General features: G+C 72.3%; 35 protein-coding genes. 24 read left to right on the plus strand and 11 right to left on the minus strand.

Features of this window, described 5'->3' with window-relative positions:
- Window positions 1–246: 246 nt before the first annotated feature.
- Window positions 247–711 (plus strand): SRPBCC family protein, encoded by a 465-nt coding sequence (locus tag AOK15_RS00905; RefSeq protein ID WP_055511632.1) that lies wholly within the window; start codon window positions 247–249, stop codon window positions 709–711.
- 49 nt (window positions 712–760) lie between these two features.
- Here the strand turns inward: AOK15_RS00905 and AOK15_RS00910 are convergent, their stop codons facing one another.
- Window positions 761–2350 carry a hypothetical protein gene (locus AOK15_RS00910; protein WP_420876838.1) on the minus strand — a complete coding sequence of 530 codons (1590 nt, stop codon included), beginning with the start codon at window positions 2348–2350 and terminating at the stop codon, window positions 761–763.
- Window positions 2351–2688: 338 nt separating this feature from the next.
- Window positions 2689–4704: a DUF1996 domain-containing protein gene (locus AOK15_RS00915; RefSeq protein WP_055511634.1), complete on the minus strand. Its 2016-nt coding sequence runs from the start codon at window positions 4702–4704 to the stop codon at window positions 2689–2691.
- 327 nt (window positions 4705–5031) lie between these two features.
- On the opposite strand from AOK15_RS00915, the gene AOK15_RS00920 reads away from it, so the two are divergent.
- The 3 genes from AOK15_RS00920 (at window position 5032) to AOK15_RS00930 (ending at window position 9667) form a co-directional block, all read left to right on the plus strand.
- On the plus strand, window positions 5032–7797 hold the full coding sequence (locus AOK15_RS00920) for a SpoIIE family protein phosphatase (RefSeq protein WP_240508251.1): 2766 nt from the start codon (window positions 5032–5034) through the stop codon (window positions 7795–7797).
- Window positions 7798–7858: 61 nt separating this feature from the next.
- Complete coding sequence (locus AOK15_RS00925; RefSeq protein ID WP_055511637.1) at window positions 7859–8746, plus strand: Gfo/Idh/MocA family protein; 888 nt, start codon at window positions 7859–7861, stop codon at window positions 8744–8746.
- A 132-nt stretch (window positions 8747–8878) separates the two neighbouring features.
- Entirely contained in the window at window positions 8879–9667 is a 789-nt protein-coding gene (locus tag AOK15_RS00930) for a hypothetical protein (RefSeq protein WP_055511639.1), read from the plus strand.
- 58 nt (window positions 9668–9725) lie between these two features.
- Here AOK15_RS00930 and AOK15_RS00935 read toward each other — a convergent pair whose 3' ends face one another.
- Window positions 9726–10508, minus strand: a complete 783-nt coding sequence (locus tag AOK15_RS00935; protein ID WP_055511641.1) for an alpha/beta hydrolase — start codon at window positions 10506–10508, stop codon at window positions 9726–9728.
- Between the two features lie 188 nt (window positions 10509–10696).
- Between AOK15_RS00935 and AOK15_RS00940 the strand changes: the two genes are divergently transcribed.
- The gene (locus AOK15_RS00940; protein WP_055511642.1) at window positions 10697–11662 is read left to right on the plus strand and encodes a DUF1152 domain-containing protein; all 966 of its coding nucleotides are present in this window, start codon (window positions 10697–10699) and stop codon (window positions 11660–11662) included.
- Window positions 11663–11691: 29 nt separating this feature from the next.
- Window positions 11692–12675, plus strand: coding sequence for an aldo/keto reductase (locus AOK15_RS00945; protein ID WP_055511644.1), 984 nt, complete (start codon window positions 11692–11694; stop codon window positions 12673–12675).
- Between the two features lie 190 nt (window positions 12676–12865).
- Here AOK15_RS00945 and AOK15_RS00950 read toward each other — a convergent pair whose 3' ends face one another.
- Window positions 12866–13330 (minus strand): hypothetical protein, encoded by a 465-nt coding sequence (locus AOK15_RS00950; RefSeq protein WP_055511647.1) that lies wholly within the window; start codon window positions 13328–13330, stop codon window positions 12866–12868.
- A gap of 221 nt (window positions 13331–13551) precedes the next feature.
- On the opposite strand from AOK15_RS00950, the gene AOK15_RS00955 reads away from it, so the two are divergent.
- From AOK15_RS00955 to AOK15_RS00965, 3 genes are all read left to right on the plus strand, one after another.
- The gene (locus tag AOK15_RS00955) at window positions 13552–14916 is read left to right on the plus strand and encodes an FAD-dependent oxidoreductase (RefSeq protein WP_055511649.1); all 1365 of its coding nucleotides are present in this window, start codon (window positions 13552–13554) and stop codon (window positions 14914–14916) included.
- 157 nt (window positions 14917–15073) lie between these two features.
- The gene (locus AOK15_RS00960; protein WP_055511651.1) at window positions 15074–15604 is read left to right on the plus strand and encodes a GNAT family N-acetyltransferase; all 531 of its coding nucleotides are present in this window, start codon (window positions 15074–15076) and stop codon (window positions 15602–15604) included.
- A 29-nt stretch (window positions 15605–15633) separates the two neighbouring features.
- Window positions 15634–16254 (plus strand): L-threonylcarbamoyladenylate synthase, encoded by a 621-nt coding sequence (locus AOK15_RS00965; RefSeq protein ID WP_055511653.1) that lies wholly within the window; start codon window positions 15634–15636, stop codon window positions 16252–16254.
- Between the two features lie 36 nt (window positions 16255–16290).
- On the opposite strand, the gene AOK15_RS00970 is transcribed toward AOK15_RS00965, so the two are convergent.
- Together AOK15_RS00970 and AOK15_RS00975 are read right to left on the minus strand one after the other, a co-directional pair.
- Window positions 16291–17406, minus strand: a complete 1116-nt coding sequence (locus AOK15_RS00970; protein ID WP_055511655.1) for a DUF6745 domain-containing protein — start codon at window positions 17404–17406, stop codon at window positions 16291–16293.
- 45 nt (window positions 17407–17451) lie between these two features.
- Window positions 17452–17778, minus strand: a complete 327-nt coding sequence (locus AOK15_RS00975) for a hypothetical protein (protein ID WP_055511657.1) — start codon at window positions 17776–17778, stop codon at window positions 17452–17454.
- A gap of 278 nt (window positions 17779–18056) precedes the next feature.
- Between AOK15_RS00975 and AOK15_RS00980 the strand changes: the two genes are divergently transcribed.
- The 5 genes from AOK15_RS00980 to AOK15_RS01000 all read left to right on the plus strand — a co-directional run bounded on the left by AOK15_RS00980 (window position 18057) and on the right by AOK15_RS01000 (window position 23357).
- A complete protein-coding gene (locus AOK15_RS00980; protein ID WP_055511659.1) occupies window positions 18057–19025 on the plus strand; it encodes an STM4015 family protein in 969 nt (322 codons plus the stop codon).
- Window positions 19026–19071: 46 nt separating this feature from the next.
- Window positions 19072–20238: an STM4014 family protein gene (locus AOK15_RS00985; protein ID WP_107099305.1), complete on the plus strand. Its 1167-nt coding sequence runs from the start codon at window positions 19072–19074 to the stop codon at window positions 20236–20238.
- 82 nt (window positions 20239–20320) lie between these two features.
- Window positions 20321–21127 carry an STM4013/SEN3800 family hydrolase gene (locus tag AOK15_RS00990; protein WP_055511696.1) on the plus strand — a complete coding sequence of 269 codons (807 nt, stop codon included), beginning with the start codon at window positions 20321–20323 and terminating at the stop codon, window positions 21125–21127.
- Window positions 21124–22464 carry an STM4012 family radical SAM protein gene (locus AOK15_RS00995; RefSeq protein WP_055511663.1) on the plus strand — a complete coding sequence of 447 codons (1341 nt, stop codon included), beginning with the start codon at window positions 21124–21126 and terminating at the stop codon, window positions 22462–22464. The genes AOK15_RS00990 and AOK15_RS00995 overlap by 4 nt, the downstream gene beginning before the upstream one ends.
- Window positions 22465–22472: 8 nt before the next feature.
- Window positions 22473–23357, plus strand: a complete 885-nt coding sequence (locus AOK15_RS01000) for an STM4011 family radical SAM protein (protein ID WP_055511699.1) — start codon at window positions 22473–22475, stop codon at window positions 23355–23357.
- On the opposite strand, the gene AOK15_RS01005 is transcribed toward AOK15_RS01000, so the two are convergent.
- Window positions 23335–23646 carry a hypothetical protein gene (locus tag AOK15_RS01005; RefSeq protein ID WP_055511665.1) on the minus strand — a complete coding sequence of 104 codons (312 nt, stop codon included), beginning with the start codon at window positions 23644–23646 and terminating at the stop codon, window positions 23335–23337. The genes AOK15_RS01000 and AOK15_RS01005 overlap by 23 nt on opposite strands.
- A 204-nt stretch (window positions 23647–23850) precedes the next feature.
- Between AOK15_RS01005 and AOK15_RS01010 the strand changes: the two genes are divergently transcribed.
- Window positions 23851–26043 carry a hypothetical protein gene (locus AOK15_RS01010; RefSeq protein ID WP_157870135.1) on the plus strand — a complete coding sequence of 731 codons (2193 nt, stop codon included), beginning with the start codon at window positions 23851–23853 and terminating at the stop codon, window positions 26041–26043.
- A 79-nt stretch (window positions 26044–26122) separates the two neighbouring features.
- Here AOK15_RS01010 and AOK15_RS01015 read toward each other — a convergent pair whose 3' ends face one another.
- Window positions 26123–26815 (minus strand): response regulator, encoded by a 693-nt coding sequence (locus AOK15_RS01015; protein WP_055511669.1) that lies wholly within the window; start codon window positions 26813–26815, stop codon window positions 26123–26125.
- Entirely contained in the window at window positions 26812–28464 is a 1653-nt protein-coding gene (locus tag AOK15_RS01020) for a sensor histidine kinase (RefSeq protein ID WP_107099306.1), read from the minus strand. Before AOK15_RS01020 ends, AOK15_RS01015 begins: the two co-directional genes overlap by 4 nt.
- Before the next feature lie 266 nt (window positions 28465–28730).
- Between AOK15_RS01020 and AOK15_RS01025 the strand changes: the two genes are divergently transcribed.
- The 3 genes from AOK15_RS01025 (at window position 28731) to AOK15_RS01035 (ending at window position 31808) form a co-directional block, all read left to right on the plus strand.
- Window positions 28731–29726: a Bug family tripartite tricarboxylate transporter substrate binding protein gene (locus AOK15_RS01025; RefSeq protein WP_055511703.1), complete on the plus strand. Its 996-nt coding sequence runs from the start codon at window positions 28731–28733 to the stop codon at window positions 29724–29726.
- Between the two features lie 89 nt (window positions 29727–29815).
- Entirely contained in the window at window positions 29816–30298 is a 483-nt protein-coding gene (locus AOK15_RS01030; protein WP_185093874.1) for a tripartite tricarboxylate transporter TctB family protein, read from the plus strand.
- Between the two features lies 1 nt (window position 30299).
- On the plus strand, window positions 30300–31808 hold the full coding sequence (locus tag AOK15_RS01035) for a tripartite tricarboxylate transporter permease (protein WP_055511674.1): 1509 nt from the start codon (window positions 30300–30302) through the stop codon (window positions 31806–31808).
- Window positions 31809–31846: 38 nt separating this feature from the next.
- Here the strand turns inward: AOK15_RS01035 and AOK15_RS01040 are convergent, their stop codons facing one another.
- Entirely contained in the window at window positions 31847–32371 is a 525-nt protein-coding gene (locus AOK15_RS01040; protein ID WP_055511676.1) for a hypothetical protein, read from the minus strand.
- Between the two features lie 345 nt (window positions 32372–32716).
- Between AOK15_RS01040 and AOK15_RS01045 the strand changes: the two genes are divergently transcribed.
- Window positions 32717–34633: an AMP-dependent synthetase/ligase gene (locus AOK15_RS01045; RefSeq protein ID WP_055511678.1), complete on the plus strand. Its 1917-nt coding sequence runs from the start codon at window positions 32717–32719 to the stop codon at window positions 34631–34633.
- A 133-nt stretch (window positions 34634–34766) separates the two neighbouring features.
- Window positions 34767–36014, plus strand: a complete 1248-nt coding sequence (locus AOK15_RS01050) for a DUF4032 domain-containing protein (protein WP_055511680.1) — start codon at window positions 34767–34769, stop codon at window positions 36012–36014.
- Window positions 36015–36057: 43 nt separating this feature from the next.
- On the opposite strand, the gene AOK15_RS01055 is transcribed toward AOK15_RS01050, so the two are convergent.
- The gene (locus tag AOK15_RS01055) at window positions 36058–36945 is read right to left on the minus strand and encodes a universal stress protein (RefSeq protein ID WP_055511682.1); all 888 of its coding nucleotides are present in this window, start codon (window positions 36943–36945) and stop codon (window positions 36058–36060) included.
- Between the two features lie 58 nt (window positions 36946–37003).
- Between AOK15_RS01055 and AOK15_RS01060 the strand changes: the two genes are divergently transcribed.
- The 4 genes from AOK15_RS01060 to AOK15_RS01075 form a co-directional block, all read left to right on the plus strand.
- Window positions 37004–37357: a VOC family protein gene (locus AOK15_RS01060; protein WP_055511685.1), complete on the plus strand. Its 354-nt coding sequence runs from the start codon at window positions 37004–37006 to the stop codon at window positions 37355–37357.
- Between the two features lie 136 nt (window positions 37358–37493).
- Entirely contained in the window at window positions 37494–39170 is a 1677-nt protein-coding gene (locus AOK15_RS01065) for an NAD(P)/FAD-dependent oxidoreductase (protein WP_055511687.1), read from the plus strand.
- A 28-nt stretch (window positions 39171–39198) separates the two neighbouring features.
- Window positions 39199–40707: an ATP-binding protein gene (locus AOK15_RS01070; RefSeq protein WP_055511688.1), complete on the plus strand. Its 1509-nt coding sequence runs from the start codon at window positions 39199–39201 to the stop codon at window positions 40705–40707.
- Window positions 40704–41027, plus strand: a 324-nt coding sequence (locus tag AOK15_RS01075; protein ID WP_055511690.1) for a UBP-type zinc finger domain-containing protein, incomplete at its 3' end; no start/stop codon positions are given. The genes AOK15_RS01070 and AOK15_RS01075, both read left to right, overlap by 4 nt.

Raw genomic sequence — 41027 nt, forward strand, 5'->3', positions numbered from 1 at the left:
GGGCCTGGGTCGGCGTCTGCGGCTGAGCGGCCGGCGGCGGCTGCGCCGGGTGAGCCGGACCGGGCTGTCCGGGAGGACCGGGCGGGGTCGCGGACGGCGGGTCCTGCGGCTAGGGCTGGGCCGGGGCACCCTCGGGACGTTCGGTCATCGGCTTCTCCTCATTTCGGGGGTAGGGGGTGCTCCGGACGGGGGCGCCGGCCGTCGTCCCTGGGGCGGTTGTCGGGGCCCGGTGCTTTCATGGAAGTCATGACCAGCGCGAGTGTCGTCGTGGAGCGGCGGGTCGCCGCCTCCCAGGGGCGGGTGTGGGAGGCCCTGACGGACCTCGCCGGCATGGAGCGGATGCTCAGCGGCGTCGTCCGGGTGGAGGTCCTCACCGGCGGGGTGTTCGGGGTCGGCACGCGGTGGCGGGAGACCCGCCGCATGTTCGGCAAGGACGCCACCGAGGAGATGGGCGTGACCGTGAGCGAACCGCCCGAGCGCTATGTGGTGGAGGCGGAGTCCCATGGTTCCCTCTACGTCTCCACGTGGGAGCTGCGGCCCGACGGCCCCGCGTCGACGACCATCCGGATGATGTTCACGGCAGTGCCGACCGGTGCCGTCTCCGGTCTCCTGGCCAAGGTGCTGGGCGGCGTCGGTGCCCGTGCGGTGCGCAGGGCCGTCGCGAAGGACCTCGACGACGTGGCCGGGTGGCTGGAGGGCCGCAGGGGCTGAGTCCGCCCCTGCCGGCCGTCCGGTCTGCCTCCCGACCGCGCTCGTCGTCTCACGAGTTGATGCCGAGACCCTTGGTCACGTAGGCGCACTCGGTGTAGATGTAGCCCGACTGCAGCTTGGCGGTGTCCGAGGCGGGGCTGGAGGAGGTGCCGCCCTTCGGCTTGTGCAGGAAGTACGTGGTGCCGACCGGGAGGGTGATCGTGCGCTGCGGGTACTTCTTGCCGCCGCTGCACGGCTTGAAGTTGGGGTCGATGGTGCGGCTCCAGTCGTAGCTGGTGCAGCCGCCGCAGCCCTTCAGGGTGAAGGTGCCGGTGACCGGGCCGGTGTACATGACCTGGATCTCGTCGGGGCTGTCGTTCTTCACCGTGACGGTGATGCTGCCGCCCGTACGGGTCGTGGGCAGCTTCTTGCCCGCCGCCGGCACCTCCTGCGCGATCTCCGCGGCGATCGCGATCTTCTTGGCGCGGGGCGCGTTCTTGTGCTTCTTGTTGGCCTTGACGAAGTCGTTCATCGAGGTGACCGCGTCGGCGAACTCGCCGTCCTCGTACTGGGACACGCCGCAGGTGTAGACGCCGGTGGAGGCGGACCGGTCGGCGCGGGCGGCGTCGTCGGCGAGGGCCTTGTCGACGCCCGCCTTCTCGCCGGGCAGGCCCTTGACCTGGAGGCTGAGGGACTCCAGCTGCTCCACGGCGTTGCACGGGTCGTCACCACCGACGGCCTTGATCGCCTTGTCGACGGCCGTCCTGACGTCGGGCTCGACCTTCGCCGCCTGCTCGGAGTCGGGGAACTCGTTCAGCAGGTCACGGAAGTGGTCGGTCCAGTCGCCGGTGCCGCTCGCGAGGGTGCCGGAGGCGCACTCGTACAGGGACGTCGCCAGCCGGTCGTCGGGCCAGGTGGCCAGGGAGCCGACGTTCTTCTTGCTCAGGGTCTGCGGGACCGTGCGCAGGTACTCGAGCGGGGCGATCGCGTCGCAGTACTCCTGGTCCTCGTAGGGCGCGCCGACCGTCGTGTAGAAGGTCTTCAGCCGGTCCGGGACCTTCTCCGCCGCCCGCGAGTCGGGGTGGTCGGTGCTGAGGTCGTCGTAGGCGCTCAGCGCCCTGCGGTACTCGGACTGGGTGGTGCTGAAGGACTCGCCGGAGGCCTTGCGCACAAGGTCGTCGGCGGTGTCCAGACGGTCCAGGAGCATCTGCTCGGTGGCCTCGTCCCGCGCGCTCTCGTAGAGCAGGGAGCCGGCGACGGGGACGCCGAGGAGCAGGACGCCGAGCGCGATCGCGAGCGGGGACTGCGCGGGCCACACCAGCCGGTTGCGCAGGCCGACCATGGCGCCGTGGACGGCCGTGAGAACGAGGAACAGGCCGTAGACGACGAGGGTCGTGCCGGACACGCCGTCGGGGTCGGCCGGCAGCACCGTGAAGAGCAGGACGCCGGTGGCCACCCAGCACAGCAGCGTCAGCAGGGGCCGGCGCACGAGGGCGTAACCGAGGCCGAGACCGCTGAGGTTGAGCAGCCCCACGCCGATGGCGCGCCAGGGGTCGGCCGGGCCGGGCGGCGGCGCGGACGGCATCGGCGGCACCACATAGCTGTGGCTCCAGCCGTCCTGGTCTCTCGTTCCGTATGGACCGTACTGGTCTCCGGACATGTCGGATCCCCCCGTCAACTACACCCGCATGCCTACGAATTGTCAGTGTACGGCTGAAACCAGATGCCGCGACAGCCGATTCCGGTCGCTCGACGAAGATCGATGACCTTTCGTGACCATCGGCGGGGCAACGCTCCGGGCTGATCGCCCGTCCCGGGCCGAGTCAGCCCTGTGGCCTGCCGGAGCGCATCGGGAGCGGACCGCCGAGCGGTGTCGCCACGGGTTCGGCCACCCGGCGGGCGGGGGCCGCTCGGACGACGGCCACGGTCGCCGCCGCGCGGGCGTCACCCCTCCGCCCGCTGGCGGAGGGGTGACGGTGCGTCAACGGCTCCGCGGCCTCAGCGGATCGCTCCGCGCCGTACACGGCGGAGCAGGACGACACCGCAGAGGGCGAGGACACCGCCGAGTGCGGCCGGCCACATCTCGGCACCGGTGTCGGCGAGGTCACCCGCGGCCGACTGGGAGCCCGTGGATCCCTCGGAATCCTGGGAGCCGGCCTGGCCCGCGCCCGCCGCCGAGGGGATGTTCCCGGCCGGGGTCTGGTCGGCGGCCTCGTCGTCCTTGCCGTCGCCCCCGCTCTGCCCGGCGTCCTTGTCGCGCTCGCGCTGGGTCGCCTTGGGCGAGGCGAGGGTCTTGGGCGTGTCGGCCTTGTCCGTGGGCTCGCCGACGTCGCCGTCCTCGCCCTGGTTCTGGCCCTGTCCCTTGTCCTGGTCCTGGTTCTGGCCCTCCTGGTCGCCCGGCGGCTCCTGGTCCTGGCCCTGGTCCTGGCCCTGGTCCTGGTCCTGGCCCTGGTCCTGACCTTGGTCCTGGCCATCGCCCTGGTTCTGGTCACCGCCGTCGCCCTGGTCACCGCCGGGCTGCTCCTGGTCCTGACCCTGGTCGCCGCCGCCACCCTGGTCGCCGCCGAGGTCCGCCGCGTCGCATTCGCGGCCCTCGTTGATGCAGTCGACCATCTCGCGCATCAGGCCCTCGTCGAAGACGTTGATGAAGTCGCCGTGGTCGGTGATCGGCTTGTGGACCTGCTCGGGGAAGGAGTCCACCGCGAACAGCGGGGTCGTACGGCCGCCGTCCTGGAGGCTCGGCGCGTCGACGTCGTAGACGATGCGCTGGACGAGCTGCGGAATGGCCCGGAAACCGCCGGGGCAGCTGCCGTCGGCGGCGGCGAAGGCCACGTGCGTGCGGTGGTTGGCGCTGTCGATGTTGCGGCCGTCCCAGCAGCTCTGGAACTTGAAGGTGCGCACGACGTCACTGCCGTCGGGGCAGAGCGGGTACTTGTCCTTCAGCTGCCGGTCCTCGAACCCGGTACAGCTCCACGAGGCGTTGGCGTTGGCGGGGCCGTTCACGAACGCCTTGGCGTCACCGGTGATGATGCGCAGCAGCCGCGGCATCTCGGCGACCTCGCCCTTCGGGCTGCCCACGAAGGTCATGGTGACCTGCTTGGGGGTCACGATCTCACCGGCGTTGCCCTCGATGCCGCCGCCGGGCGAGTTGGCGTCCTGCTCGACGGTGCCGTTCTGCAGACGCAGCACCGGCCAGAAGTAGGACGACTTGTCGTCCTGGTTCGCGCAGCTGGTCTCGGCGGCCGCGAGGTCCTCGTCGCTGGCGAAGGCGTTGTTGGCCTGGTTGCCGACGTAGTCGTGGAAGTGGTGGGCACCGTTGCTGACGCCGGGGGCGACGATGACGTTGTCCGAGTTGAACACGCCGTTCGCGTTCACCCCGCAGGCGGTGGTGAAGGAGCCGCGGGAGGCGTTCTGCCCCTGGGCGCCGCCCTGCCCGCCCGGCTGGACGGAGGTGATGTCGGCGAAGTCCGCGGCCACCGGACCGTTGCCGGCCTGACCGCCATTGCCCTGCTGACCCTGCTGACCCTGCTGACCGTTCTGACTCTGCTGACCGTCCTGGCCCTGCTGGTCGCCCTGGTCCTGGCCGGCACCGTCGCCGTTCTGGTCGCCGTCGCCCTGGTCGCCCCCGTCGTCGTTGCCTGTCTCGCGCAACGTGCAGGACGCGAGCGAGTCGAGCCCCTCGGGGCGGTCCCCGACGCGGTCGATGGCGATCGCGATGCGCTCGATCGTCGCGGCCCGCTTCTCCTTCAGCGGGTTCATGATGGCGTTCTCCGCGAACCCGCCGTCCTGCTGCTGGGCCTGCGCGGAGTTCTGCAGCCGCTGGTACGCCTCGGCTGTCTGCCGGTCGAGCGCGGCGAGTTCGTTGTCCACGTCCCCCCGCGCGCCCTCGGGCACGTCGGTCAGCTCACTGCCGACATCCGGGCAGTCGATCGTCGCGGCAGCGGAGTTGGCCCACTGGCCGGACTCCTCGCCGCCGCCGTCCTCGGTGGCCGACGCGTAGACGTTCGCGGCCACGAGCCCGCCTCCGCCCAAGATCAGCGCGATCGCGGCGGAGGTCGCGCGCCGTGCTCCTGTCGGGCGTCTGCGCCTGGTGGTGCGTCCCACGGTGACTCCTACAACGTCGTGGTCGGTCCGGGCATATAAAACCCCGGCCTTATACGGAGCCGGAGGCCGGGGTGTTCAAGCGACTCACGGATTCACAGGAAACTCATGGGAATCGGCATGTCGGAGGCGTTCGGGGCCTGGTGGGACGCCTTCCCGGCCGTACGGGCGGCGGCACCGCCTGTCACAGGGCGTGACCCCCTCTCGCCTCCTGGCGCGGGGCAGTGTAGACATGGGCACATGGTCCGTCTCCTGGGTCGATCCCGTGCTCAGTCGACCCGCCGCCCCCATGGTCAGCGCGAGCAGGGCCGGGACGACGGCGCCCGGCGCGCACCGCACGGATCCGCCGCCGAGGGGCAGGGACCCCGCTGGCGGCCTCTCGCGGGGCTGCGGTCGGCGCTGAGCGGGCGCAGTGTCGCCGGGCAGGTGTTCCTGCTGCAGGTCGTGATCGTGCTGGTGCTGGTCGTGTCGGCCGTGGTGGCGCTGGTCCTCCAGGTACGGCACGACAGCACCAAGGAGGCGAAGAACCGTTCCCTCGCCGTCGCCGAGACGTTCGCCAACGCCCCGGGCACCCGCGAGGCGCTGAGTTCCAACGATCCGACGGCGGTGCTCCAGCCGAGGGCGGAGGCCGCGCGGACCCAGTCCGGGGTGGACTTCATCGTCGTGATGAACACCGACGGGATCCGCTACACCCACCCGAAGCCCGACCGTATCGGCAAGCAGTTCGTCGGCAGCCTCGAACCGGCGCTGAAGGGCGAGTCCTTCACGGAGGAGATCACGGGGACCCTCGGACCGCTCGTCCAGGCCGTCGTGCCGGTCAAGGACCCGGACGGGAAGGTCGTGGGCCTGGTCTCGGCCGGGATCACCACGGAGAAGGTGGGCGGGGTCGCCGAGCAGCAGCTGCCGCTCGTGCTGGCCGCCGCGGCCGCCGCGCTCGTCCTCGCCACGGCGGGCACGGCGCTGGTCAGCAAGCGGCTGCTGCGGCAGACCCATGGCCTCGGCCCCTCCGAGATGACCCGCATGTACGAGCACCACGACGCCGTGCTGCACGCCGTACGGGAGGGCGTGATGATCGTCGGCGGCGGGAGCCGGCTCCTCCTCGCCAACGACGAGGCGCACCGCCTGCTGGACCTGCCCGAGGACGCCCAGGGGCAGGACGTCTCGGCTCTGGGCCTGGAGGCGCCCATGGCGGAACTGCTGGCCTCGGGCCGGGTCGCCAACGACGAGGTGCATCTGGTGGGCGACCGGCTGCTCGCGGTCAATCAGCGGCCCACCGATCTCCAGGGCGAGCCTTCGGGCAGTGTCGCCACGCTCCGGGACTCCACCGAGCTGCGCGCCCTGTCGGGCCGGGCGGAGTCCGCGCGGGGCCGTCTGAAGCTGCTGTACGACGCCGGGGTGGGCGTCGGCACCAGCCTGGACGTGACCCGTACCGCCGAGGAGCTGGCCGAGGTGGCCGTCCCCAGGTTCGCGGACTTCGTGACGGTGGACCTGGCCCCGGCGGCCCTCAGCGGTGAGGAACCGGAGACGGTCACCACCCTGCGGCGCACGGCGCTCAGCGGGATCCGCAAGGACGCGCCCCTGTACAAGGTGGGCGAGAAGATCGACCTGGTCGCGTCCTCCCCGCAGGCCCTCAGCATCGAGAGCGGCCACTCGGTCCTGGAGGCCGACCTCAGCAGGTCGCCCGGGTGGCAGGCGCAGGACCTGGAGCGGTCGGCGCAGGTCGTCGAGTACGGCATCCACTCGCTGATCGCCGTGCCGCTGCGCGTGGGCCCCCTGGTGATGGGCGTGGCCACCTTCTGGCGCTCTCAGAAGCCGGAGCCGTTCGACCAGGAGGAGCTGGCCCTCGCCGAGGAGCTCGTCGCCCGGGCGGCGGTCTCCATCGACAACGCGCGGCGCTACACCCGCGAGCACACCATGGCCGTGACGTTGCAGCGGAGCCTGCTGCCGCGCAGCCTGCCCGAGCAGAGCGCGCTGGAGGTCGCCTACCGGTATCTGCCCGCGCAGGCCGGGGTGGGCGGCGACTGGTTCGACGTGCTGCCCCTGTCGGGCAGCCGGGTCGCGGTCGTCGTCGGTGACGTCGTCGGGCACGGGCTGCACGCGGCGGCCACGATGGGGCGGCTGCGGACCGCCGTGCACAACTTCTCCGCGCTGGACCTGCCGCCCGACGAAATCCTCGGGCTGCTCGACGAGATGGTCAGCCGCATCGACCAGGACGAGGCGGAGGACGGTACGGCCCCGATCACCGGCGCCACCTGTCTGTACGCGATCTACGACCCGGTGTCGCGGTGCTGCACGGTCGCCCGGGCCGGTCATCCGCCGCTCGCGGTGGCCCGGCCCGACGGCCGCGTCGACTTCCCGGACGTACCGGCCGGTCCCCCGCTCGGGCTCGGCGGTCTGCCGTTCGAGACGGCCGACCTGGACCTCGCGGAGGGCAGCCGGCTGGTGCTGTACACCGATGGGCTGGTCGAGGACCGGGGCCGGGACATCGACGACGGTCTGGAGCTGCTGCGCACCGCGCTGACCGGCCCCGACACCTCCCCGCAGGGCACGTGCCGGGCCGTCCTCGACGCGCTGCCGCCGAGCCGGGCGAGCGACGACATCGCCCTGATCGTCGCCCGTACGCGGGCGCTGGACACCGGCCGGGTCGTCGACTGGGAGGTGCCCGCCGACCCGGCGGCCGTCGGCCGGTGCCGCGCGGACGCCACGCGGACGCTCGCCGCATGGGGGCTGGACGACCTGGTGTTCACCACGGAGCTGATCCTCAGCGAACTGGTCACCAACGCCATCCGGTACGGCAGCGGCCCCATCCGCGTCCGGATGATCCACGACCGCAACCTGATCTGCGAGGTCACGGACAGCAGTCACACCTCCCCGCACCTGCGGTACGCGGCGACGACCGACGAGGGCGGACGCGGCCTCTATCTGATCGCCCAGCTCACCCAGCGCTGGGGCACCCGCTACTCCCCCACCGGCAAGACCATCTGGACCGAGCAGGCACTGCCCTGAGGCACCGGGTCACCGGGCGGTCGGGGGCACGGATCACATCGCGTCGAGGAGAGACAACGGCATGCGTATCGGACTGCTCGGAACAGGGCCGTGGGCGGAGATGGCGTACGCCCCCGCGCTGAGCGCGCACTCGGAGCTTGACTTCGCCGGTGTGTGGGGCCGGCGCCCGGAGGCGGCCAAGGAACTCGCCGACCGGCACGGCGGGCTGCCGGTGTACGAGGACGTGGACGCGCTGTTCGCCGATGTGGACGCGGTCGCCGTCGCCCTGCCGCCGTCGGTCCAGGCGCCGCTGGCGGTGCGGGCCGCGCGGGCGGGCTGTCATCTGCTGCTCGACAAGCCGCTCGCCACGGACGTCGCCGAGGGGCGGGCCGTCGTCGAGGCCGTCGAGCGGGCCGGGGTGGCCTCGGTGGTCTTCTTCACCGCCCGCTTCCAGACCGCGATCGAGGCGTGGATCACCGAACAGGCCGACGCCGGCGGCTGGTTCACGGGCCGCGCGGAGTGGCTGGGATCGCTGTTCGACGGCGACAGCGACAGCCCGTTCGCGGCGTCACCGTGGCGGCGGGAGAAGGGCGCCCTGTGGGACGTGGGCCCGCACGCCCTGTCGGTGCTGCTGCCCGTGCTCGGGGACGTGGAGGAGGTCACCGCCGTGCGCGGGGCGAAGGACACGGTCCATCTGGTCCTCGCCCACACCGGTGGGGCGTCGAGCACGGTGACGCTCAGCCTGTCCGCGCCGCCCGCGGCCTCGGGGGCGACCGCCGAGTTCCGGGGCCGGGCCGGGGCGACCGTCCTGCCCTCGTCGGACGAGGGGGGTGTGGTGCCGGCTCTGGTGCGGGCCGGTGACGCCCTGCTGGCCGCGGCCCGCGGCGGCCGGCCGCATCCGTGCGACGCGGCGTTCGGTCTACGGGTGACGGAGGTACTGGCCGCCGCCGAGGGGCAGTTGGCTCCCTGAGGGAACCTCACGTGACGGAGCCTCACCCACCGGCCGTGTTCGGGTTTATGTTCGACGACTTGCGGTCATCGTCCGGTGGCGGGCGTCGCGGGCACACCTTCGCCTGGCGCGTTTCGGTGAGGAGGTGCTCGGGTGAGCACGGACGGAACCGTCACCGTGCCCCTGCGGGACAGGGTGGCGACAGCACAGCGGGATCAGGATGCGCGCACGGTCATGCGGCTGCGCCTGGGGGTCGGGATCATCGGTGTCCTGCTGCCCCTGGCGCTGCCGCTCGGCAACTGGATCGCCGCGCTGCTCGACGGCCGCACCGGGGACGACGTGTGGCCCGGTTCGATGAGCGGCGCGTACCACACGAGTATCCGGGACGTCTTCGTCGGCAGCCTCTGCGCCCTCGGGACCTTCCTGATCATCTACCGCTTCAACCGGATGAACGACGTGATGGGGACGGTCGCCGGGTGCTGCGCGCTCGGTGTCGCCCTCTTCCCGACGGCACCCGGTTCCGGCGCGGACTCCGGGCAGCTGACGGCCTCGGTGTTCCATCTGGTCTTCGCCGTCGGGCTGTTGACCTCGATGGCCGGGTTCTGCCTGCTGATGTACTGGGCGCCCGGCATCAAGGACCGGTCGTACGTCCGGCGGCCCTATCGGGTGGCCGGTGTGCTGATCCTCGTCTTCATGGCGCTCGCGGGCGCGGCGGCCGTCACCGGGGTCGGCGACGACTGGCCGGTCACACCCCTCTACCTGTGCGAGTGGCTGTCGGTGTGGTCCTTCGGCTTCGCGTGGACGGGGGCGGCGCTGTCCCTCGCCGAGGACATCGGACGGCTGTCGAGGACGAGGGCCGTGGTCGGTGCCGTACTGCGGTGGCTGCGATCGCTCGGCGGACTGCTCGGACGGGGGACGTCTCGGTCCCGTCCGGCGGTCTGAGCCCGCCCGCACGGGTGGTGTGCCTCGCCGCCCGGGGTGCGGGCGGCGAGGCACGGCGTCAGACGCGGGCGCCGGTGAGGAAGCGGTCCAGCGTGGCGGTCAGTTCGGCCGGCTTCTCCACGGGCAGCTCGTGGCCGGCGTCCAGGATGCGCACCTCGGCGTCCGGGTACGCCTTCGCCATGCGCAGCATCTGGGAGACGGGCAGCTGGATGTCGTGGTAGCCGTGGACGAGGAGGGTGGGGACGCGGATCTCGCCGAGCCGGTCCAGGACGTCGAAGGCGCGCATGGCGCCGTACAGGGTCATGACGACCTCGCGCGGGGTCGCCGAGGAGGCGCGGACGTACTCACGGATCTCCTCGCGCGGGTAGCCGGGGGCGAAGGCGCGCTGGATGTTGGCGGCGACGAACAGTTTGAACGGCACCCGGGTCGAGACGGCCATGAGCAGGCCCCGGCCGCGGCTGTAGGTCATCCGGCTGATGGAGTTGACCAGCACCAGGCGCTCCACGCGCTCGGGGTGGGCGAGGGCGATGGTCTGGGAGATCATGCCGCCCATGGAGTGCCCGACGAGGACGAACCGCTCGACCTCCAGGTGGTCGAGGAGCGCGAGGACGTCGTCGGCCAGTTCCGCGATGGTGCGCACCCCGGCGCCGGTGCTCTCACCGTGCCCGCGCAGGTCGAGGCGGATCACCCGGCGCTTCTCGGAGAAGTGGGCGAGCTGGTGGTCCCAGCGGTGGCGGTTCGCCGTCCAGCCGTGGATGAACACCAGGGGCACCCCGTCGCCGTCGCGGGGGCCCTCGTCGTCGTAGGTCAGGCTCGCTCCGGCGACTTCGAGCTGCGGCATGGGTGCCTCCTGGATACGCTCCGGTTACTGCCCGGTACGGTAACCGCAGGTGTGGCCCTTCGTCACCGTCGTACGCGGGGGAAATCCGAGGTCCGTGGTTCTGCGGTGCCCCTCCGGGCGGCGCCCGCCGTGACCGGTCGTCGACAAATCCCGGGCACCGGGGCCGGTGGCGCTGCTAGCTTCCCCCGGTGTTCTCCCTCCACGAGCCCGCGTTCTTCACCCGACTGAACGACGCCCGGCGTGTCCTCGTCGCCGGCGCCGGCGGCGGTTTCGACGTCTACGCCGGTCTGCCGCTGGCCCTCGCCCTGCGCTCGGCGGGCAAGGAGGTGCATCTGGCCAATCTCTCGTTCGCCGATCTCTTCGGCCTCGACCTGGACGTCTGGGTGGAGCAGGACGTCGCCGCCATCGGCCCCGACACCGCCTCCCGCGGCGACTACTTCCCCGAGCGCACCCTCGCTCGGTGGCTCGACCTGCACGGGATGCCCGCCACGGTGTACGCCTTCTCCCGTACGGGTGTGGCGCCGCTCAGGGACGCCTACCGCGCGCTCCTGGACCGTCTCGGCGGTGTGGACGCGATCGTGCTGGTGGACGGCGGCACCGACATCCTGATGCGCGGGGACGAGCACGGACTCGGCACTCCGGAGGAGGACATGGCGAGCCTCGGTGCCATCGCCGGTATGGACGAGGTCCCGGACCGGCTGGTGGCGTGCCTCGGCTTCGGTGTGGACGCCTACCACGGGGTCAACCACGCGCTGGTCCTGGAGAACCTGGCGGCGCTCGACCGGGACGGCGCCTATCTGGGCGCGTTCTCGCTGCCGCGCGACAGCCGTGAGGGCGCCCTGTACCTGGACGCGGTGGCCCACGCCCAGCGGTGCACGCCGGAGTATCCGAGCATCGTCAACGGTTCCGTGGCGGCGGCCGTGCGCGGCGACTTCGGGGACGTCCGCTTCACCGAGCGGACCCGCGACAGCGAACTGTTCGTCAATCCGCTGATGGCCCTGTACTTCTGTGTGGACGCGGTCGGCCTCGCCCGCCGCAACCTGTATCTCGACCGGCTGGAGAAGACCGTCCTCACCCGGCAGATCAGCTCCGTCATCGAGCGGTTCCGGGACGAACTGCCCCGGCAGCGCCGACCGCGTGCCTTCCCGCACTGAGCAGGGGGAACGGATGACACACTGGCCGCATGGAAGAACGCGCATTCGGTAGGTCGGGTCAGCACGCGTCCGTGGTCGGGCTCGGTACATGGCAGCTGGGCGCCGACTGGGGAGACGTCGACGACAAGGAGGCCCTGACGGTCCTGGAGGCGGCGGCCGAGGCGGGGGTGACCTTCTTCGACACCGCGGACGTCTACGGCGACGGGCGCAGCGAGCAGACCATCGCCACGTTCCTGCGCAGCCGGCAGGACCTGCATGTGTTCGTCGCGACGAAGATGGGCCGCCGCGTGGCCCAGATCCCCGAGAACTACGTCCTCGACAACTTCCGGGCCTGGAACGACCGCTCCCGCCGCAATCTTGGTGTGGACCGTCTCGACCTGGTGCAGCTGCACTGCCCGCCCACACCGGTCTACTCCTCCGACGAGGTGTTCGACGCGCTCGACACCCTCGTCGAGGAGGAGCGCATCGCCGCGTACGGCGTCAGCGTGGAGACCTGCGCGGAGGCGCTGACGGCGATCGCCCGGCCGAACGTGGCGAGCGTGCAGATCATCCTCAACCCGTTCCGCATGAAGCCGCTCCTGGAGGTCCTCCCGGCCGCCGAGAAGGCGGGCGTCGCCGTCATCGCCCGGGTGCCGCTGGCCTCGGGGTTGCTGTCGGGCAAGTACACCAAGGACACGGTCTTCGCCCAGAACGACCACCGGACCTACAACCGGCACGGCGAGTCCTTCGACCAGGGCGAGACCTTCTCCGGTGTCGACTACGAGACGGGCGTCGAGGCCGCGGTGGAGTTCGCCGGGCTGGCACCCGAGGGCTTCACCCCGGCCCAGCTGGCGCTGCGCTGGATCATCCAGCTGCCGGGGGTCACCACCGTGATCCCGGGTGCCCGCACGCCCGAACAGGCGCGGGCCAACGCGGCCGCCGCCGCGCTGCCGGCGCTCTCGGACGAGACGCTCACCGCGATCCGGGACCTGTACGACCGCCGCGTCAAGGACCAGGTCGAGGGCCGCTGGTAGGTCCGACCTCCCCACGCGGTGGAGTCACGCCGCGGGACGGTCACTCGGGCGGACGCTCGGGAGGCGGCGCTCTCGCCGCCTCCCGAGCGTCGGTGTCCCACCGTGCCGCGTCGTGGGCGCCTCACCGTGCCGCGTCGTGCTTCGTGGTGCGGCGTGGGGCCGCCCGGTGCGGGCGTCGTGCGGGTGGACGTCAGATGCGTCCGCCGGTGAGCCGGGTAAGCGGTCCGTGCACATGGCGTTCCGACCGGCGTCCGGCCAGGTAGGAGGCGGCGGTCAGCGCGGTCAGCCCCGCGCCCACACCCGCGGCGACGAGCTTGCGATGGGCGAGGACGGTCACCGCCGTCCTGGCGGTCGCGGCCACCTGACCGGAGGCCTGCACGACCGCCTGGCGGCCCGCCTCGACACCCTTGACCGCGCTGTGCACGGCGCTGTTCGCGGTGTCGGCCGCGCGTCCGGCCCCGTTCTTGGCGGCCGACGCGGTGTCACCCGCCTTGTCTGCGGCCTTCTTGGCGGTCCCGGTGGCCGGGGCGGTCGCCTTGCCGGCGGTCCGGCGCGCCTTGGCGGCGGCCGTCTCGGCGGACGAGGTGCTCTCGTTGGTGTCGTTGTTGGTTCGGCTCATGGAAACCGCGTTGCCGTTCACCGCGCGGGCAAACACATCGCGTCCACATCCATGGCCAACGCCTCGGTCGGGCACGGCCCCGCCGACCGCCCCGCCGACCGCGCCCCACCGCCCGCCGGGCGCGGCCTCCGACGGGGCACCCCCATGCCATAAGATCAGCTTATGAGGTCATAGACCCGACCCGCGTACCAGGTAAGGGTTGCCTCAGTTTAGGGTTGCCGTCGAGTCGCTTGTCTCCGCTCGAAGGGAACCTGAACATGCCCCGCCCTCTGCGGGTAGCCATTGTCGGAGCCGGCCCGGCCGGTATCTACGCCGCCGACGCGCTGCTGAAGTCCGGCGTTGCCGCCGAGCCCGGTGTCTCCATCGACCTCTTCGAGCGGATGCCCGCCCCGTTCGGACTGATCCGCTACGGCGTGGCCCCCGACCACCCCCGCATCAAGGGCATCATCACCGCCCTGCACCAGGTGCTCGACAAGCCGCAGATCCGTCTCTTCGGCAACGTCGACTACCCGTCGGACATCAACCTCGACGACCTGCGTGCCTTCTACGACGCGGTGATCTTCTCCACGGGCGCCACGGCCGACCGGGCGCTCGACATCCCCGGCATCGACCTCGACGGCTCGTACGGCGCGGCCGACTTCGTCTCCTGGTACGACGGCCACCCGGACGTCCCGCGCACCTGGCCGCTGGAGGCCGAGAAGGTCGCCGTCCTCGGCGTCGGCAACGTCGCGCTCGACGTGGCCCGTGTCCTGGCCAAGACGGCCGACGAGCTGCTGCCGACGGAGATCCCGCCGAACGTCTACGACGGTCTGAAGGCCAACAAGGCGCTGGAGGTCCACGTCTTCGGCCGACGCGGCCCCGCGCAGGCGAAGTTCTCCCCCATGGAGCTGCGGGAGCTGGACCACTCCCCCAACATCGAGGTCATCGTGGACCCCGAGGACATCGACTACGACGAGGGCTCGATCGCGACCCGGCGCGGCAACAAGCAGGCCGACATGGTCGCCAAGACCCTGGAGAACTGGGCGATCCGCGACACCGGCGACCGCCCGCACAAGTTGTTCCTGCACTTCTTCGAGTCCCCCACCGAGATCCTCGGCGAGGACGGCAAGGTCGTCGGCCTGCGCACCGAGCGCACCGCCCTCGACGGCACCGGCAACGTCAAGGGCACCGGCGAGTTCAAGGACTGGGATGTCACCGCGGTCTACCGCGCGGTCGGTTACCTCTCCGACAAGCTGCCCAAGCTGCCCTGGGACCTCGAGTCGGGCACCGTCCCGGACGCGGGCGGCCGGGTCGTCCAGGAGACCGGCGAGCACCTGACGTCGACGTACGTCACCGGCTGGATCCGGCGCGGCCCCGTCGGCCTCATCGGGCACACCAAGGGCGACGCCAACGAGACGGTCGCCAACCTGCTGGACGACTTCGCCAACGGCCGTCTGCAGGAGCCCTCCGCCCCGGCGCCGGAGGCCGTGGAGGCGTTCCTCGCGGAGCGCGAGGTGCGCTTCACGACGTGGGAGGGCTGGTACAGGCTGGACGCCGCCGAGAAGGCGCTGGGCGAGCCGCAGAGCCGCGAGCGCGTGAAGATCGTCGAGCGTGAGGACATGCTGCGGGAGAGCGGCGCGTAAGGCTCCGCCGGGGGGCCGCGGGGGGACTGCCGATCGTGATTCGGCTGCAGATCGTCTGTGGCCGGTCGCGCAGTTCCCCGCGCCCCTGGGAGTGGGCGTCGAACCTTGAGAAAAGGGGTGCGCGGCGGTGACGTGGGAGTGTCTAGGCTTCTGCGGCGTGGACGACTTGACTGAAGGACTGCGGATACGGCCGGGCGCCCTCACCGACGCGCCGGCCGTGCTGGACATGCTCGACGGGGCGGTGGCCTGGATGAACGCCCGGGGCAACACCGAGCAGTGGGGCACGATCCCGTACTCGCGGCGGCCCGACGGGGTGGAGCGGATCGAGCGGTACATGACGGAGAACGCCCCGCACGTCGCGGAGCGGGACGGCACCCCCGTCGGCGCGCTGGTCCTGGACTCCGGGCCCAGCCCGCAGATGCCGATCTCCCCCGCCGACGAGCCCGAGGTGTACGTGCGGCTGCTGATCTCCGACCGGCGCCTGGCCGGGCAGGGCATCGGGGCGGCCCTGCTGGCCCACGCCGTCGAGGAGACCCGGCGGGCCGGTGTGGAGCTGCTGCGGGTCGACTGCTGGGCGGGCGGCGGGGGCGAACTCGTCGCGTTCTACGAGCGCAACGGCTTCACCCCCACCGACCGCTTCCTGTCCGGCACCTGGCCGGGACAGGTACTGGCCCGGCGGGTCCGCTGACGGGCCCCAGGGAGGCATAAGCTCGGAAGATGGCCAAGTACATCGACGTGCACCCCGACAACCCCCAGCCGCGCGCCATCGGGCAGGTGGCCGAGAGCGTCCGTCAGGGTGGGCTCATCGTCTATCCGACGGACTCGTGTTTCGCGCTGGGCTGCCAGCTGGGCAGTCGTGACGGCATCGAGCGGATCCGTACGATCCGCCGGCTCGACGACCGCCACCACTTCACCCTCGTCTGCCAGAACTTCGCGCAGCTGGGCCAGTTCGTGCACGTCGACAACGACGTGTTCCGCGCCGTCAAGGCGTCGACGCCCGGCAGCTACACGTTCATCCTGCCCGCCACCCGTGAGGTGCCGCGCAAGCTGCTCCACCCGAAGAAACGAACCGTCGGCGTGCGCATCCCCGACCACCGGGTGGCCCAGGCGCTGCTCGCGGAGCTGGGTGAGCCGCTGGTCTCCAGCACCCTGCTGCTCCCCGACGAGGAGGAGCCGCTGACGCAGGGCTGGGAGATCAAGGAACGGCTCGATCACCAGGTCGACGCCGTGGTGGACTCCGGGGACTGCGGTACGGAGCCCACGACCGTGATCGACTTCTCCAGCGGCGAGGCCGAGATCATCCGCAAGGGAGCGGGCGACGTCTCCCGGTTCGAGTGACCGGGGCGACCGGGGCGGGCGTCGGGCGGCGGGGGCTCAGGTCTGGCGCAGGGGCTCGTACTCCTCGGCGCTGAGCCCGAACGTCCAGGCCACTCCCTCGCGGGCCGTCCGCGTCGTCGGGGGCACCCGGAGCCAGTAGGTGCGGCTCGTGCCGTCGGGCTCCGGGGTGGAGTTGACGACCTCCACCATCACCACGTCCTCGTCGCCGGGCAGTTCCACGCGCCAGAGCACGCCCGTCTCGTCCCGGTCCACCGGCTTGGCGCCCGACTCCTCCAGGTAGCGGTCGTAGCCGTAGTGCTCCAGCATGACGCGGCGCAGCTCGGCGTTCTCCTCGTCGCGGATGCGCGCGGGCGTCAGCGTGGCCAGGGAGTCGAGGAACTCGCCTGGCACGGGCAGCCCGCGCCAGGCGTGCAGGGCGAAGCCGTCCGAGTAGGCGAGGGCGGGGCCGTCACCCCGGTCCAGCCGGCCCGCCTCGTCCCGGTGCAGTTCGGTGGGGCGCTCGGCGACGACCGCCACGTTCTCGTAGGGCCACCACCAGCCCGCCGTGCGGGCGACCTCGGCGAATCCGTCGAGGCCCGGGGTCGAGTCGGCCGTCGCGGGCCCCGCGTCCGTGTCGGGGGTGGGGCCGGTGCCGGTGCCGGTGGCGTCCAGGTCGTCGAAGGCGGCGAGCCAGGCCGCGTCGTGCTGGCCGAGGACCGCGTCCAGGAGGAGGAGCCGGACCCGGGTCTCCTCCTTGCGGTCGTCCGGGGCCAGGGCCTCGACCACGCCGGTGCGGACGCGGTCGACGAGCGGCCGGGTGGTGTCCCACAGGTCCGCGCCGGTCGACCGCCAGTGGTCGCTCCAGCCCGCCGGGCCCAGCCGGGCGTGCAGCAGGCCTCGCGCGGCGGCGACCGGGCGGTTGCGGACGGCGTCACGGACGCTCGCCCCGGTGCCGGTCACCGTCTCGCCGTCCTCGGCCGGTGTCCCCGACAGCAGGCGCACCGCCTCCAGGGGCGAGCGGGCCCACACGATCCGCTCGGGCTCCGGCAGCCCGGCCCGCCGGTAGGCGAGCCGTACGCCCGCCTCGGTCCGTGCCCTGTCGCCGGCTCCCGTGGCCGCCGCCACCGCACGCCAACTCGTCCGCTCCGTCACGCCGTTCCTCCTGGATGTCATGTCCGATCCCGATGTCCTGTGCCCTGCTCCCTCGGCCGCCGCGGTTCAGTCCGCGACGATCCGCACCGAACCCGGCACGTACTCGCGCTGGCGCACGACCCGGTACCAGCCCTTCGGCAGGGAGATGGGCGCGTGCTCCTCGTGGACGACCCGGGCGCCCTCCGGGACGTGCAGCAGCATCGGGCCGAAGGCGTCCGTCTCGCGGATGAGGCGGCCGGGGCCGACGACGGCGTGCGCGTGTCCGGTGACCTCGCCGAGGGCGAGGACGAGCCGGCCCCGTCCGTCGCGCGGTTCCGACGCGGCGTCACGCGCCGTGCCGGGCACGGCGGTCTCCGCGATCGGCGCGATGAGGACGTCTCCTTGCCGGTACATGGGTCTCCCTCCCGTCGGAGCACTCGCTGTGCCCCGGATGGAAAGGACCGTAGAGGCAGGCACTGACAATCGCCCCGGACGCGGTGTCCTCGGCCCCTCCTTCAGCCCCTGTTCACGGGGCCTGTCCACAAGGAACGGGGTCCGCTGTCCGCGTTGTCAGAGGGGCTTGGTAGAACTCCCCTACCCGACGGCGCCGTGCGCGCCCCGGGGAGCAACGGGGGGATCCGCGCACGGGCTCGGGTCCCGCCCACCGACATGGAACGAAGGGGCGGGCACACATGACCATCGGAAGCCACTTGCGGGAGTTCCACGACCTGCCCGTCGTCCAGTTCCCCGACTCCGTGAAGGGACCCGAGGGCACCGGTCAGCTGCCCGCTCCGGGGGAGGTCGCCTGGTCCGTCGCCGTGGACTCGTACGACAGCGAGGAGGCGTGGGAGGACGCCTTCGCGCGGTTCCTCGCCTCGATCGACACCACGAAGGTGCGGGCGCTCGTCGTGGGCGCGTGGAACGAGGCGTACGACAGCGGGCCCGAGCCGGTGATCGAGGCGCTGGTGGCGGCGAAGGACCGGCTGCCCGCGCTGCGCGCGCTGTTCCTCGGCGACATCGTGATGGAGGAGTGCGAGATCTCCTGGATCAACCAGGGCGATGTCGGCCCGCTGCTCGCGGCCTTCCCGGAGCTGGAGGAGTTCGGTGTGCGCGGCGGTCAGGGACTCGTGTTCCCGGCGCTTCGGCACGAGCGGCTGCGGAAGCTGACCGTCGAGACGGGCGGCATGCCCGTCGAGGCGGTGCGCGGTGTGGCGGCGAGTGATCTGCCGGCCCTCGTCCACCTCGACCTGTGGCTGGGCACGTCCGAGTACGGCGGTGACTCCGAGGTGGCCGACCTGGCGCCGATCCTGGCGGGCACCCGGCTGCCCTCCCTCAGGCATCTGGCGCTGCGCAACAGCGAGATGCAGGACGACATCTGCACGGCGCTGGCCTCCGCCCCGGTGGTGGCCCGTCTGGAGGTCCTCGACGTGTCGATGGGCGTCCTCACCGACGACGGCGCGACCGCGCTGCTCACCGGGCAGCCGCTCACCCACCTCACGACGCTGGACCTGCACCACAACTACCTCAGCTCGGCGATACGCGACCGTCTGCGGGACTCCCTGGAGGCCGAGGGCGTCCAGGTCGACGTCGACCCGGACGACGCGGACTCCGACGAGGACGACGACGGCACGGTCTGGCGCTTCGTCGCGGTCGGCGAGTAGCGGGCGCGGCACCGGATTTCGGGGGTACGAGGTGAGGGGGGTCGGTGTGTCCGTTCGGGCCGGCGCGGGTGCGGACCCGTTCAGGTGGGCGGTCGTCGGCAACGGCGAGAACCGCAGGGTCGGGCTGTTCGTCGCGGCGGCCGAGGCCGCGGGCGTGGGGACGCCGCGGGTCGTCGAGTGGCGGGACGTCCTGCGCGACGGCGGCCACGAGTTCGCCGACGACGAGGTCGTACGGCTGGACTCGCCGGGCGAGAACGCCGAGGTGGACCGGCTGCTGCGCGGCGTCGACGATCCGACGCGTGTGGAGGGCTCGGCCACCTGGTACGGGCGCTTCCTGGACGCGGTCGGGTCGTTGCGGGGCGGGGTGCGGCTGGACGAACCGGCGGATCTGGCGGTGCTGTTCGACAAGCGGCTCTGCCACGCCCGGCTCGACGCGGCGGGCGTCCCGGTACCGCCGTCGCCCACCTCGGGTGGCCACACTGCGGTGCGCGGCTGGGACGACGTACGGGCGCTGATGCGGGAGCACGGCATGCCGCGTGTCTTCGTGAAGCCCGCGCACGGCTCCTCCGCGTCCGGTGTGCTGGCCGTCGAGTCGTCGGCGAGCGGCCGGATCCGGGCCACCACCTCGGTCGAGGTGGCGGAGGACGGCCGGCTGCGCGCCCCGCTCCGGCTGCACAACTCGCTGCGGGTGCGCCGCTACACCGACGAACGCGAGATCGCCGGCATCGTCGACGCCCTCGCACCGGACGGGCTGCACATCGAGCGGTGGCTGCCGAAGGCGTCCGCCCACGGCAGGTCCGCGGATCTGCGGGTGCTGGTCGTGGCAGGGCGGGCCACCCACGCCGTGGTCCGCACCAGCCGCTTCCCGATGACGAATCTCCATCTCGGCGGCGCGCGGGGTGATCTGATGTCGGTCGTCGACGCGGCGGGCGACCGCTGGCGCCAGGCCCTCGACGTCTGTGAGCGGGCCGCCGCGTGCTTCCCGGACACCCTGAGCGTCGGGGTGGATCTCCTCCCCGCCATCGGCTGGCGCCGGTTCGCCGTCGGCGAGGTCAACGCCTTCGGCGATCTGCTGCCCCGGCTGACCGGTCTGCCCGGCGGCCCCGCGGAGGGCCTGGACACCTACACGGCGCAGATCGCGGCCGTACGGGACCGGTCGCCGTCGGCGCTCTCGCACCACCCCCAGGCAAGGAAAGACCATGCACCCTTCTGACACGGCCCTCCGGCCGCCCACGGCCGACGCCGAGCCCGTCCCCCACACCGCGCCCGCGCCCGTGTCCCACCCCGCGCCCGACATGAACGAAGTGGTGGGCCGGGACGACCTGTTGCTGCTCACCCTCGACACCCTGCGGTACGACGTGGCGGTGGAGCTGGCCGCGGCCGGGCGACTGCCGAACCTGGCGGCCCGCCTGCCCGGCGGTGTCTGGGAGAAGCGGCACGCGCCCGGCAGCTTCACCTACGCCTCGCACCAGGCGATGTTCGCCGGCTTCCTGCCGACCCCGGCGGCCCCGGGGCCGCATCCCCGGCTGTTCGCGAGCCGGTTCGCCGGCAGTGAGACGACCGCGGGCCGCACCTTCGTCTTCGACACCCCCGACCTGGTGTCGGCGCTCGCCGAGGGCGGCTACCGCACGGTGTGCGTCGGCGGTGTCGGGTTCTTCAACAAGCAGGGCGCGCTCGGCAGCGTCCTGCCGGGCCTGTTCCAGGAGAGCCACTGGGAACCGGAGTTCTCCGTCGCGTCCCCGACGTCCTTCGAGGCGCAGGTGGCCCGCGCCGAGGAGGTGGTGGCCGCACTGCCCGCCGAGCAGCGGCTGTTCCTGTTCCTCAACGCCTCGGCGCTGCATCAGCCGAACTGGTTCCATCTGCCGGGCGCCACCCGTGAGGCGGGCGACAGCCTCGCCACGCACGCGGCGGCCCTGGAGTACATCGACCGGCACATCGGGCGGCTGTTCGCCGCGATGAGCGCGCGGCGCCGCTGCTTCGCCGTCGTCTGCTCCGACCACGGGACGACCTACGGCGACGACGGCTACACCGGGCACCGGCTGGGCCACGAGGCCGTGTGGACCGTCCCCTACAGCCACTTCTTCCTGGAGCCGTCCGCATGACCGTGACCGCGCCCCCCGTTCGCCCGTACCAGCACTACGTGTACGCCTATCCGCACAAGACGGCGTACCGCAGGCTGCCCGAGCGGCCCCGCCTCGCCGACCTGTGGGCGGGCGAGTCGAAGGCGGCCCTGTCGCTGTACGCGCACATACCGTTCTGTGAGGTGCGCTGCGGGTTCTGCAACCTGTTCACACGGATCGGCGCCCCGGACGGGCTGACCGGGCGCTATCTCGACGCCCTGGAGCGGCAGGCGATCGCCGTCCGGGAGGCGCTCGGCGACACGGAGCCGGTGCGGTTCGCGAACGCCGCGTTCGGCGGTGGCACCCCGACGTTTCTGGAGGCCGCCGAGTTGGAGCGGCTCTGCGACATCGCGGAGCGGCACATGGGCGCGGACCTGCGGGCGATCCCGCTGTCGGTGGAGGCGTCCCCCGCCACGGCGACCACCGACCGGCTGTCGGTGCTGGCCGCACGGGGCACGACGCGGCTGAGCCTCGGCGTGCAGAGCTTCGTGGAGGAGGAGGCGCGCGCGGCCGTGCGACCGCAGCGGCGTGCCGATGTGGAGGCGGCCCTGTCCCGCATCCGCGACACCGGCATCCCCGTCCTCAACATCGACCTGATCTACGGCATCGACGGGCAGACGGCGACCAGTTGGCGGCTCTCCCTGGACGCGGCCCTCGCCTGGCGGCCCGAGGAGATCTACCTGTACCCGCTGTACGTAAGGCCGTTGACGGGTCTGGGCCGGCACGCCGACGCCGCGACGGCCGACCGCGACTGGGACGAGGCCCGGCTGCGCCGCTACCGGGAGGGCCGCGACCATCTGCTCGCCCGGGGCTACGAGCAGGTGTCCATGCGGATGTTCCGCCGCGCGGACGCGCCGCCGCAGGGCCCGGACGACTACGCCTGCCAGACCGACGGCATGATCGGCCTGGGCTGCGGCGCCCGTTCGTACACGTCGAGGCTGCACTACTCCTTCGACTACGCGGTGGCCATGCGGGAGATCCGCGGCATCATCGACGACTACACCGCCACCGAGGACTTCGGGCGGGCCGTGCACGGCCGCGAGGTCGACGAGGACGAGGCGCGCCGCCGTCATCTGTTGCAGTCGCTGCTCCAGGCGCGGGGGTTGCCGGTGGCCGACTACCGGCGGCGGTTCGGCGCCGACCCGTACGACGACTTCCCGGCGGAGTTGGAGCGGCTGGCCGCACGCGGCTGGCTCGCCGGGGCGGGCGGGGAGGTGCTGAAGCTGTCCGACGAGGGGCTGGCGCACTCGGACGCCATCGGGCCCGACTTCTTCTCCCCCGCCGTTCGGGCCGCGATGGCCGACTACGAGCTGAAGTGACGGCCGCCATGGACCTGACGCTGCTGTACCGCGGCCCGCTCGCGTCGTGCGACTACGACTGCCCCTACTGCCCGTTCGCCAAGCGCCGCGACTCGACGGAGCAGTTGCGGGCCGACCGGGCGGCGCTGGAGCGGTTCACCGGCTGGGCGCGGTCGTCGACCGGCGACCGGCTGTCGGTGCTGTTCACCCCGTGGGGCGAGGGGCTGACGCGCTCCTGGTACCGGCGGGCGCTGGTCGAGCTGTCGCACGAGCCGCACATCGACCGGGTGGCGATCCAGACGAACCTCAGCTGCCGTACGGAGTGGCTGGCGGAGGCCGACCGGGACACGGTGGCGCTGTGGTGCACGTACCACCCGGGCCAGACCCCGTACGAACGGTTCCTCGGCAAGACCCGACGGCTCGCCGCGACGGGGGTCCGCTTCAGCGTGGGCGTCGTGGGCCTGCCGGAACATCTGGAGGAGGCCCGTCGGCTGCGCGGGGAGCTGCCCGAGGAGGTGTACCTGTGGGTGAACGCCGCCGAGGGGCACACCTACACCGACGAGGAGGCGGCGACGTGGACGGCGTTGGATCCGCTGTTCCCGTTCAGTCGTCACCCGCACCGGTCGGCGGGCCGCGCGTGCCGCACCGGCGCGACGGTGGTGTCCGTCGACGGTGACGGCACCGTCAGACGGTGCCACTTCGTCCGGGACGAACTCGGCAACCTCTACGACGGCTCCTTCCGTACGGCGCTCGCGCCCCGCGTCTGCCCACTGGCCGTCTGCGACTGCCACATCGGGTACGTCCATCTGGAGACCCTGCCGCTGTACGACGTGTTCGCGGGCGGCGTCCTCGAACGGATACCCACGGCGCAGGCCCGCCTCGGGATGCCGCTCAGTCCTCGCGCTCGTAGGTGAGCGTGCAGCCGTCCGGGGTGGTGACCGTGAAGCGGTCGGCGGTGGCGTCGAGCCGGTAGCTGACCAGCTCGTCGCTGGATGTGCTCATGGTCAGCGTCGTCCCGTCGGGCATCCGGGCCGTGCCCACGTCCCACACCGGCAGGCCCCGGTCGCCGCCGCCCACCGCCCGGTAGCGGGATCCCGGACCGATGACCAGTCCGGCGGGATAGGCGCGAGCGCAGTCGGAGTCGGACACACGGCGCCAACGGCCCGTCAGGGGCCCCGGCTCGGACGCGCTCGGATCGGCCATAACTGTTCGATTCTATGCGCGTACGTCAACCTGCGCATTACGCACAAGTATTACCCGACCGGACTATTGCGGCACTTCTGCTTCCGGACGAAGTTGAGCAGGTACTCGAAACTGTCGCGTGCAGCCCACGCCCGGGGCGCGGAGACGGAATCGGTCGATCAGGGGGGCTCCTGTCACCCATGTCTCGGCCCCAGGAGGGCGACCATGCAGAACGAAGCACCACAGATGTACGCCGCCGACCCACGGCTCGCGCCGAACGCCGTGAGCGTGACCCCGTCCGCGGTGCCCGTCGCGGCCCCGATCGCCGTCGAGGACGCCTCGCCGGCCGAGGGCGCCGCCGAGCGGGGCGACCGGCCCGTCCCGCTGCCGCCTCCGCCGCTGCGGCCCTGCCGCCCGGACTTCCGTGACGGCTGCTACCGGGTGACGTTCCGGCCCGCCCAGGCGTCCCTGCCGCACCTCGTCGGCACGCTGCGCGTCGACCGCAAGGCGCCGGCCGCCGGCCCGGACGGGGTGATCGTCAGCGGGGACCTGTACCGGCAGCCGCCGTCCCTGGTCCCCGACCAGGGTTCGGGCGACGACCCCGCCGGGCTCGGCGGGGCCACCCTCACCGGCGGCGGGGAGTCCGTCGCGGCCGCGGCGAGCCGCCCCGGCACGCCCTCACCCCTCCTGCCGCGCATCCCGGTCTTCCCTCGGGACCGATACCACTCGTACCTGAAGGCGACACGCCTGGTCGTGCCCCTCTTCGGGCTGCCGGGCAGGCCGTGCCAGGTGACCCTCGACGTCGACGAGTTCGACTACACCCAGCCGCCGGCCGGCTCGTTCAAGGGGTCGTTCCCCTCATCGCCCAGCAGGTCCCTGCGGCTCGTCCTGACCCGCGTGCCGGGCTCCCCCCTGCCCCTGCCCGGTCTGGGCGGGCCTCGCTTCGAGGGCCGGGTGTTCGAGGGCGACGTGCTGCGCGGGACGGTCACCCTGACCTGGGTGTCGAGCTTCCTGCGCCGCGCCGTCCTGGAGATCGACACCCTGCGCGGCGCGGTCGGCCCCCAGCCGGTGCCCGCCGCGTCCGGCAGCGGGACGGAGTTCTTCGACACGGTGTACGCCACCGCCGGGTGGGACCTGGCGATCGACCGGGTCGAGGCGCAGGTCGACATCCCGGTGCCGGTCGGGGTGAACCCGACCGCCTGCTGGTCGGCGGCGAACCTGCACGCGCTGATGTCGGGCGTGCGCAAGCCGAGCACCGACCTCGATGCCGAGTGGCGCACCCACCTCGTGGTGGTGCCCGCCGCCCTGGGCTGCTCGCGCGGCGTGATGTACGACCAGATCGGTGTGCCGCGCGAGGGGTCGGCGAGCTTCAGCGACGACGGCTACCCGAGCTCGGACTCGTCGAACTTCGGCCTCGCGGAGAACCAGCGGCAGCGCGACTTCCCGCGCGCCTATCTCCGGTCGGCGACCCATGAGGTGACGCACGCGTTCAACCAGATCCACCAGGAGTCGGAGACCGCCGCCGACAACTCGATCATGACGACGACGCCGAGCGTGGCCGACGTCCTCGGCGGGCCCGCCACCGGAGCGCCCGGTGTGTTCCCCGACCAGATCAACCTCGGCTTCAACCCCACCGTGCGCAACCATCTGGCCCATATGCCGGACCCGGTGGTGCGCCCCGGCGGCTGGCCGTTCGCGAGCTGGTTCCCCGCGGGGGCCCCGCAGGCGTCCGACCGCAATTTGTTCCGTTCGGACGAGCTGGACTTCGAGGTGTGGGCGGAGGCCGGGCGCGTCCCGCTCGGGGCGCCGGTCACCGTGTCCTGGCGGCTGACGAACACCTCGCAGGGCGAGCTGGTGGTGCCCACCGACCTGCGGATGGAGGCGCTGTTCGCCACCATGTCGTGCCTCGACGAGTCCGGGGAGGAACGGCCGGTGCGGCCGTTCGTCATCACCTGCGAGTCGGCGAAGCTCGCCCCGCTGGCACCGGGGGAGTCGCTGAGCGCCGAGTACCGGGTGTTCTGGAGCTCCGACGGGTTCCCGCTGGAGCGGCCGGGGCGCCACAGGTTGACGGTGACCGTCGCCTGGTCGGCGGGCGGGGTGCCGGTCGGGGTGACCGGCAGCTGCGAGGTGTGGGTGGACCGGCCGACGACCGACGCGGAGAACCGTGACGCCGCCCTCGTCATGCACCCCGAGGTCGGCAAGTGGGTCGTCCTGGGCGGCGGCGCCTACCACCTCCCCGAGGCGGTCGACCGGCTGCGCACCCTGGACGCCACCGGGTCCCCCTCCGTGGCCGGCGCCGCCGACACCGACCGCTCCCGCGTCGCGGACGCCTTCGCCGAGCTGAGCCTGATGCCCAGCCCGACGGACGTGAAGAACGGCGGGAACGGGAACGGAAACGGGGAGGCCGACGGGAGGTAGCGCGAGAGAGTGCTCCGCGTCCCTCCACACCCCCGCCAGGGTGTAGCGGCGTCTCATCACCGCTGTTCGTACCGGCGTCTCACACCCGCCAGGTGTACCGGCGCTCCGGGCGTCCCGCCACTCCGTAGCGGAGGGAGACGTCCGCGGTGCCGGTGGCGTGGAAGTACTCCAGGTAGCGGCGGGCGCTGACGCGGGAGATGCCGGCGAGGGTCGCGCACTCGGTGGCGGACAGGGTGCCGTCGGCGGCGCGCAGGGTGCGTTCGATGAGGTCGGCGGTCTCGACGCTCATGCCCTTGGGCAGGGCGCCGGCCGCCGGCGGCGCCGACGCCCCGGCGAGGACCCGGTCGACGTCGGCCTGGCTCTGCACGACCGCGGTGAGCAGCCGGCCCCGCTGGGCGGCGTACCGCTGGAGCCGGGAGCGCAGTTCCTCGAACTCGAACGGCTTGAGGAGGTAGTCGACGACACCGTGGCGGGCCGCGCCGCGCACGGTGTCGGCCTCCCGCGCGGCACTGATGACCATGACGTCGCAGTCGTGGCCGGCCGTACGCAGCCGGGGTATGACGTCGAGGCCGAAGACGTCGGGCAGGTACAGGTCGAGCAGGACGAGGTCGGGGCGCAGTTCGTCGACGGCGGCGGCCGCCTGCTCCCCGGTGCTGGCGACGCCGACGACCCGGAACGGCTCGACCCGTTCGACGAAGGTGCGGTGGACCCTGGCCACCATGAAGTCGTCGTCGACGACGAGCACGTCGATCGCGGCCGGACCAGGACTCATGGTGTCGCTCCTTCCGCCACCGCGTCGGCGAGGTGGCTGACGGTCATGCGGGCGGTGAACATGGCCCCGTCGGGGGTGTTGGTCACCGAGATCTCGCCGCCGTGGCGTTCGCAGACCAGGCGGGTGAGGGCGAGACCGATGCCGCGTTCGCCCTCCTGGGCGGCCTTGGTGGTGAAGCCGTGGGAGAACACCTCGCGGGCGAGTTCGGGGGCGACGCCGGGGCCCGAGTCGCGGACGACGATCTCCACGCTGGAGGCGTCCTGGCGCAGTTCCACCTCGACCCATGCCTCGCGGTCGCCGGGTTCGCCGGGGGCGGCCGCGGCGTCCACCGCGTTGTCGACGAGGTTGCCGACGACGGTGGCGACGTCGGCGGCGTCCTCCGGGGCGAGCCGGTCGAGCGCGGTGCTCTCGGAGATCCGCAGGCTCACCTTGCGTTCGGCGGCCAGTGACGCCTTCGCCATGAGGAGCGCGGCGACCGCGGTGTCCCGGACCCGGCGGCTGAGGGTCATGTCGAGGGACTGCCGGTGGCGGCTGAGCGCGCGGATGTAGCGGACCACTTCGTCCTGCTCGCCGATCTGGATGAGTCCCGAGATGGTGTGCAGCTGGTTGGCGAACTCGTGGGCCTGGGCGCGCAGCAGCTCGGAGGAGCTGCGGAAGGAGCCCATCTCCCGTTCCAGGCGGGCGAGTTCGGTGCGGTCGCGCAGGGTGGTGACCGAGCCGAGGTGGCGGCCGTCCTTGGTGACGGCCATCCGGTTCATCACGAGGACACGGCCGCGGCGTATGACGACCTCGTCGCCCTTGTGGCCGGGGATCTCCTGCGCCCCGGTGAGAACGTCACTCAGTCGCCCCTCGACGCCCAGCTCGCTGAGGCTCTTGCCGACGCAGTCCACGGGCAGGTCGAGCAGGCGCAGGCCCACCTCGTTGACGAGGGTGACGCGGGCCTGCGGGTCCAGGGCGACGACGCCCTCGGCGATGCCGTACAGCATGGCCTCGCGGTGTTCGGCGAGGCCGGCGATCTCGCGGGGTTCCAGGCCGAGGGTCTGGCGTTTGACGCGGCGGGCCAGCAGCCAGGAGCCGGCGATGCCGAGGCCGCTGGCGACGCCCAGGTAGGCGAGAAGGTACGAGGAGGCGCCGCTGAGGCGCTGCCACACGGTCGGGGAGGCCTCACCGACCATGACGGTGCCGAGGAGCACACCGAGGTTGTCGTCGGTGGCGCCGAGGACGGGCACCTGGGCGACCAGCTCGCGGCTGCCGTCGAGGGTGAGCGGGCCGGACCAGCCGCGGCCCCGGGCCGCGCCCTCGCCGAGCGGGAGCCGGTCGCCGAGGACGGTGGGGTCGGTGGAGCTGACGATCCTGCCGTCGGAGTCGGCGACGGTGACCGAGGTGACGCCCGACTGGGTCTGGGTGGAGTTCACCAGGGGGGCCAGGGCCTCCTGGGGCAGGGCGCGGGCGAGTCCGTCGCGGACCAGGGGGTTGGCGGCCAGTTGCTCGGCGAGGGCGGTGACGCGGCGGCCCTCGACGCGGTTGAACGTGGCCGCGGACTGGGTGAGGGAAACACCGGCGACCGCCAGCAGCACCACCACGACGATGGCGAGCTGGAGGACCAGCATCTCGCCCGCGAGGGTATGGCGGCGGAACTCGGCGACCACGACGGACTCATCTCTCGTGCGGAGGCGATGCCCGGCGGCTCGGGCGTCGGCGGGTGCGGTGGGTGCGGTGGGTCGCACAATGATGGCGCTCGTGTGGGGTCAGGAGAAGAGAGGTGGGGGGAGAGTGCCCATAAGGTGACAGAGGCCGCGACCACAAAGACCACAACGTTCGTTGCCTCCGCAACCGGTACACGCCCTCTCCGGGTGGGCACGCTGTGTCGCGGGTCACTCTCCTCCATCGACGTCCACGACAGGTGGTGACACTCGTGCGTCTGCGCACCCCTCGGGGGCGACACGCCCTCGCCCTGTTCGGTGCCGCCGCGCTCGTGTTCGTGGGGCCGCCGCTGCTGACGACCGGCGGCGGTGACACGGGCACGCAGATACCGGGCCTGCGCTTCATGGTGCCGAACACGCCGGGCGGCGGGTACGACATCACGGCCCGCACCGCCGCGAAGAACGCCGAGGACGCGGGGCTCACCCACAACATCGAGGTGTTCAACCTGCCCGGCGCTGGCGGCACGGTCGGGCTGAGCCGGCTGGTCGGCGAGCACGGCAACGGCAGGCTCGCGATGTCGATGGGGCTCGGCGTCGTCGGTGCCGTCCGGTCCAACGACGCGCCGAAGACCCTCGCGGACACCACTCCGATCGCCCGGCTCACCGAGGAGCAGGACGTCGTGGTCGTCGCCAAGGACTCGCCGTACCGGACGATCGACGATCTCATCGGAGCCTGGAAGGAGAGGCCCGGCAAGCTCCCCGTCGGCGGTGGGTCCGCGCCGGGCGGGCCGGACCATCTGGCGCCGATGCTGATGGCGCGGGCGGCCGGGATCGCGCCGCGGGACGTCAACTACATCCCCTTCGACGGCGGCGGTGAGCTGCTCGCCTCCATCCTCGGCGACAAGGTCGCCTTCGGGGTGTCCGGCGTCGGCGAGTACCTGGACCAGATCAGGGCGGGCGAGCTGCGGCTGCTCGCGGTGACCGGCCCCGAGCGGGTGGCAGGGCTGGACGCGCCGACGCTCCAGGAGGCGGGCTACGACGTGAACTTCACCAACTGGCGCGGCATCGTCGCCCCGCCGGGTCTCACCGACGCCGAGCGGGCCAAGCTGACCCGGCTGGTCGAGGAACTGCATGACTCCCCGCAGTGGCGGCAGTCGCTGAAGCAGAACGGCTGGGACGACGCCTTCCTCACCGGCGAGAAGTTCGGCGAGTTCCTGGAGGCCCAGGACGAACGCGTGGTGTCGGTGCTGAAGGAGCTGGGACTGTGACGACGCCCCCCGCCGACCCGCCGCACTCCCCCGACACGCCACACCCCACCGACGCTCCCCCGGCGCCCGCGGCGGACCGCGGGTCGTGGCTGCGTAACCACTCCGAGCTCGGCGTCTGCGTGCTGCTGCTGGCGCTCGGTGTACTGGTTCTGACGGACGCGCTCACCATGGACGTCGACATCGCGCAGCGCGGGCCCGTCGGCCCGAGGACGGTGCCGGTGGTGGTCGGCGCCGGGCTGCTGCTGATCGCCGCGCTGCTCGCCGTGGATGTGCTGCGCGGCGGGCGGGGGCAGGCGGAGACCGGGGAGGACGTCGACCTGTCGGAGCCCGCGGACTGGCGTACGGTCCTGCTGCTCACCGGGGTGTTCCTCGGCTCGGCCGTCCTCATCGAACCGCTCGGCTTCCCCGCGGCGGGCGCCCTGCTGTTCTGGGGGGCGGCGTTCGCCCTCGGCAGCCGCCGCCACGACCGCGATCCGCTCGTCGCGGCGGTCCTCTCGCTCGTCACGTACGCCGTCTTCAACAACCTCCTCGGGGTGCCCCTGCCCGGCGGCCCGCTGATGGGAGCGCTGTGACATGGACGCCCTCGCCTCGCTCCTGGACGGCTTCGGTACAGCCCTGACGCCGGTCAACATCCTGTGGGCCGCGGTCGGGGTGCTCCTCGGCACGGCGATCGGGGTGCTGCCCGGCATCGGCCCGGCCATGGCGGTCGCGCTGCTGCTCCCGGTGACGTACGGGCTGGACCCGATCGGCGCGTTCATCATGTTCGCGGGGATCTACTACGGCGCGATGTTCGGCGGCTCGACCACCTCGATCCTGCTCAACACCCCCGGTGAGAGCGCGGCGGTGGTCGCGGCCATGGAGGGCAACCCGATGGCCAGGTCGGGGCGCGGCGCGCAGGCGCTGGCCGCCGCCGCGATCGGCCACTTCGCGGGCGGCATGGTGGGCACGGTCCTGCTGGTGGCGCTGGCGCCGACGGTCGCCGAGCTGGCCGTGGACATCGGCGCCCCCGACTACTTCGCGATCATGGTGCTGGCGTTCATCGCCGTGACGTCCGTGCTGGGCTCGTCCCGGCTCCGGGGGCTCGCCTCGCTGCTGATCGGCCTCACCATCGGCCTGGTGGGACTGGACCAGATGACCGGGCAGCAGCGGTTGACGTTCGGTTCGCTCCAGCTCGCCGACGGTGTCGACGTCGTGATCGTCGCGGTCGGTCTCTTCGCGATCGGTGAGGCCCTGTGGGTCGCCGCCCATCTGCGGCGCAGGCCGGGCGAGCCGATACCGGTGGGCCGCCCGTGGCTCGGCCGCCCGGATCTGCGGCGGACGTGGAAGTCATGGCTGCGCGGCCCGTTCATCGGGTTCCCGTTCGGGGCGATCCCGGCGGGCGGCGCGGAGATCCCCACGTTCCTGTCGTACGTCACCGAGAAGCGGTTGTCGAAGCACCAGGACGAGTGGGGCAAGGGCGCCATCGAAGGGGTGGCCGGGCCGGAGTCGGCGGCGTCGGCCTCGGCGGCGGGCACCCTGGTGTCGATGCTGACGCTCGGTCTGCCCACGACGGCGGTGGCGGCGGTCATGCTGGCCGCGTTCCAGCAGTACGGCATCCAGCCCGGCCCCCTGCTGTTCGAGCGCGAACCCGACCTCGTGTGGGGTCTGATCGCGTCCCTCTTCGTCGGGATGGTGCTGCTGCTGGCGCTCAATCTGCCGCTGGCCCCGCTGTGGGCGAAGCTGCTGCGCATCCCCCGGCCCTATCTGTACGCGGGGATCATGTTCTTCGCGGCGGTCGGCGCGTACGCGGTCGGCGGCGAGGTGATCGACCTGGTGATCCTGCTGGTCATCGGTCTGATCGGCTTCGGCATGCGCCGTTACGGACTGCCGGTGCTGCCCGCCGTCATCGGGGTCATCCTCGGACCGGGCGCCGAACAGCAGCTGCGGCGCGCCCTGCAGATCAGCGACGGCAGTGTCACCGGCCTGGTGAACACGCCGTTCGCGGTGACGGTGTACGCGGTGATCGTGCTGCTGCTGGCCTGGCCGCTGCTGAAACGGCTCGTGGCCCGCACCCGCCCCGCCCACGGCGCCAGGAGCGCGTGAACCGGGTGCGATCCGGCGTACTCAGGGGGCGGCCGGGTTCAGCCCGCGCCCCGCTCCGCCTCCTCGTGGAGGAACGCGCTGATCTGCCCGGCGAGGCTCTCCCGGACGCTGCCGGAGGCCGGGTCGAGGAACTCCTCGTCGACTCCGATGCCGCCGGACCACAGATGGCGGTCGGTCCACTCCTCGTCGGCCCGCAGCTGGACCTGGATGTCGAGCTGGAGGAGCTGGGCCTCGGGCGCGGCGGCGTACAGGACGGCCGTGGCGCGGCGCAGCGGGTAGAGGTCGAAGCCCTCGATGAACTTGGAGTTGCGCCAGTCCAGGAAGGCGCTCTCGCCGTCGGGGCCGGTGCGGATGTCGAGCTGCCCGTCCTCCAGGTGAAGGCCGACGTGGCCGGTGCCGCGGTTCTCCACGGTCACCCGGAACCGGAAGTACGTCAGGCCCTCGGCGGCGTCGTCACCGCCGCGCGGCGGTTCGGCGCGTTCCAGGCCGTGGACGCGCACACGCAGGCCGGCCAGGTCACCGTCGTACTCCTGCCAGTCCCCGATCACGTTGGGCTCGCGCACCGTCCACCTCTCCACGTCGGCGGGACGACTCCCGCGCTCGCGCGCACCACAGTGCCACACCCGTCGGGGACGCCGGATTCACCCATCGCCGCCGGTCAGACGTGATCAAGCCGTGTGCAGCGACGATTCCCGCCAGGGGGTCCGGGCGGGGGTCCCCCACGTGCCGTACATCACGTCGGCCGCCCGCTGTGCGGAATGTGAGGGGGTGACCCCGCCCGCTGCGTCACATGGCGACGACTTCCCCATTCCGTGGGCGAGCGTCGGCGCCGTACGCTACGTTCGATCACCGCCGGTCGCCGCACCATCGGCGAGATCGCGCGCAGGGGAAGGTCTGGGGAGCAGCGCATGAGCACGTTCGGCATTGCTCCGTCGGCGGCCCGGGCCATGACCGGGGGACTCGCCGACTCACTGTTCGAGACGGCGCAGCGCGATCCCGCGCTGCCGCAGATCGCCCGCCGCGAGACCGGCACCCCGGACACCTGGACGTCGCTCGGAGCTGCCGAGGTGCGGGACGAGGTGGTGAGCCTGGCCAAGGGGCTGGTCGCCTCCGGGATCCGGCCGGGCAACCGGGTGGCCGTGATGGCGCGGACCCGTTACGAGTGGACGGTGCTCGGCGTCGCGCTGTGGTCGGTGGGCGCGGAGATCGTGCCGATCTATCCGACGTCGTCACGCGACCAGGTGGAGTGGATCCTGCGGGACGCGACCTGTGTGGGTGTCGTCGTCGAGGACGAGCAGGGCGTGATGACGGTCGGCTCGGTCTGCGCCAAGCTGCCGCTGCTGCGCCATGTGTGGCAGCTGGACGCGGACGCGCTGGCGCGGTTGGCCGAGGCCGGCCGGGACGTGCCGGACGCGACGGTGGACTCGTTGCGCCGCATCGTGATGCCCGACTCCACGGCGGTGATCGCGTACACCTCCGGCACGACCGGTCACCCCAAGGGCTGCGCGCTGTCCCACCGCAGTCTCGCCAGCCCCTGCGACGTGCTGCTCGCCGGGTGGCGGCACACCGCGGCGGCGCCCGGTGAGCAGCCGGCGATCCTCGCGTTCCTGCCCTTCTCCCACGTCTACGGCCTGATGATCCAGGGGATGTGCCTGCGGGGCGGGATGCTGCTCGGCCATGAGCCGGAGCTGACCGAGGAGGCGCTGTCGGCGGCGCTGCTGTCGTTCCGGCCCACGTTCCTGTACGGCGTGCCGTACGTCTTCGAGAAGATCTACAAGAACTTCCTGCGCAAGGCGCAGCAGGCGGGTCGGGGCGCCGTGTTCGAGCGTGCGGTGCGCACCGCGCAGGACTACGCGCTCGCCGCCGAACGGCACCGTCTCGACTCGGGTCCGGGCCCCGGTATGGATCTGCGGCTCCAGCACGCCTTCTACGACAAGACGGTGTACCGCAAGCTGCGTGCCGCGCTCGGCGGCCGGGTGCGCGGCGGCTGTTCCGGCGGCTCCCCCCTCAACCGCGACCTCGCGCTGTTCTACGCCGGGATCGGGATCCTCGTCCACGACGGGTACGGCCTGACGGAGACCGCGGGCGGCATCACCGCGCAGCCCGTGGGCCGGGAGAAGTTCGGCACCGTGGGCCGGCCGCTGCCGGGCACCGAGATCCGGGTGGCACGGGACGGGGAGCTGCTGGTCAGCGGCCCTTCGGTGTTCCAGGGGTACGTCAACGACGAGGCGGGCACCCGGGCCGCTCTCCAGGACGGCTGGCTGGCCACGGGAGACATCGGGCGGCTGGACTCCGAGGGCTATCTGTCGATCACCGGGCGCAAGAAGGACATCATCATCACCAGCGGCGGCAAGGGCGTGGCCCCGGCGCCGTTGGAGGAACAGCTGCGGATGCACCCGCTGATCCACCAGGCGGTGGTCGTGGGCGACAACCGGCCCTGTGTGGGCGCGCTGATCACGCTGGACCCGGAGTTCCTCGCGCACTGGCGGGGCGCGCTCGGCCCCGCGAACGAGCTGATGGGCCCGGAGGCACGGGAGGAGAACGCGCTGCGGCAGGAGGTGCTGCGGGCGATCGCCGGTGCCAACAGCACGGTGTCGCGCTCGGAGTCCATCCGGGTCTTCCGTATCCTCCCCGAGCCGTTCGACCTCGCCAATGGCATGCTGACCCCGTCGATGAAGCTGCGCCGCGACACGATCGTGCAGCGGTACGCGGCGGAGATCGAGGCGATGTACGCGACATCCGCGCGGGCCGCCCGCCGCTCCGTGACGCAGGACTTCCCCGGCTGGGACGACTCCGACGACGTCTTCCGCCGCCCGCGCCCCTGACACCCGCCCCGACCTGCCTCTCCGGTTCACCTTCTGTTGACGAAACGGTCCTTCGAATGCGGAGATGCTTCAACGGGGCGGTGCGCCGCCCCGCGAGCACCCCGTTCGACCGTGAGACGAAGGCAGAGGACCCATGGCACTGCAGATCAGCGCCACCAACCCGGAACACCCCGCGCTGCTCCTCGAACTGCCGTGGCACCTGCCCCTGGAGGAGTGGCCCGAGCACCATCTCGTACCGCTCCCCCGCGGTATCTCGCGGCACGTCGTGCGCTACGCCCGTGCCGGCGACGAGGTGATCGCCGTCAAGGAGCTCGCCGAGCGGCCCGCGCTGCGCGAGTACCAGCTGCTGCGCGACCTGGACCGGCTGGGCATCCCGGCCGTGGACGCCCTCGGCGTGGTCACCGGCCGCACCGACGAGGCGGGCGACCCGCTGGAGCCGGTGCTGATCACCCGGCACCTCGGCGGTTCGATGCCGTACCGCTCGATGTTCGAGACGACCATGCGTCCGGCGACGATGCACCGGCTGATGGACGCGCTGGCCGTGCTGCTGGTGCGACTGCATCTCACGGGGTTCGCGTGGGGCGACTGCTCGCTGTCCAACACCCTGTTCCGGCGGGACGCGGGCGCGTACGCCGCGTATCTCGTGGACGCCGAGACCGGTGATCTGCACACGCAGCTCAGCACCGGGCAGCGGGAGTACGACCTCGACCTGGCCCGGGTGAACATCAGCGGGGAGCTGCTGGACCTGGAGGCGTCCGGGGCGCTGCACCCGTCGGTGGACCCGATCGACTTCGGCAACGAGATCTGCTCCCGCTACCGACGGCTGTGGCAGGAGCTGACGCGCACCTCTGTCTACCCCGCCGGGAAGTACCACTACATCGAGCGCCGTATCCGCCGGCTCAACGACCTGGGCTTCGACGTGGCCGAGATGCAGATCGAGCACTCCTCCAACGGCGACACGGTCACCTTCGTGCCGAAGGTGGTGGACGCGGGCCACCACCAGCGGCAGCTGCTGCGGCTGACGGGCCTGGACACCGAGGAGAACCAGGCCCGCCGGCTGCTGACCGACCTGGAGAGCTGGATGGCCACCCAGGACGACTACGCCCCCGGCGACCCCCTCGGCGCCCGCCCCGAGGTCCTGGCGCACCGCTGGGTCCGTGAGGTGTTCCGCCCGACCGTGCGGGCCGTGCCGCCGGACCTGCGCGGCACGATGGACCCGGCGGAGATCTACCACCAGTTGCTGGAGCACCGCTGGTATCTGTCGGAGCGGGCGCAGCACGACATCGGCCTGGACATCGCCGTGAAGGACTACATCGACAACGTCCTGCCGAAGGCGCGGGCGGCGCTGCCGCCGCCGATCGACGACGTCACAGCGATGTGAGCGAGGCGACCGACGACGTCACGGCTGGGTGAGCCAAGCGCGGCTATGCCTCGGCGTCGGCACCGGGCGGGACGACCGCCACCGGGCACGGCGCATGGTGGAGGACGCCGTGGGCCACCGAGCCGATGCGGGCGCCGACAGCCGTGCGGCGGGCGCGGCGGCCCACCACCATCAGCTGGGCGTGCCCGGCGACGGACAGCAGGACCTGACCGGCGCTGCCGATCTCCACGTGTTCGGTGACCGGTACGTCGGGGAAGCGTTCCCGCCACGGCTGGAGCGCGGCGGCCAGCGCCTTCTTCTCGTACGGTTCGAGGCCGCCCGCCTCGTCGAGCAGCTTCAGCGAACCGGGGCTGTAGGCGTACAGCGGCGGCAGCGTCCACGCGCGGACGGCCCGCAGGGAGGCGCCCCGGGCGGCCGCGGTCTCGAAGGCGAACCGCAGAGCGGCGGCGCTGTCCTGCGGTGTGCCGTCCTGGCCGACGACGACCTCGCGTCCGGCGGCCTCGGCGGAGGCCTCGTCACCGGCGCGGACGAACACGACGGGCCGCGGGGAGTCGACGAGGACCTGCTGTCCGACGGAGCCGAGGAGGAAGCCCACCACCGCTCCGTGGCCGCGCGAGCCGAGCACCAGGGTCTCGGCGTGCTCCGCCGCGACGGTCAGGGACTCCACCGGCGGCCCTTCGACCAGGTCCGTCGAGACCTCCAGGCCGGGATGCCGCTCGGTGACGCCGCGGACTGCCTCGGCGAGCGCGTCCCGCGCCCACCCGGCCTGTCCGTCCCGGTCCACGGTGATCGCCTCGTGGGGCTGCCACTGCCAGGCGTGCACCACCCGCAGCGGTACGTCCCGGCGTACGGCCTCCCGGCCGGCCCACGCCAGTGCGGCGAGGCTCTCGGGCGTACCGTCCACTGCGGCGGTGATCGGGCGCGTCGACATCGGCCACCTTTCTTCGTCTCATCAGGTTGACGGGCCCAGTCTTCACTACGCTCGCGCCATGGACCTGAACTGGGAGCAGGTAGTGGTGGACGCCGCCGATCCGGTGGCGCTCGGGCGCTGGTGGGCCGAGGCGCTCGGGTGGGTGGTCGTGAACGACGCGCCGCAGGAGTACGAGATCCGCCCGGAGCCCGACCGCGTGCCCGGCCTGCTGTTCACTCCCGTCCCCGAGGCCAAGACCGTGAAGAACCGGCTGCACCTCGACTTCCGCCCGGTGGACCAGGCGGCGGAGGTGTCCCGGCTGCTCGCTCTCGGCGCCCGCCACGCGGACGTCGGGCAGGGCGACGCGTCGTGGGTCGTGCTCATGGACCCGGAGGGCAACGAGTTCTGCGTCCTCTCCGGACGCCGCGGCTGACCGGCCGCTCGGCGCGGGCCGGGCGTACGTCGGAGTCGGCCGGCGGCTCGGCGCGCGCCGGGGCGCAGACCTCGAACCCGAGCGAACCCGAACGCCCGAACATACGATGAGCACATTGGTTCGGGGTGGGAGGCATATGACTCAGGCGGTCGGTCCGGCGCGGAACGTGATCCTCACCGTGGATGACGATCCGGGGGTGTCTCGTGCGGTGGCCCGGGATCTGCGACGGCGCTACGGCGAGTCGTACCGGATCGTGCGGGCCGAGTCCGGCGAGGCGGCCCTGGAGGCGCTGCGGGAGCTGAAGCTGCGCGGCGACCAGGTGGCGGTCGTCCTGGCCGACTACCGGATGCCGCAGATGAACGGCATCGAGTTCCTCGAACAGGCGTTGGACGTCTATCCGGGGGCGCGCCGGGTGCTGCTCACCGCGTACGCCGACACCAGCGCGGCCATCGACGCGATCAATGTGATCGACCTCGACCACTATCTGCTGAAGCCGTGGGACCCGCCGGAGGAGAAGCTCTATCCGGTCCTGGACGATCTTCTCCAGGCGTGGCGGGCCGCCGACCGGACCTGCGTCGGCACGACGAAGGTGGTCGGGCACCGCTGGTCGGCGCGGTCCTCGGGCGTCCGGGAGTTCCTGGCCCGCAACCAGGTGCCGTATCGGTGGTTCTCGTCCGACGAGCCGGAGGGGCGGCGGCTGCTCGCCGCGGCCGGCGCGGACGGACAGCGACTGCCGCTCGTCGTCACCCCGGACGGCACTCCCCTGGTCGCGCCGGAGGACCCGGACCTGGCGGAGAAGGTCGGGCTGGCGACCACCCCGGCCGAGGACTTCTACGACCTGGTCGTCATCGGCGGCGGCCCGGCCGGGCTGGGCGCGGCCGTGTACGGGGCCTCCGAGGGGCTGCGGACGCTGCTCGTCGAGCGGTCGGCGACCGGCGGCCAGGCGGGGCAGAGCTCACGCATCGAGAACTACCTGGGGTTCCCCGACGGGGTGTCCGGCGCGCAGCTCACGGAGCGGGCCCGGCGGCAGGCCACCAAGTTCGGCGCGGAGATCCTCACCGCCCGTGAGGTCAGCGGCCTGGAGGTGAACGGGGCGGCGCGGACCATCCGTTTCTCGGACGGTTCGGCGGTCGCCGCGCACAGCGTGATCCTCGCGACCGGCGTGTCGTACCGGCAGCTCGCCGCGCCGGGCTGTTCCGACCTCAACGGCTGCGGGGTGTTCTACGGGTCGGCGCTCACCGAGGCCGCCGCCTGCCAGGGCCACGACGTGTACATCGTGGGCGGCGCGAACTCGGCGGGGCAGGCCGCGATGTATCTGTCCCGCGGCGCCAAGTCGGTGACGCTCCTGGTGCGCGGGGAGTCGCTGGCGGCGTCCATGTCGCACTACCTGATCCAGCAGCTCGCGGAGACACCCAACATCGTCGTGCGCACCGGCACGGTCGTGGAGGCCGCGCACGGCACCAACCAGCTGGAGCGGCTCACTCTCAAGGACGTCGCGAGCGGGCACGAGGAGCTGGTGGACGCGCAGTGGATGTTCGTGTTCATCGGCGCCGAGCCGCTGACGGACTGGCTGGACGGAACCGTGCTGCGCGACGAGCGCGGCTTCATCCTGGCCGGGCCCGACATGACCGTCGACGGCAGTCCGCCGCCGGGCTGGGAGCTGGACCGGCCGCCGTACCACCTGGAGACCAATGTGCCCGGCGTGTTCGTCGCCGGGGACGCCCGGTACGAGTCCGCGAAGCGGGTCGCGTCCGCCGTGGGAGAGGGAGCGATGGCCGTCATGCTCGTGCACCGTTATCTGGAGCAGTCATGAGAACCGCGCGGGCCTTCGGAGCGGTGTCGTGAGCGGGCAGCCGCTCGCCTGCGACCGGGCGGAGCTCGGCACGCTGTTCCTGTTCGAGAAGCTGTCGCCCGAGCAGTTGGACCGGCTGTGCCGTGAGGGCCGCGTCGAGCGGTTCGAACCCGGCTGGGTCTACCGCGAGGGGGAGCCCGCGACCTGCTTCTTCGTGCTCCTGCAGGGCACGCTGGTGATGTCGCGGCAGGTCGGCGACGACGACGTGGAGCTGAACCGCACCTCGCAGCGTGGGGTGTACGCGGGCGCGTTCCAGGCGTATCTGGGCGACCAGGCGGACCAGGCCCGCTACAAGGGGTCGATGCGGGTCATCGAGCCGTCGCGGTTCTTCGTCCTGCCCTCGGCGTCGTTCGCGGAGATCATGCGCGAGTGGTTCCCGATGGCCGTGCATCTGCTGGAGGGGTTGTTCTTCGGCAGCCAGAACACCCAGCGGACCATCGGACAGCGGGAGCGGCTGCTGGCGCTCGGCTCGCTGTCGGCGGGCCTCACCCACGAGCTGAACAACCCGGCCGCGGCGGCCGTGCGGGCGACCTCCGCGCTGCGGGAACGGGTGGCCGGGATGCGCCACAAGCTGGGTGCCATCGCGTCCGGGGCGTACCGGCGCGAGACGCTGGAGTCGCTGGTCGAGCTCCAGGAGCGGACGGCCGAACAGGTCGCCAAGGCGACCCCGCTCAGCCCGCTGGAAGCGGCCGACCGGGAGGACGAGCTGACGGACTGGCTCGACGACCACGGCATCGCGGGCGGCTGGCAGCTCGCCCCGAACTTCGTGCAGGCCGGGCTCGACACCGCGTGGCTGGACCAGGTCGCGGCGGCCGTCGACGAGCACACCCTCGAGGGGGCGGTGCGCTGGCTCAACTACACGGTCGAGACCGAGCTGCTGATGAACGAGATCGAGGACTCCACGACCCGGATCAGCCAGCTCGTCGACGCGGCGAAGCAGTACTCGCAGCTGGACCGGGCCCCCTACCAGAACGCCGATGTGCACGAACTCCTCGACAGCACGCTGCTGATGCTGTCCGGGAAGATCGGGGAGCGCATCCGGGTGGTGAAGGAGTACGACCGCACGCTGCCGAGGATCCCCGCCTACCCGGGCGAGCTGAACCAGGTGTGGACGAACCTCATCGACAACGCGGTCGCGGCGATCAACGACACCGGCGGCGAGGGCACGCTGACGGTACGCACGGCCCGCGACGAGCGTGATCAGCTGCTCGTCGAGTTCCGCGACACGGGACCGGGCATCCCGCCCGCCATCCGCGGCCGTATCTTCGACCCGTTCTTCACCACCAAGCCCGTCGGGCAGGGCACCGGGCTGGGCCTCGACATCTCCTGGCGGATCGTCGTCAACAAACACCACGGGCACATCGAGGTCCACTCGGCACCCGGCGACACCCGCTTCCAGGTCCTGCTGCCGCTGACGGCGCCCGCACCGGACCTGGACCTCACCCTCGCCCCGGAAGCCGACGCCCCCGCATCCGACGATCCCGAGGAGACGTCATGAGCCTGCCCACCGGGATCGATCCCGCCGTGCCGCCCAGCGGAGCCGGCTGCGTGGAGTGCGACGCCGCCGGCGGCTGGTGGTTCCACCTGCGGCGCTGCGCCCAGTGCGGGCACATCGGCTGCTGCGACTCCTCCCCCGCGAAGCACGCCACCGCGCACGCCGCGGCCGCCGGGCACCCCTTCGTCCAGAGCTACGAGCCCGGCGAGACCTGGTTCTGGAACTACGAGACGTCCGAGATGTACGAGTCGGGCCCCGACCTGGCGCCACCCCACAGCCACCCAGCGGACCAGCCGGCCCCGGGGCCCGCGGGCCGGCTGGGT

Origin of the sequence: Streptomyces ossamyceticus (genome assembly GCF_001418475.1) — a bacterium.
Lineage (GTDB): Bacteria > Actinomycetota > Actinomycetes > Streptomycetales > Streptomycetaceae > Streptomyces > Streptomyces ossamyceticus.

Coding starts and splice junctions, on each gene's coding strand:
- AOK15_RS00905 (WP_055511632.1), top strand. CDS start 247: ATGACCAGCGCGAGTGTCGTCGTGGAGCGGCGGGTCGCCGCCTCCCAG.
- AOK15_RS00910 (WP_420876838.1), bottom strand. CDS start 2,350: ATGTCCGGAGACCAGTACGGTCCATACGGAACGAGAGACCAGGACGGC.
- AOK15_RS00920 (WP_240508251.1), top strand. CDS start 5,032: ATGGTCCGTCTCCTGGGTCGATCCCGTGCTCAGTCGACCCGCCGCCCC.
- AOK15_RS00925 (WP_055511637.1), top strand. CDS start 7,859: ATGCGTATCGGACTGCTCGGAACAGGGCCGTGGGCGGAGATGGCGTAC.
- AOK15_RS00935 (WP_055511641.1), bottom strand. CDS start 10,508: ATGCCGCAGCTCGAAGTCGCCGGAGCGAGCCTGACCTACGACGACGAG.
- AOK15_RS00945 (WP_055511644.1), top strand. CDS start 11,692: ATGGAAGAACGCGCATTCGGTAGGTCGGGTCAGCACGCGTCCGTGGTC.
- AOK15_RS00955 (WP_055511649.1), top strand. CDS start 13,552: ATGCCCCGCCCTCTGCGGGTAGCCATTGTCGGAGCCGGCCCGGCCGGT.
- AOK15_RS00965 (WP_055511653.1), top strand. CDS start 15,634: ATGGCCAAGTACATCGACGTGCACCCCGACAACCCCCAGCCGCGCGCC.
- AOK15_RS00970 (WP_055511655.1), bottom strand. CDS start 17,406: ATGACATCCAGGAGGAACGGCGTGACGGAGCGGACGAGTTGGCGTGCG.
- AOK15_RS00975 (WP_055511657.1), bottom strand. CDS start 17,778: ATGTACCGGCAAGGAGACGTCCTCATCGCGCCGATCGCGGAGACCGCC.
- AOK15_RS00980 (WP_055511659.1), top strand. CDS start 18,057: ATGACCATCGGAAGCCACTTGCGGGAGTTCCACGACCTGCCCGTCGTC.
- AOK15_RS00990 (WP_055511696.1), top strand. CDS start 20,321: ATGAACGAAGTGGTGGGCCGGGACGACCTGTTGCTGCTCACCCTCGAC.
- AOK15_RS00995 (WP_055511663.1), top strand. CDS start 21,124: ATGACCGTGACCGCGCCCCCCGTTCGCCCGTACCAGCACTACGTGTAC.
- AOK15_RS01000 (WP_055511699.1), top strand. CDS start 22,473: ATGGACCTGACGCTGCTGTACCGCGGCCCGCTCGCGTCGTGCGACTAC.
- AOK15_RS01005 (WP_055511665.1), bottom strand. CDS start 23,646: ATGGCCGATCCGAGCGCGTCCGAGCCGGGGCCCCTGACGGGCCGTTGG.
- AOK15_RS01010 (WP_157870135.1), top strand. CDS start 23,851: ATGCAGAACGAAGCACCACAGATGTACGCCGCCGACCCACGGCTCGCG.
- AOK15_RS01015 (WP_055511669.1), bottom strand. CDS start 26,815: ATGAGTCCTGGTCCGGCCGCGATCGACGTGCTCGTCGTCGACGACGAC.
- AOK15_RS01035 (WP_055511674.1), top strand. CDS start 30,300: ATGGACGCCCTCGCCTCGCTCCTGGACGGCTTCGGTACAGCCCTGACG.
- AOK15_RS01045 (WP_055511678.1), top strand. CDS start 32,717: ATGAGCACGTTCGGCATTGCTCCGTCGGCGGCCCGGGCCATGACCGGG.
- AOK15_RS01050 (WP_055511680.1), top strand. CDS start 34,767: ATGGCACTGCAGATCAGCGCCACCAACCCGGAACACCCCGCGCTGCTC.
- AOK15_RS01055 (WP_055511682.1), bottom strand. CDS start 36,945: ATGTCGACGCGCCCGATCACCGCCGCAGTGGACGGTACGCCCGAGAGC.
- AOK15_RS01060 (WP_055511685.1), top strand. CDS start 37,004: ATGGACCTGAACTGGGAGCAGGTAGTGGTGGACGCCGCCGATCCGGTG.
- AOK15_RS01065 (WP_055511687.1), top strand. CDS start 37,494: ATGACTCAGGCGGTCGGTCCGGCGCGGAACGTGATCCTCACCGTGGAT.